Source organism: Archangium sp. (assembly GCF_036277355.1).
Lineage (GTDB): Bacteria > Myxococcota > Myxococcia > Myxococcales > Myxococcaceae > Archangium.
Window position 1 is genome coordinate 1 of record NZ_DASUNC010000109.1, and the last position, 42,157, is coordinate 42,157.

At 69.5% G+C, this 42,157-nt stretch carries 39 protein-coding genes; 17 read left to right on the forward strand and 22 right to left on the reverse strand.

Features of this window, described 5'->3' with window-relative positions; translation table 11 throughout:
• Positions 1 to 375, forward strand: a 375-nt coding sequence (locus tag VFZ09_RS28375) for a hypothetical protein (RefSeq protein WP_329730817.1), incomplete at its 5' end; no start/stop codon positions are given.
• Positions 314 to 736 carry a hypothetical protein gene (locus tag VFZ09_RS28380; protein ID WP_329730818.1) on the forward strand — a complete coding sequence of 141 codons (423 nt, stop codon included), beginning with the start codon at positions 314 to 316 and terminating at the stop codon, positions 734 to 736. The genes VFZ09_RS28375 and VFZ09_RS28380, both read left to right, overlap by 62 nt.
• 87 nt (positions 737 to 823) lie before the next feature.
• On the opposite strand, the gene VFZ09_RS28385 is transcribed toward VFZ09_RS28380, so the two are convergent.
• The 4 genes from VFZ09_RS28385 to VFZ09_RS28400 all read right to left on the reverse strand — a co-directional run bounded on the left by VFZ09_RS28385 (position 824) and on the right by VFZ09_RS28400 (position 9,433).
• The gene (locus VFZ09_RS28385) at positions 824 to 4,567 is read right to left on the reverse strand and encodes a diguanylate cyclase (RefSeq protein WP_329730819.1); all 3,744 of its coding nucleotides are present in this window, start codon (positions 4,565 to 4,567) and stop codon (positions 824 to 826) included.
• Positions 4,568 to 4,681: 114 nt separating this feature from the next.
• Positions 4,682 to 5,359: a ligase-associated DNA damage response endonuclease PdeM gene (pdeM, locus tag VFZ09_RS28390; protein ID WP_329730820.1), complete on the reverse strand. Its 678-nt coding sequence runs from the start codon at positions 5,357 to 5,359 to the stop codon at positions 4,682 to 4,684.
• Positions 5,329 to 7,920 carry a ligase-associated DNA damage response DEXH box helicase gene (locus VFZ09_RS28395; RefSeq protein WP_329730821.1) on the reverse strand — a complete coding sequence of 864 codons (2,592 nt, stop codon included), beginning with the start codon at positions 7,918 to 7,920 and terminating at the stop codon, positions 5,329 to 5,331. Before VFZ09_RS28395 ends, pdeM begins: the two co-directional genes overlap by 31 nt.
• Complete coding sequence (locus VFZ09_RS28400; protein ID WP_329730822.1) at positions 7,838 to 9,433, reverse strand: ATP-dependent DNA ligase; 1,596 nt, start codon at positions 9,431 to 9,433, stop codon at positions 7,838 to 7,840. The genes VFZ09_RS28395 and VFZ09_RS28400 overlap by 83 nt, the downstream gene beginning before the upstream one ends.
• A 465-nt stretch (positions 9,434 to 9,898) precedes the next feature.
• On the opposite strand from VFZ09_RS28400, the gene VFZ09_RS28405 reads away from it, so the two are divergent.
• Positions 9,899 to 10,006, forward strand: a complete 108-nt coding sequence (locus tag VFZ09_RS28405) for an HNH endonuclease (RefSeq protein ID WP_329730852.1) — start codon at positions 9,899 to 9,901, stop codon at positions 10,004 to 10,006.
• Position 10,007: 1 nt separating this feature from the next.
• Entirely contained in the window at positions 10,008 to 10,457 is a 450-nt protein-coding gene (locus VFZ09_RS28410; protein ID WP_329730823.1) for an SMI1/KNR4 family protein, read from the forward strand.
• A gap of 79 nt (positions 10,458 to 10,536) precedes the next feature.
• On the opposite strand, the gene VFZ09_RS28415 is transcribed toward VFZ09_RS28410, so the two are convergent.
• Positions 10,537 to 11,562, reverse strand: a complete 1,026-nt coding sequence (locus VFZ09_RS28415; RefSeq protein ID WP_329730824.1) for a ligase-associated DNA damage response exonuclease — start codon at positions 11,560 to 11,562, stop codon at positions 10,537 to 10,539.
• Positions 11,563 to 11,701: 139 nt separating this feature from the next.
• Here VFZ09_RS28415 and VFZ09_RS28420 point away from each other — a divergent pair, with 139 nt between their 5' ends.
• Positions 11,702 to 12,670, forward strand: coding sequence for an RluA family pseudouridine synthase (locus VFZ09_RS28420; RefSeq protein WP_329730825.1), 969 nt, complete (start codon positions 11,702 to 11,704; stop codon positions 12,668 to 12,670).
• A 12-nt stretch (positions 12,671 to 12,682) separates the two neighbouring features.
• Here the strand turns inward: VFZ09_RS28420 and VFZ09_RS28425 are convergent, their stop codons facing one another.
• The gene (locus VFZ09_RS28425) at positions 12,683 to 12,946 is read right to left on the reverse strand and encodes a hypothetical protein (protein WP_329730826.1); all 264 of its coding nucleotides are present in this window, start codon (positions 12,944 to 12,946) and stop codon (positions 12,683 to 12,685) included.
• A 190-nt stretch (positions 12,947 to 13,136) separates the two neighbouring features.
• Here VFZ09_RS28425 and VFZ09_RS28430 point away from each other — a divergent pair, with 190 nt between their 5' ends.
• Positions 13,137 to 14,339, forward strand: coding sequence for a hypothetical protein (locus VFZ09_RS28430; RefSeq protein WP_329730827.1), 1,203 nt, complete (start codon positions 13,137 to 13,139; stop codon positions 14,337 to 14,339).
• 11 nt (positions 14,340 to 14,350) lie between these two features.
• Here VFZ09_RS28430 and VFZ09_RS28435 read toward each other — a convergent pair whose 3' ends face one another.
• Positions 14,351 to 15,121, reverse strand: a complete 771-nt coding sequence (locus VFZ09_RS28435; RefSeq protein ID WP_329730828.1) for an ROK family protein — start codon at positions 15,119 to 15,121, stop codon at positions 14,351 to 14,353.
• 138 nt (positions 15,122 to 15,259) lie between these two features.
• Between VFZ09_RS28435 and VFZ09_RS28440 the strand changes: the two genes are divergently transcribed.
• Complete coding sequence (locus VFZ09_RS28440) at positions 15,260 to 15,880, forward strand: SgcJ/EcaC family oxidoreductase (protein ID WP_329730829.1); 621 nt, start codon at positions 15,260 to 15,262, stop codon at positions 15,878 to 15,880.
• Here the strand turns inward: VFZ09_RS28440 and VFZ09_RS28445 are convergent.
• The 7 genes from VFZ09_RS28445 to hemG form a co-directional block, all read right to left on the reverse strand.
• The gene (locus VFZ09_RS28445; protein WP_329730830.1) at positions 15,852 to 17,357 is read right to left on the reverse strand and encodes a phosphatase PAP2 family protein; all 1,506 of its coding nucleotides are present in this window, start codon (positions 17,355 to 17,357) and stop codon (positions 15,852 to 15,854) included. The two genes, VFZ09_RS28440 and VFZ09_RS28445, sit on opposite strands and share 29 nt — an antisense overlap.
• An 8-nt stretch (positions 17,358 to 17,365) precedes the next feature.
• Positions 17,366 to 18,286 carry a fatty acid desaturase gene (locus VFZ09_RS28450; RefSeq protein WP_329730831.1) on the reverse strand — a complete coding sequence of 307 codons (921 nt, stop codon included), beginning with the start codon at positions 18,284 to 18,286 and terminating at the stop codon, positions 17,366 to 17,368.
• Positions 18,270 to 19,256, reverse strand: coding sequence for a Rieske 2Fe-2S domain-containing protein (locus tag VFZ09_RS28455; protein WP_329730832.1), 987 nt, complete (start codon positions 19,254 to 19,256; stop codon positions 18,270 to 18,272). The genes VFZ09_RS28450 and VFZ09_RS28455 overlap by 17 nt, the downstream gene beginning before the upstream one ends.
• 24 nt (positions 19,257 to 19,280) lie before the next feature.
• Positions 19,281 to 19,868: a DUF2378 family protein gene (locus tag VFZ09_RS28460; RefSeq protein WP_329730833.1), complete on the reverse strand. Its 588-nt coding sequence runs from the start codon at positions 19,866 to 19,868 to the stop codon at positions 19,281 to 19,283.
• A gap of 36 nt (positions 19,869 to 19,904) precedes the next feature.
• On the reverse strand, positions 19,905 to 20,954 hold the full coding sequence (locus VFZ09_RS28465) for a sensor histidine kinase (RefSeq protein WP_329730834.1): 1,050 nt from the start codon (positions 20,952 to 20,954) through the stop codon (positions 19,905 to 19,907).
• Positions 20,955 to 21,004: 50 nt separating this feature from the next.
• Positions 21,005 to 21,145: a hypothetical protein gene (locus VFZ09_RS28470; protein ID WP_329730835.1), complete on the reverse strand. Its 141-nt coding sequence runs from the start codon at positions 21,143 to 21,145 to the stop codon at positions 21,005 to 21,007.
• Between the two features lie 86 nt (positions 21,146 to 21,231).
• Positions 21,232 to 22,596: a protoporphyrinogen oxidase gene (hemG, locus tag VFZ09_RS28475; protein ID WP_329730836.1), complete on the reverse strand. Its 1,365-nt coding sequence runs from the start codon at positions 22,594 to 22,596 to the stop codon at positions 21,232 to 21,234.
• A 110-nt stretch (positions 22,597 to 22,706) separates the two neighbouring features.
• On the opposite strand from hemG, the gene VFZ09_RS28480 reads away from it, so the two are divergent.
• A complete protein-coding gene (locus VFZ09_RS28480) occupies positions 22,707 to 23,399 on the forward strand; it encodes an SDR family oxidoreductase (protein ID WP_329730837.1) in 693 nt (230 codons plus the stop codon).
• A gap of 1 nt (position 23,400) precedes the next feature.
• Here VFZ09_RS28480 and pdxH read toward each other — a convergent pair whose 3' ends face one another.
• Positions 23,401 to 23,985 carry a pyridoxamine 5'-phosphate oxidase gene (pdxH, locus tag VFZ09_RS28485; protein ID WP_414640753.1) on the reverse strand — a complete coding sequence of 195 codons (585 nt, stop codon included), beginning with the start codon at positions 23,983 to 23,985 and terminating at the stop codon, positions 23,401 to 23,403.
• 85 nt (positions 23,986 to 24,070) lie between these two features.
• Here pdxH and glgA point away from each other — a divergent pair, with 85 nt between their 5' ends.
• The 3 genes from glgA to VFZ09_RS28500 are packed head-to-tail and all read left to right on the forward strand — an operon-like array spanning position 24,071 to position 26,936.
• On the forward strand, positions 24,071 to 25,501 hold the full coding sequence (gene glgA / locus VFZ09_RS28490; RefSeq protein WP_329730838.1) for a glycogen synthase GlgA: 1,431 nt from the start codon (positions 24,071 to 24,073) through the stop codon (positions 25,499 to 25,501).
• Between the two features lie 56 nt (positions 25,502 to 25,557).
• Complete coding sequence (locus VFZ09_RS28495; protein WP_329730854.1) at positions 25,558 to 26,466, forward strand: serine/threonine-protein kinase; 909 nt, start codon at positions 25,558 to 25,560, stop codon at positions 26,464 to 26,466.
• Positions 26,466 to 26,936: a hypothetical protein gene (locus VFZ09_RS28500; RefSeq protein WP_329730839.1), complete on the forward strand. Its 471-nt coding sequence runs from the start codon at positions 26,466 to 26,468 to the stop codon at positions 26,934 to 26,936. Before VFZ09_RS28495 ends, VFZ09_RS28500 begins: the two co-directional genes overlap by 1 nt.
• Positions 26,937 to 26,961: 25 nt before the next feature.
• Here VFZ09_RS28500 and VFZ09_RS28505 read toward each other — a convergent pair whose 3' ends face one another.
• Both VFZ09_RS28505 and VFZ09_RS28510 read right to left on the reverse strand, forming a co-directional pair.
• A complete protein-coding gene (locus tag VFZ09_RS28505; protein ID WP_329730840.1) occupies positions 26,962 to 28,965 on the reverse strand; it encodes a sensor histidine kinase in 2,004 nt (667 codons plus the stop codon).
• 80 nt (positions 28,966 to 29,045) lie between these two features.
• Positions 29,046 to 30,392 (reverse strand): hemolysin family protein, encoded by a 1,347-nt coding sequence (locus VFZ09_RS28510; protein WP_329730841.1) that lies wholly within the window; start codon positions 30,390 to 30,392, stop codon positions 29,046 to 29,048.
• Between the two features lie 64 nt (positions 30,393 to 30,456).
• Here VFZ09_RS28510 and VFZ09_RS28515 point away from each other — a divergent pair, with 64 nt between their 5' ends.
• Positions 30,457 to 31,182, forward strand: coding sequence for a pilus assembly protein N-terminal domain-containing protein (locus VFZ09_RS28515; protein WP_329730842.1), 726 nt, complete (start codon positions 30,457 to 30,459; stop codon positions 31,180 to 31,182).
• A gap of 99 nt (positions 31,183 to 31,281) precedes the next feature.
• Here the strand turns inward: VFZ09_RS28515 and VFZ09_RS28520 are convergent, their stop codons facing one another.
• The 3 genes from VFZ09_RS28520 to VFZ09_RS28530 form a co-directional block, all read right to left on the reverse strand.
• Positions 31,282 to 33,360, reverse strand: coding sequence for a cation:proton antiporter (locus VFZ09_RS28520; protein ID WP_329730843.1), 2,079 nt, complete (start codon positions 33,358 to 33,360; stop codon positions 31,282 to 31,284).
• Between the two features lie 105 nt (positions 33,361 to 33,465).
• Positions 33,466 to 33,612, reverse strand: coding sequence for a hypothetical protein (locus tag VFZ09_RS28525; protein ID WP_329730844.1), 147 nt, complete (start codon positions 33,610 to 33,612; stop codon positions 33,466 to 33,468).
• Between the two features lie 69 nt (positions 33,613 to 33,681).
• Positions 33,682 to 34,095 carry a hypothetical protein gene (locus VFZ09_RS28530; RefSeq protein WP_329730845.1) on the reverse strand — a complete coding sequence of 138 codons (414 nt, stop codon included), beginning with the start codon at positions 34,093 to 34,095 and terminating at the stop codon, positions 33,682 to 33,684.
• Positions 34,096 to 34,395: 300 nt separating this feature from the next.
• On the opposite strand from VFZ09_RS28530, the gene VFZ09_RS28535 reads away from it, so the two are divergent.
• From VFZ09_RS28535 to VFZ09_RS28555, 5 genes are all read left to right on the forward strand, one after another.
• Positions 34,396 to 34,665 carry a hypothetical protein gene (locus VFZ09_RS28535; protein ID WP_329730846.1) on the forward strand — a complete coding sequence of 90 codons (270 nt, stop codon included), beginning with the start codon at positions 34,396 to 34,398 and terminating at the stop codon, positions 34,663 to 34,665.
• Positions 34,666 to 34,800: 135 nt separating this feature from the next.
• On the forward strand, positions 34,801 to 36,933 hold the full coding sequence (gene glgX / locus VFZ09_RS28540; protein WP_329730847.1) for a glycogen debranching protein GlgX: 2,133 nt from the start codon (positions 34,801 to 34,803) through the stop codon (positions 36,931 to 36,933).
• Positions 36,934 to 37,076: 143 nt separating this feature from the next.
• Positions 37,077 to 37,421, forward strand: coding sequence for a hypothetical protein (locus tag VFZ09_RS28545; protein ID WP_329730848.1), 345 nt, complete (start codon positions 37,077 to 37,079; stop codon positions 37,419 to 37,421).
• 355 nt (positions 37,422 to 37,776) lie between these two features.
• Positions 37,777 to 39,408, forward strand: a complete 1,632-nt coding sequence (locus VFZ09_RS28550; protein ID WP_329730849.1) for a hypothetical protein — start codon at positions 37,777 to 37,779, stop codon at positions 39,406 to 39,408.
• 43 nt (positions 39,409 to 39,451) lie between these two features.
• Positions 39,452 to 39,844: a hypothetical protein gene (locus tag VFZ09_RS28555; RefSeq protein ID WP_329730850.1), complete on the forward strand. Its 393-nt coding sequence runs from the start codon at positions 39,452 to 39,454 to the stop codon at positions 39,842 to 39,844.
• Between the two features lie 42 nt (positions 39,845 to 39,886).
• Here VFZ09_RS28555 and VFZ09_RS28560 read toward each other — a convergent pair whose 3' ends face one another.
• Positions 39,887 to 40,822 carry a DUF2381 family protein gene (locus VFZ09_RS28560; RefSeq protein WP_329730851.1) on the reverse strand — a complete coding sequence of 312 codons (936 nt, stop codon included), beginning with the start codon at positions 40,820 to 40,822 and terminating at the stop codon, positions 39,887 to 39,889.
• Between the two features lie 92 nt (positions 40,823 to 40,914).
• The coding region (locus VFZ09_RS28565; protein ID WP_414640754.1) for a serine/threonine protein kinase at positions 40,915 to 42,157 on the reverse strand (1,243 nt) is incomplete at its 5' end.

Sequence of the window (42,157 nt, forward strand, 5' to 3'; positions counted from 1 at the left end):
CCCGAGCGCTTCAAGTGGGCCCACCCGCGCACGCTCCGGCGCTGGTGGTTCAACTTCCCGGCCGACCTCTACCTCACCGACCGGGCCTTGTTCGTCGTCCTCCACCCTCGGTGGTTTCGCTCCTGGTGGGAGCAGAAGGTCAAGCACCTCAACGCCAAGAAGGTACGCATCCCCTGGATGAACGACCGCCTCGTCCTCTACTCGCTCGACGCCCCGCTCCCAGAGAGCCCGGAACCGTCAAGTGCTCCCTCGACGGCCCCATCGGACGTTCGGTGCTCGTCCGTAGGCGAACGAGTCCAGGGCCACGGAGTTGATGCGCATCGCCCGTCGTTTCTACCCGTCGGGCTTTCCTTCTTGGGAAGACGACCCCGATGAGCCTGTGCTGGCCTATCAACGGACGCCTGGGCATCAACGATGGGAAGCCGCGTGGGGCGAGGCCCTGCGGTGGACGCATTGGGCGTCCCTCATGGATGCTCTCCGAACGACGCGGTTCCTCCGGTCCTATGAGACCTCCACCCAGCCGAAGGTCTCTTTCGAGATCGAGCCGACCCGCTGGACCAAGCTCTACGAAGACAAGATGGCTCACCACATCGAGCGGGTGTTTGGCTATCAGCTATTCCCGCTCGACTTGGTCGACGTGCCATTACCTGACCTCCGTGTCGGCGACTTCTCCGAGATGCTCACTCTCCTTGGCGCTCTCGTTGCGGATCGGAACGGTTTGGTGAACCTTCCTTGAGGAGGTGCGGGGGCGTTAAGGTACTCCAGTGAGTTCATCGATTCCGGGCCCCTCCGGGGAGGTGACAAGGTCCAGCAGAGCTTGTTCTCACAGGGTGGCCCTTGGACGTTGCTTGCAAACGGCTGCGAGTTCTCGCACTCGTGTCACGAGCGGTTCTCCATGCTCCGCATAGGTCAGGAGTTCAAGTGGAAGCCCCTGGAGACGAGCACGCATGCGGTCGCGCTCGGCCTCGCGCACAAGCACATAGTGCGGACCCCCGGCTCCTCGGAATGTCTCCTCGAGCCAGCGGAGCTGATTGCCGAAGGTCGTATCCTCGAAGCTGAATCCAACGAAGAGCAGCGTGTGCGATGCGAGCAGGACACGCAGTGAGGTGAGAGCGGCCTCATAGTGAGCGCCCCCCGCATCATTCGCTGAATAGAGTCGGCTATATCCGTCGGGCGTGAGAATCAGGTTCGCCGCGTTTGCGATCGTGCCATGCAGATGCCAAATCGTCGGGTAGTCGAGGTCATCGCGCACTAGCCTCACCAACTCGGCGGGTGCCTCAATGTCCCATGCGCGCAGGTCATCCCGCTCGGGGCACGTCCAGTGCAGGACGCGGTCATAGTTTGTCGTGACCACGAGCTTGCTGCCGAACTCCCAGATGGCGCGCGGTAACGCGAGGCTCTCCTCCAGCGCGCGGTTGCGGGGCGGATCGAATATTTCGCCGAGCACTTTGTACCAGTTGGGGCCAAGGCCCTCTCGCGCGGCGCGGGCGGCATCGAGGTAGTTTGGTACCTTCTTCGACAGTGCGCCTCGCACCGCCATGGCGTCGCCTGTGAGCCCGTCCTCGTCCAACCACTTCGCCACCAGTTCGAGCAGAGTCCCCCAACTCGGGAAGAGGCGCGCACCCGGCCGTGTTGCGTCCATCACTGCCATCGACGCACCCGCACCGACGAAGGGGATGACGCGCTTGGCTGTGAGCGCCGCACGCAGGGCCGCAGGAATGAGTAGCGTCGTCGGTACGGCGGTGGGCAGAGGTGAGGCGCTCTGTGCGGTCACAGGCGCTGCTACGGTCGGGCTGGGCGTTGACGGAGGACTTGAGGGGGGCACCGCTACACGGATCGAGAGCTGCGTTACAGCGGCGGACGAGGACACTGCGACCGGCGAGGTCGTGGACATGCCGGGTACCGTCGGTTTCCGGTCGGTCTGAGGCTCTGTCGCGGGAATGGTCGTGGACGAGAGGGGTTCCCTGTCGATGACCGCTTTGACAGCCTCGAAGAAGAGCCGGGCTCGTGAGTCGAAGGGGACGCGAATCGCGGCCTTGTGGTTGGAGGTGACGCCTCGGACGCGAGCCTCGGCCCCTTTAGGTCCAGGCCAGATCCCCTCAGCCAGGAAAACTTCGACCCGACCGCAGCTTTCGCACGTTCGTGCAGCCACGACCGGAGCAAGGCACAGCGGAGCACGGCCTGGGATGAGGAGGTAGCACCAGTCGCGCGCCAGACGTGCCTTGATGCTTTCGTGGCCGATAGGAAAATGTTCGGTGGCTCCCTGGTGGCCGTAGAGAGCATAACGAACGCTGTCATCATCTGACTCGAGCGACTCAATCTCGGCCACGCTGACGAGCCGTGCGTGCTTGAGCGGCTCAAGGAGCTTGAGGAACTCATCGAGCAGCTTCCCAAACACCTCTTCCTGTTCGCGATACGCATCGTCGGACAGCGTGATGCCCTGGCCGATGAGCCGGTCCCTCTCGTGGACGGCTTCACGTACCCGCTCCGACAGAGAGGAGCGGTGGCCATCATTTCGCACCAAGCTCCGCAGCGCACTCCTCACGGTCTCATTCGATTGCTTGGGAAGAAGTGCAGCGAGCTGGATGGCCAGCTCCTCCCAGGTGTTCAGCGCGAGCGGTCGGCCAGTATGGTTGGCGATCAGGCCCGCAGCTTTGTCGCGTGCCTCGGCATGCTCGCCCTCGCGCAGCAAAGCGAGCTCCAGGGCCACTACGAAGCGCAGCGACGACTCCAACGCATCCACGATGGCCTTGAAGCGGGTGAACGCCGTGCGCTGGGCAAGGACGAGCGCACGCGGCGCTGCCAGGGGAAATGGCAGATCCGAACGCGCATCCTGCAGGACCGCGCGCCCCGCATCATCCAGGAGCTGGACCGCGAGACGATCAAGGCCGCGCTCTCCCGTGGCCACGACGGAGTCCGGGGGGAGGACTGCCGTACGCAGTGCGCGAGTCAGTCTTCCACTGACAGCATCCGGAACAGGCCGCGCTGCCCAAGCGGTCCTGACCGCATCGATGACGCTACGGGCTCGATTTTCATGCCCGCTTACTTCGAGAGCCGCGAGGATGTAGCGGTCTCGCCAACTCCCCAGTAGATCCGCAGGGCCAATGGCTTTTTCGATCTCCTGCTCCAACTCGAAAGTCCACGCCTCGAAGCCTGATGAGCCCAGGAGATCGATGATGGTGCGCTCGTCGGCTACCTCGAAGGCGAGCACGGGACCCGGAGGGGACCTGTCGAGGTTGCGTCGCACAAGTGCCATCCCGTCGATTGGGCGACGGGGTTCACGCACCAGCCGGACTGGTCCCGTGGTCGCATCCGCCGAGCCCGATTTCAGCGAGGCGGGAGGGCTTGAGTTCGGGGTGAGCGTGGCAACAACCCGGTTACGTCCACTCTTCTTGGCTATGTAGAGATTGGCGTCCGCAACCTTGATGAGTTGCAGGGGCTCTACCATGTCCGGGGTCATGCTCGCCATCCCCAGCGATACGGTGACTGGCACTTCCTGATTATCGAAGACGAACTGCTTCTTCTCGATCGTCTGGCGGATTTTCTCTGCAGAGATGCGGACCCTGTCCACTCCGTCCTCAGGCACCACTAGCGCGAACTCTTCGCCGCCATAGCGCGCGAAGCACTGCTCTGTGCGCACCATCCGCTTGATGGTCTGCGCCAGCTCGCGTAGCACGTAGTCTCCTGCCAGGGGCCCGTGCACATCGTTGATCTTCTTGAAGAAGTCGATGTCGAACATCATCAGCGTCAGGGGACGCGCGAAGCGGTGGCACCTCCCCATCTCCCTCTCCAGGTACTCGAGGAAGTATCGCTTGTTATTCACCCCGGTGAGCCCGTCCTGGATGGTCAGCGTGTAGATGGTCTCGTGATACTGAAGCTCCACGTTGTCGCCCGTGAGAAACTTGAAGACGGAGCCGCCCACCTTGATGAGGTCCCTGCTGTGCAGCGGCGTCTCCTGCGTCACCTCTTGGTCATTGAGGTAGGTGCCGTTGGTGGAGCCCAGATCCGCCAAGAGCATCCGCCCCTGCCTGCGGATGAGCTTGGCGTGCCTGCGCGACACATTGTTGAGGTTCACCACGACGTGGTTGCCCTCTTCACGTCCAATGGTGAGTTCGTTCTCCTGGAGCGTGTACTTTTTGCCTAGCTCCGGCCCGTGGATCTGAACGATGCAGCATTCCGCGTCGACTGGGGACGCTAAATCCTTGAGCGAGGAGACCCTGGAGACCCAGGTGTCAACGCGGGGGTCGTCAAAATATTCTTGGCGCGAGGAACTCTGTGCAGTGCTGCTTGCCTCCCCTTCGCTGGACTGCCGTTGCATAGGGGGTGCTACAAGTTTGGCTTCAGCGACGCGCTGGAACTCATTTGTCGCAGCTTTCGCTCTCGAATTGGGGGGAGCGGTTCGGTTGTGGAGCGTCGCATTCTTGAAATCAAGCTTCGTCGGCGGCCCCGCAATGGCCTCACCTAGGGCCTCCTCCATCACTTCTTGTGCAGGGGAGTGGGGCTGCTGATCTCCGGCAGTCATCTCCCTGGTTTCGTCCTCTGCTGCTTTGTTCTCTGGTTCCGCCATTCGCGGCCATTATGCCTGCTCCGTAAGGGGTGAAGAAGGGATCCCGTTTATCCGGTGTGCCACACCCGGTGTTTGGCGCTGGGGCGGGTAGAGTGCTAAACGGGGTTATCAGTTTTAGGCGTTGCGCGAGGCGCGTTGAGACGGCACCTCCACCACGGAATCCCCTGCGATGGCGAAGAGGCGCTCGCCCGCGCGGGGGCGGATGTCCATGCCCCCGGTGAAGGCACTGAAGGCGGGCAGCACGCCCACGTCCGTGCCCAGGTGGAAGCACGGCAGGCGCAGCCGGTCCGCCCCACTGCTCAGCCGCACCGTGGGGTGGAGGTGGCCCGCCCAGACGTAGTGCCCTCGCGCGGGCTCCGGGTGGTGCGCGAAGCGGAAGGGGCCCTCGTCCAGGTGTGGCTCCAGCAGCTCCATCCGCCACGCGGCGGGCAGGGCGTCCAGGTGCCGGTCGTGGTTGCCTCGCACCAGCACCATCTCCACGTCGTGGCCCGTGCGCCAGTCCGCCACGCGCCGCACCACCTCGGGCGTGAGGCCCCGGCGCGAGTGGACCAGGTCCCCCACCAGCAGCAGCCGGCGCGCCCCCGTGGCATGCAAGGCCGCGGAGAGCCGCGCGAGATCGTCCTCCAGCACCTCGGGGGGCAGGGGAATGCCGTGCTGGTGGAAGCTCTCCGGCTTGCCCCAGTGCAGGTCCGCCACCGCCAGCACGCCGCCCTCCGGCCAGTACAGGGCGCGCTCGGGGCGCAGCTCCACCTCGGTGCCGCCTAGGCGGACAGGGAGTCCTCTCGCAGCCATCGCTCCTTCATTCGCTCCACCCTCTCCGCCAGTGACTCGTTGGAAACGGTGGCGCCGATGCGCTCGACGACGAGCGGGAAGCCCAGCGGCGTCGGCCGTGGGACGTGGACGCACTCCAGCGGCGTGCCCTCCAGGCGCTCCAGTGTGCTCACCAGCCGCACCTGCTCGAAGTGTTGCTCCAATACCTCGCGCCGCGCCTGGGCGAGCAGCAGGTGGTCCGGCTCGTAGCGCGCGAAGACGTCATAGAGCAGGCCCGCGCTCGCCTGCACCTGGCGCGTGGACTTGCGCGCTCCGGGCAGCCCCGGCAGCACCAGCCCGGCCACGCGCGCCACGTCGCGGAATTGCCGCCGCGCCAGCTCGCCCAGGTTGACGCTCTCGAGGATGTCCTCCACCAGCCGCTCGCGGGTGAAGAGCGCGGGACGCAGCGCCTCCTCGAAGGGAAAGGGCGAGGACGTGAGCAACTCCAGGCCGTAGTCGTTCACCGCGAGGCTGAAGGTCGCCTTCTGCAATCGCGTGAGGCGCAGCGCGAGCAGCGCGGCGAGGCCCTCGTGCACCAGCCGGCCCTCGAAGGGGTAGAGGAAGAGGTGGTGGCCCTCGCGGGTCTGGCACAGCTCCGCCAGGCAGGCGTCGCGCGAGGGCAGCCGGGACAGGCGTGCCTGCGCCTCCAGCACGGGCCGGGCCGCTTCGAGCTCGGCGTTATCGAAATGCCCGTGGCGCACGGCGTGGAAGGTCCTGCGCACGGCGGTGGCGAGCGAGCCGGAGAGGGGCAGCCGTCCACCGCTCCAGCGGGGCGTGGCCGAGGCGCGCTCCTTCGCGGCCCTCACGTAGGCGGTGAGGTCCTTCATGAGGCGGAACTCGAGCCGCTTGCCGGCGAAGAGGAAGGTGTCGCCGGGGCGCAGGCGGCTCACGAAGGACTCCTCCACGGTGCCGAGCCGGGCGCCCTTCAGGTAGCGCAGCTCCACGGAGGCGTTGGAGGCGATGGTGCCCACGTTGAGGCGGTGGAGCCGGGCCACGCGCGTGTCCGCCACCACGTACCGGTCCTCCAGCCGCTGGACACGGCGGAACTGCGGGTAGGCGCGCAGGGTGGGGCCGCCCTCCGTCACCAGCACGAGGGTCCGGTCGAAGTCCTCCTCGGAGAGCTGCTGGTAGGCGAGCGTGTCCCGCACCTCGGCGAGCAGGGCGTCGCGGGTGAAGCCTCCACCGAGCGCGCAGGTGACGAGGTGCTGGGCGAGCACATCCAACGGCTGGCGGAGGGGCGCGCGGGGCTCCACCTCTCCGTGGGCGAGCGCCTCGCGAGCGGCGCTCATCTCCACCAGTTCGAGGGCGTGGGTGGGGACGAAGAGGAGCTGCGCGGTGGCACCGGGGCGGTGGGCGCTGCGGCCGGCGCGCTGGAGGGTCCGGGCGATGCCCTTGGGGCTGGCCACCTGCACCACGCGCTCCACGGGGCCGAAGTCCACCCCGAGGTCCAGCGAGGAGGTGGCGACGACGAGTCGCACGCTGCCGTCCTTGAGCCCACCCTCCACGCGCTCGCGGGCCTCACGGTCGATGGAGCCGTGGTGGAGGGCCAGGATGTCCTCCCACTCGGGGTGGAGGAAGCGGAGGCCCTCGTACCAGCGCTCGGCCTGGGAGCGGGTGTTGGTGAAGAGGAGGGTGGAGCGCTCGGGGTCGAGCCAGTCCGCCACCTTGCGCAACATGGAGAAGCCGAGGTGGCCGGCCCACGGGAAGGCATCGACGGAGTCGGGCAGGAGGGTCTCGACGCGGACGGGGCGGTCGAGCCCGGCGCGGATGAAGGCGGGCGTGACGTGGGGGCCCACGGCGGCGCGAGCGGCCTCGTCGAGATTGGCCAGGGTGGCGGACAGGGCCCAGGTGCGCAGGGCGGGAGAGAAGCGGCGCAGCCGGGCGAGGGCGAGCTCCACCTGGGTGCCACGCTTGGAGCCGAGCAGCTCGTGCCACTCGTCGACGATGACGCAGCGCAGGGAGGCGAAGAGCTCGTGCGCGCGCTCGTTGCACAGCAGGAGCGAGAGGGACTCGGGCGTGGTGATGAGGACTTCGGGGAGCCGCTCGCGTTGACGGCGTCGCACGGACGAGGAGGTATCTCCGGTGCGGCTCTCCACGGTGATGTCGGCGTCGAGCGCGGACAGGGGCGCGTTCAGCGCGAGCTCGATGTCCCGGGAGACGGCGCGCAGCGGGGTGACGTAGAGGATCTGCAGCCCCTTCTGCCGATGCCGGGCGACCTCGGCGAGCGGCCCGATATAGGCGGCATAGGTCTTCCCGGCGCCGGTGGGGACATGGATGAGCCCACTCTGTCCCCGTGCGTACGCCGCCCAGGCCTCGAGCTGAAAGGGAAACGGTGTCCACCCCTGCGCCCTGAACCAGGAGAGCAATTCCTCTCCCTCGCCCTCCGGGAGAGGGGACGGGGGTGAGGGTGCCACGAGGACCCGGGTTGAGCCACGAGGACCCGTGCTGCTCCGTGAGCGCCTACGCGGGGGCATGGAGCAGCTCCTTGAGACGCTCGAGCGAGTCCGCGTCACGCGGGGTCTTGTCCGAGCGCCAGCGGGCAATCCGGGGGAACCGCAAGGCAATCCCCGACTTGTGGCGGGGCGAAGCGGCGATGCCCTCGAAGTGGAGCTCGAAGACCTGGAGGGGCTCGACGGAGCGGACGGGGCCGAACTTCTCGCGGGTATGCGCGCGGATCCACCGGTCGAGCCGGGCGATCTCCTCGTCGGTCAGACCCGAGTACGCCTTGGCGATGGGCAACAGCTCCTCGCCATTCCACACGGCGAACGTGTAGTCCGTGTACAGCGAGGCCCGCCGCCCGTGGCCGGGATGCGCGTAGAGCAGGATGGCATCGACGGTGAAGGGATCGATCTTCCACTTCCACCAGTCCCCGCGCTTGCGGCCGTGCTGGTAGGGGGACTCGAGGCGCTTGATCATGAAGCCCTCGACGTTCCGCGAGCGGGACTCATGCCGGGCCTCGGCGAGGGACTCCCACGTGGGGGCGGTGATGACGGGGGACACGGGGAACATCGGCCGGTCGCGCAGCAGTGTCTCCAGACGTGCGCGGCGCTCACGCAGAGGCAGCTCGCGGAGGTCCTGTCCGTCCTGCTCGAGCAGGTCGTACGCCATGAAGGCGGCGGGAGCCTCGGCGAGCACCTTGGCGGTGAGCTTCTGGCGTCCGATGCGGCGCTGGAGGCGGCTGAAGGGGAGGGGCTGCCCCTCGGCGTAGGCGAGCACCTCGCCATCGAGCACGGTGCCATCGGGGAGGCTGGCGGCGGCCTCGGCGATCTCCGGGAAGCGCTCGGTGATGAGCTCCTCGCCGCGGCTCCACAGGTAGACGCCACCCTGGCGGCGGATGAGCTGGCCGCGGATGCCATCCCACTTCCACTCGACGAGCCAGGCATCGCGCTCACCCAGCTGCGCCGGAGGCTGCTCCAGGGGGCTGGCGAGGTAGAACGGATAGGGGCGCGAGCGGTCCCCATCGGAGACATCCGGGGCGATGAGCTGCTCGAAGAAGGCGCGCGAGGGGGCCCAGGTGCCCATGAGCCGGTGGGACACGGCGGCCGGAGGCAATCCGGCGTGCTGGGCGAGGGCGCGGACCACGAGCGTGTCGGAGACGCCGACGCGCAGCTCGCCGGTGAGCATCTTGTTGAAGAGGAACAGCTCGCGGCGGGGGAGCACGTGCCACCAGCCGGTGACGCGCTCGCGCTGCTCGGGGAGGGAGAGCCCGGCGAGGGGCAGCAGGCGCTCCTCCAACCAGCGGGACAGGGGCAGCTCCTCGGTGGCGGTGGGGCGCTCGGTCTGGTCGAGCAGGAGGGCGATGACCTCGGCGAGGTCGCCGACGACGGCGTACGTCTCGTCGAAGAGCCACTCGGGGGTGTCGGTCAGCTCGCGGACCCACTGGCGCAGGGCCTTCGAGGGGATGAGGCGCTTGAGGCGGCGGCCGGTGAGGAAGAACAGGCCCCACGCGGCGTCCTCGGGGGGCGTGTCACGGAAGTAGGTGACCAGGGCCTCCACCTTGGCGTTGGTGGAGGTGGTGGCGTCGAGCGCCTCGTAGAGATCCGCGAGCCGGTGCACGGGTCAGTCCTCCGTCTCGCCCTTCGAGCCGTCCATTGACCTTTCTTGATAACGAGCAGGGGGTGGTGTGGCCAGGAGGGGAGCAGGGAAACAGGGCCCTCTCTGCTCGGCTATGCTCCGGCCGATGACAGCCTCATCGAAGGGCGGCAAGCGCCAGACGTGACTGACCCGGGAGACAGGATTCGAAGTGGGCCTCCAGGCCTGTCGCAGGCGACGCGTGCCATGGCAGTACTGTGGGCGGTACTGCTTGCGGGGTGCGCGGCCTCGCGACCGGCAGTGAGACCGGAGGCACTCGCCCCAGTCCCCGCCGTGTGGCTGCTCGACGTAGAGGATGCCCCGGTCGCCTTGCTGGAAGTCTCCCGCCTCACCCCGGGAGACAGGGTGGAGGTGAAGTCGCAAGGGCCAGAGCTCCAAGTCTCCCTGCGTTTCGCCCACGGAGTACGGGTGACACCGCTGGTGGGAAGAATGCAGCTCGTGCGGCGGGAGGAGCATCGGCTCGCGAATCCACACACGGGAGGCATGGCCATCTGGGGTGGAGGGCATCCGAGGTCCGCCAGGAAGGGAGAGCGCTAGCATGGAAGTTCGTTGGAGGGACTACATCTGGAGAGGACCTCGTCCTGTCGTCGGGCAGGATGAGGTTGAAAAGCTCGAATCGGCCTGGGGGGTGCGCCTGCCAGCGGATTACAGGAGCATTGTCCACCTGTGTCACGGCATGGCTCCAGAGCCCAATGTCTTTGATATGGGGGAAGGCGCCAACGTCTTCAACAATCTGCTGACTCTCACCTCGGGCAAGCACGAAAGCGCGTATGCCATCTCCACGACGTATGAGCTCATCAAACCCTACGTCCCACCGGGTATCTATCCGTTCGGCACGACACCAGGAGGGGAGTACTTGTGCTTCGACTATCGAGATGCTCCACCTGGGCAACCGGGTGTCGTCCTGGTGACGACCGAGATGGAAATCTACCATGTCGCCCACAGCTTCAGCGAACTCCTGGAGGGACTGCACGAAGTGCGCGATTGACTGGACCGGGCTCGAGCCATCTCCTGTCGGAAGCAGTACCTGTAACTCGCTACCAGACGATGTGTGAGCGCCGGAGTCCTCAGTCCTCCGTCTCGCCCTCGAAGGGGGTGGAGAGCGGTGCGGCGTCGAGGCCCAGGTTCTCGCGCAGGTAGCGCGCGAGCGTGTCGCTGGAGCCGTGGGTGACGAGGATGCGCGAGGCTCCCGTCTCCTTCGCGGTGCGCAGCAGTCCCGGCCAGTCCGCGTGGTCCGAGAGCACGAAGCCCCGGTCATAGCCCCGGCGCCGCCGGTTGCCGCGCACCCGCATCCACCCCGAGGCGAAACCCGTCTCGTGCTCGCCGAAGCGGCGCATCCACGTGGAGCCCGCGGCACTCGGGGGCGCCAGCACCAGCGCTCCCGCGTACGACGTTCCCTTCTCCACCTCGGACACCGGGCGCGTGGGCAGCATCCGCACGCCGGCCTCGCGGTAGCACTCCACCAGCGCGTGCGTGGCGCCGTGCACCAGCACCTCTCGTTCCGTGAGCCGGGCCAGCTCGGCGAGCAGCCGCTGCGCCTTGCCCAGCGCGTAGCAGAAGAGCACCGAGGCCTTGCCCGCCTCGCGGTTGCCGTCCCACCAGCGCAGCACCTCCTGGGCGACGAGCCGCGTGTCGTCCCAGCGGTAGATGGGCAGGGCGAACGTGGCCTCGGTGATGAAGGTGTCACAGCGCACGGGCTCGAAGGGCAGGCACGTCGGGTCCGGGTCCCGCTTGTAATCCCCGGACACCACCCACACTTCGCCCCGGTGCTCGATGCGGATCTGCGCGCTGCCCAGCACGTGGCCCGCCGGGTGGAAGCTGACCGTTACCTCACCGAGGTTCAGCCGCTCGCCGTAGCCGAGTGTGGAGATGTTCGCCTCCGCTCCCAGGCGCTTGCGCAGCAGGCCCACGGAGGGGCTCGCGCCGAGGTAGCGCTGGCTCCCCCAACGGGCGTGGTCCCCGTGCGCGTGGGTGATGAGGGCGCGCGCCACGGGCCGCCAGGGGTCGATGTGAAAGTCCCCCCGCGGGCAGTAGAGCCCATCGGGGGTCACCGTCACGAGGGGTTGCCTGTCGAGTCCGGGGGAGACGTTCATCCAATCTCTGGGATAACGCTCCCGGGGCCGTGCGGCGACGGGACGTGCTGGAATACCGAGGCCTCCTCACCTGCCTGCTCTCCGGGCGGAAGAGAGTCCCGTATAAGCAGGTTGGATCCACGAACGGTGTGAGGTGACGGTGTCGCGAGCAGGTGTCGAGCAGAGCCATCCCGGCGAGCGGGCCTCATCCCGGAGGCTCAACAAGGGCTACGCCTACCGGGAGCAGTTGGGGCCTCGGGTGCGGGGACTGAGCACGCTCTCCTATTTGATCGCCGCGTACCAGCACTCCCCGGAGGCGGTGTGGCGGGAGCGGCTCGCCCGGGGCGAGGTCCTGTTGGAGGAGCACCCCGCGACGGGCGAGGAGCTCCTCCGGCCCGGCCAGTGGCTCGTCTGGAACCGGCCTCCCTGGGAGGAGCAGGAGGCGCCACGCGACTATTCGCTCGTGCACGAGGACGAGGCCATCCTCGGCGTCCTCAAGCCGAGCGGACTGCCGATGATGCCGGGCGGGAACTTCCTCCTCAACACCCTGCTGGGCGTCGTCCGGGAGCGTTTCCCGGAGGCGAGCCCCCTGCACCGGCTGGGACGAGGCACCTCGGGGATCGTTCTCTTCGCTCGTACCCACGACGCGGCGGCGAAGCTGTCACGCGCCTGGCGCGAGCACGAGGTGGACAAACGCTACCGGGCGCTCTCGAGCGGCGTGGCCACCGAGGATCGCTATGACATCACGGCACCCATTGGCCTGGTGGCGCATCCGCGGCTGGGCATGACCCATGGGGCGACTCCAGGTGGCAAGGCGTCCCGGAGTCTGGCGCGCGTGCTCGAGCGGCGCACGGCGAGCACCCTCTTCGAGGTCGACATCCTGACGGGCCGGCCCCAGCAGATCCGCATCCACCTGGCCGCCATCGGTCATCCGCTCGAAGGCGATCCCCTCTACGCCGCGGGGGGCGTGCCTCATGCCGGGCAGCCGGGCCTGCCCGGAGATCTCGGCTACCTGCTCCACGCGGAGCGCTTGTGTTTCGTGCATCCGCTCTCGGGGGAGCGCCTGGAACTGCGCGCCCCCGTGCCGCGCGAGCTGCGAGGGGAGGGCGAAGGCCCACTCCCCGCCTGAGCGCCCCCTCGGTTACTCGTCCTTGGGCTCATCCCGCTTGGGCATACCGCGTCCGCCGTGCTTGTCGAACTCGTCGGACAGGCCCCGCTCCAGGCTCGTGTCATTCCAGGGCACGCCCACCTCGGAGCGCTGGCCCCCGTTCTGTTCGGTCACGTCGTTCAAGTGCTCGGCCCGCCCCTCGGCGGGGACCCGGTCACCGTGCTCCTCGGGGTCCTTCTGCTTGTTGGGGTCCACGGGGATGCCCATGGGTCGCTCGAGCCATTCCTTCTTGTCCATGGCGTCGCTCCAATCGTGAGTGTCCGCGCCACGTGTTCCGGAAATGGACACGCGTCGTCCTCTCATCGTGTGCATCGCGAGACACCGGGTAGGGCTGCCCTCCTCGCGCTCCGTGGAATGGCTGGAGGGCGGGCGTGGAGGCGAGCGATGGTAGGGGCGACGATGGGCCGGAAACGGTCAGGGGGACGACATGACACTCGTGGATCGGCTGCGGAAGGAGACCCAGGCGCACCAGGCCTGTGTGGAGGCACTGCCCTGCTTCCAGGCCCTCGCGGCCCGAGCCCTGCCTCCCGAGAGTCACCGGGCCCTGCATCAGGCGCTCGTCCTCCTTCATGAGGCGCTGACGCGAGCGCTCGCCGCCACGTCCCATCCCGTCCTGGCGGCGCTCGGAGCCGAGGCTCCGTCCGTCCATCCGCTCCTCGAGGCGGGGCTCGTCTCCAGCACGCCCCCGGAAAGGCTCGAGAATCCCGTGCTCATTGGCGCCATCGCGCTCGGGGAGCGGATGCGTTCCGCGGCGCACCGCGAGCCCCTGTCCCTGCTCGGCTACCATTACGCGCTGCGCCTGGCCCTCCTTCCTCTTCCCGGCACGTCACCCTGGCTTGATTTCGCGCAGCGGCTCGAAGGCGTGGCCCTCGAGGCCGCGGAGCAGGAGGGGCTGGTCCGCGCGGCTGCCGAGGCCTTCTCCGAGGTGCGGAGCCTGCTCGACACGCTCCATCCTCCTCGCGAGCACCCGCCCACCTGGTGGCTCAATCGGGACGCTGGAGGACATCCCATCACCACGGACCTCGACGAGCTGCGTGCCGCCCTGCGTGCCGCCGAGGCCTCCTGGGAGGAGTTCCCCTATTACGCCTGGCGCTACGGCGAGCGCGGCCGTCAGTTCTCCTGGAGCGACAGCGCCTGGCTGGTGACGCTCGGCGGACAGGACGAGGCGCAGGTGTGGCGGCACATCTCCTGGCTGGGCGGGCTGCTGGCCAGCCGAGGCATGCCGCGCTTCATGCTCGAGCGGCACCTGGGGGTGCTCTCCCGTGAGCTCATCCACGCGAAGCCCGCACGCCGGCAGGACTACGACGTCCTGTTCCGGGTCGCGGAGCGCATGGCTGGGGAGCGGCGCCGCATCCTCGGCGACGACGAGCTGCGCATGTTCGGGGAGGACTTCGACGCGCGCGTGGGGCCGGAGTGGAGCCAGCGGCTGCACGGAGCGGGGGTGCTGCTGGCGGCCGCCGTGGCGGACGAGTACGGGGGGCTCGCCCAGGCGGTTCCGAGCCTTGTCTCGTGGATGAAGGAGCCCTCTCGCTTTCCCGCTCCGTGGATTCGCGCGGTCGAGCAGACCCTCGTGCGGGCCCGCTCGCTCTGCCGGGTGCGTTTCCCCTCCGGCGTGGCCGGGCGGGAGTGAGGCCGGCGGGCTCAGCGCGGCACCGGCTCGTCCTTCCAGAGCGCGAAGCCGCCCAGCAGCCCGGCGACGTTCTCGGTGACTTGCACGTTCTCGGGGAGCGGGGCGTCGAGCAACCGGGCGTTGCCGCCGCCCACGTAGATCTTCCGGGGGTTCCAGATGGGCTGGATCTGCTCCAGCACCCGCTGCACGTGCTTGACCCACTTCTTGTGGCCCACGCGCTTCAGCGCGGCGTTGCCCACGTACTCCTCATACGTCTTCCCGTGGCGGAACGGATGGTGGGCGAGCTCCAGGTTGGGCACGTACTTGCCATCGACATACAGCGCGCAGCCCATGCCGGTGCCCAGCGTGAGGACCATCTCCACGCCACGCCCCTCGATGACGCCGAATCCCTGCACTCCGGCGTCGTTGAGCACGCGCGTCGGGCGGCCCGTGACCTTGGACAGCTCCTCGGCGAGCTTGAACCCCGCCCAGCTCTTGTGGAGGTTGGGCGCCGTCTTCGTCACGCCCTCCTCCACCACCCCGGGGAAGCCCACGGAGACGCGGTCGAACTGGCCGAGGGGCGCGATCAGCTTCTTCAGCGCGCCCATCACCGCCTTGGGGGTGGCGGGCTTCGGCGTGACCACCCGCTGGCGCTCGGTGAGCGGCTTCCCATCCGGTCCGAGCACGAGTGCCTTGAGCCCGGTTCCTCCGATGTCGATGGCCAACGTCCTGGGACCGGGCGCGGCGGTCTCCCGGGCGGTCTTCTTGCGCGGCGACGGTTCGGGGGCCTCGTCGGGGGACATCGGTTCCTCCATCGGTGGAGCGCCAGTGTAGGGCTCGCCACCCGGACGGCAACGGTTCCGGACTCAGCGGGCGCTGAGCCGTATGCGATTGGACATGTGGCGAAGCCGCGTAGGATGGGCCCCTTTTCTGGAGACCCCATGAATCGGACTCTCGGCTGTGTGATGGTGTGTCTGGTGCTGTGCCTCCCGTGGTCGCTCCGGGCTCAGGAGTCCGCCGGTGGCAGCGCGGCGGAGGTCGAGGCCACCCATCAGGCCCTGCGCGCCATCAAGAACGACATGGAGCAGGCGCTCAACGCGCAGGACCTCGACAAGCTGCTCTCGCACGTCCACCCGAACGTCGTCTTCACCACGATGAACAACGACGTGCGCGTGGGCAAGGACGCCATCCGCGCCTACTACGACAAGATGATGAATGGCCCGGACCGCGTGGTGCGGAAGCTCACCGCGAAGTTCGAGGTGGACGAGCTCACGCGCCTGTACGGCAACGCGGGCGTCGCCCAGGGCTCCTCGGCCGACCACTACGTGCTCACCGATGGCACGGACATCACCGTCAACTCCCGGTGGACCTGCACCCTCGTCAAGGAGGGGGACCGGTGGCTCATCGCCGCCTTCCACTACTCGACCAACGTGTTCGACAACCCCGTGCTCGGCATGGTGAAGCGCACGGCGCTGGTCTATGGCGGCATCGCGGTGGTGGCCATGCTCATCGTCGGCATCGTCATCGGCCGCTTCACGGTGCGCCGGAAGGTGACGAGCTGAGCCCGGCCGTCTCTCGCAGGAACGGGAACTTCCGGGGCAACCGCCTCGCCCAGAAGCCCTCGATGGAGCGGTGGAACAGCCGCAGCAGGGCCACGCCGGAGCGGCCCTCGAGCCCGGCCAGCTCCACCGCCGACTGGTCGAGCAGGACACGTGCCCGGCCGTGCTCGGCCACCACCCAGGCCCGCCCCGCCGCCGAGCCCACCAGGTCCTCGTAGCGCAGCGGGTCCAGGCCCTCGGCCCGCACCGCCCGGGTCACCTCGGCCGGCACGTTGAGCAGGCCCTTGCGGAGGTCCTCGTGCAGGTCTCGCAGCGTGGAGCACCAGCCGAAGGCCTCGAGCAGGGACGGCGCATCGGACGCACGGACGCCGACTCCGGCCACGTGCAGCATCAGGCCTACCGACAGCAGGAAGGTGTCCCGGTGGTGGGCACGGAGGGCCTCGGCCTCGAGCTCCTGGTGGTGGAGCACGCGCTCGCGGTCCCGCCGCATGATGCGCACGAGCCGCACCGCATCGGCGCGCGCGCCCTCGTCCCCGAGTCCGGAGAGGAAGTCACGGCCCAGCGTGGAGGCCACGTCCGTGCCGCTCCAGTGGCCGGTCTCCATCTGGACGAGGAGGGCGTCCACCCATTCGAGCGGCTCGCCGGGGATGGGGCGATCTCCATCCAGCACGTCATCCACGAGCTGGAGGAAGCAGAAGCCCGTCCGGGCCACCCGGGTCTCGCGCCACCGGGGCAGTGCGTAGCGATAGAGGCCCAGGGCGATCAGCAGGTAGCGTGGGTGGCGGCGGGAGAAGTGGTACAGCTCCCGAGCGCAGAGCGCTTCCAGCCGGAGCGCCTCGAGGAACTCCGGGCGGGAGGCCCGGGCCGCCACGAAGCGCCACGTTCCCCAGGCGAGGAGCGCGCCCGCCACCACGTCGGCCAGGTGGTGCTCGTGGATGAGCAGGGTGGACGCCGCGATGGCCGCGGCCCAGAGGCCGAACAGGCTCCGCGCGAGCCAGCCCCCGCGCTCGCCATAGGCCAGGGCGGCCGTGCTCGCGAACGCCACGTGCAGCGAGGGCAGGTAGTTGCGCTCGAGGTTCATCGTATCGGCCAGGAAGAAGACGCTGGCCCAGCTCCCGCTCACCTCCCGGGGCGGCCAGGCCACCTCGACCGGGAGCACCAGGAAGCAGACGGCGCCCACCACCGTCTGCAGACAGAGCGCGAGCACGAAGGGCACCATCTCGCGCCACGTCCGGAAGACGAGCAGCGAGAGCATCAGCAGCACGTCCATGCTCACGTAGACGGCCGCCCAGGCGGGCACGAAGGGGATGTGCCGCTCGAAGGGCAGCTCCACGTGCACGCCCCCCGTGTAGAAGCCCGTCACCGCGCTCGCGCCACCGTAGACGAGCAGGAAGAAGAGCGAGAAGCCGAGCGCCATCGCGCCCGTGAGGGCCAGCTCGTCACGGCGGGGCCAGCCGAAGAAGGGAGGGCGGGTGCTCATCGCTCCGCTCATTGTTCCTCCACGGGCGCGGGGAGGGGCTGGGGGCCTCGCCACATGGACAGCCAGATGCGCAGGAAGGAGGGGCGGGGCACGTCCTCGTCCACGTAGCGGCCCAGGTAGAGCCACGGCACGCGCGGATGGCGGTGGTGGGCGCGGTGGTAGTGGTAGTTGAGGAACAGCCAGCGCACGGGCGCGGCCACGCGCAGATCCCACGCTCCGTCGCGCACGTGCAGCGGAGACCAGGCATGGTCCGCGTACTGGAGCGAGCTCCAATTGACGGCGAACGCCGCGTAGCACAGCGCCTGGCCGGACACGCTGAGGTCCAGCGCGAGCACCAGCCCGGCCTGCACGGCCAGCATGAGCAGGAGCTCGAGCCGGATGGTGGTGCCCGGCGCGTCCTCGAGCCGTCCGAGGTAGGCGTCGGCGCCGGTCTGCTCGCCGTAGCGGGTGCCCGGGCCCCGGAGCCGTTGCAGCAGGCCGGGGAAGAGGGCGAAGGCGAGGCAGCCCACCGGCACGAAGGCCCAGTAGAGCCCGGTGAGGATGGAGTACCACTGCGCGTGCTTGAGGAAGCGGTTGTCCCCGGGGCGCAGGTAGTCGAACTGCTCCAGCTCGGTGCGGTTGTTGCGGTGGTGGGTGAGGTGGAAGGTGCGCTGCAGCGTGTACGAGGTGGGAAAGAAGGCCGCCGCGAGCCGCCCCAGCCAGTCATTGGCGCGCCGGGAGGAGTGGAGCACGCCGTGCGTCGCCTCGTGGAGCAGCGAGAAGACGGTGTTGTTCACATAGGAGAACGCAACGGCGGCCAGCAGCCGCGCGGCGAGCGGCTCCGCGTGCGAGGCGAGCCAGAGGCACCCGGCGCAGGTGGCCAGGGCGGCGGCGAGCAGCACGGTGTTGAGCGTGGCCGGAATGGGGGCGTCGTCACCCGCGCTCGTCATCGGTGTCCTCCGGGAGCTGGGCGGCGAAGTCGAGCAGGTGGCGCAGCACGGGGTCGGCCACGGCGGCGCCGGGGTTGAAGCGCATCCCGTCGAGCACGGAGAGGTCGCGCCGCAGGAACGAGGTGAAGAGCCACCGCGACACGGCGAGGCGCAGCCGGTCGAGCCCCGGTACCCGGCCCGGAGGCGCGGCGAAGGACATCCACACCGATGTGCCCTCGGGGTGGGGGCGGAACCCGGCGAGCAGGGCGCTGCGGGTGCGGCCGAGGTCGCTCTCCACGGAGAGGAGCGTTCCGCCATGGAGGGTGATGGTGACGCGGATGTGGTCGCGCGACAGCGCCTTCATCAACCGGTCGCTGAGCCCCGTGCCGATGACGCGGGACGTGTAGCGCAGCCGGAGCGTGAACGGGTCCAGGCGCTCCACGGTGGGCGCGTCCCTCAGCTCGCGGTGGTGCACGGTGCGCAGGTGCTCGATGTCGAAGGAGTTCGCCGCGATGGGCAGCCACGAGCACCCGACGGTCACGGGCGGGCCGGTGCGCCAGCGCAGCTCGGGGCTGCCCACCTCGGGCGGGGGAAAGAGGCTCACCGGGCCGTTGAACACGAGGATGGCGCCGTAGCGCTCCACCACCGGGAAGGCCCGCTGTCCCGGCTTGCCCGTGGTGTCAGGACGTCCCGGCGCCGCGCGGCAGATGCCACTGCCGTCGAACCGCCAGTGGTGCAGCGGGCAGCGCAGGTGCTCGCCGACGACGGTGCCGTGCGCGAGGTGGGCCCCCATGTGGGCGCAGTGGGCGGAGAGGGCCTGGACGCGTCCGCTCTGGCCTCGAAAGAGCACGAGCTCCCGTCCGCCGAGGCTCCAGCCCCTCACCTGTCCGGGCCGGAGGGCTTCGGAGGGACACGCGAGGTACCAGGAGCGCAGCCGGGCCGGCTCGGAGCGACGGACCGGGTCCGCCCACGCCACGACATTCACCGCCATGGCGGCAACCTACCGGATGCTCCGCTACCAGGTGAAGCGCAGGGCGAAGTCCATGCCCGGCTCGGCCAGGTTCTCGACGGACACCGAGAGCGGTTGACGCGACAGCCGTTGGGCGCCGCTCACGAAGACACCGCGCGTCCACGCCGGTCCCATCAGCTCGCCCTGGAAGACGATGCGGGCGGCGCCCGGTCCGAGCTGTTCGTACCTGCGCTGGCCGTACGTCATCGCCGCGCGGATGGAGGCCAGGGACCATTTCAGGATCTCGTGCATGTCCCGGGGCACCATCATCCACATCCCCTTGCCCAACGGGGAGTCGAGGAATCTGCGGATGCTGAAGCCCGCGAGCTGCTCGAGGGCCTCCCCATAGGGGCATCCCGTCCGTGTTTCCGCGGTGAGCGCCGCCACGTCGCAGAGCCTCAGCATGTCCGCGACGCGGTAGTTGAAGGAGCCCGGGCCCACGAGGGCCGGGATGAGGCTTCGGACCTCCTCGGCCACGGCGGGGCCGTAGAGCTCCGAGAGGCCCAGCAGGATGTCCTCCTGGTTCTGCCCATGGGTGAACGCGTCCGGTGTGGCCCGCGTGACGCGGTGTAACAGCGCGTCTCTCGTGTCCATCGCCCCTCCATTCTACGCTGCTCGTCCTGGGCGGGCTCAGGTGACGACGCCGGGGACGGGGCCGGAGCGGGGCAGGGTGACGGTGATGCGGGTGCGCGCGTCCCCGGTGGTGAGCGAGAGGCTGGCGCGCCCCTCGTAGGCGAGGGCGAGCCGGCGCTCCACGGTGGGCAGGCCGCTGCTGCCCTCGCGCGGCCCCTTGGAGGCGCCGGGGTTCTCCAGCGTGAAGACGAGCGCGTCTCCCCGGGCCTGGACGCTCAGGGAGATGAGTCCCCGGTGGCCGGCGGCGGGCCCGTGCTTCACCGCGTTCTCCGCCAGCGGCAGCAGGACGAGCGGCGGCACGGGAAAGGCTTCCAGGCCAGGGTCCACCTCGACGGAGAGCTGGAAGAGGTCCGGGTCGCGCAGCAGGTGCAGGTTGAAGAGGGTGCGCACCAGCTCCAGCTCGCGCTCCAGGGGCCAGGTGGCGGCGCGCACCCCGGCCAGCACGCTGCGCAGCATGGCGGAGAGCCGCAGCACGGCGGCCTCGGCCACCGCACCGTCCGTCTGGCACCACTCGGCGATGGCGTTGAGCGTGTTGAAGAGGAAGTGCGGATCCAGGTGGCTGCGCAGCGCGAGCAACTGGGCCTGCTCGGCCTCCACCTCGAGCCGGGCGGCGCGGGCGCGCTCCAGGGCGAGGCTCTCCTCGAAGCCGATGTCCCGGCCCAGGCCCCAGCCCCCCACCAGGAAGAGGGCCGCGCAGACGGCGAGGCTGTAGCGGTCCGTGAGGAAGGTGGGCCCCATGTCCAGCACCTTGGGCACCACGGCGCCCACGGACAGCACGACGCCCACGCCCACGGTGGCGTAGAGCAGCAAGCGGATACCGCCGTGGCTGAAGTCGAGGCCCTCGGGGAAGAGGACGCGGTAGGACACCGGCGCCACGGCCACGCAGAGGGCACACAGCAGCACGCCCAGGGGCGCCGCCATGGGCTCATACGGGCTGAAGCGGACCTGGGCGGCCACCAGCGGCAGGCTGATGAGGACGATGGGGAGCAGCCGCCTGGGCACGAAGAGCGCCTTGAGGGTGGCGCGGACGATGGAGCCTTCGTTCATGGCGGACCGGGTGTGAGCATACCACCCGGCCCAGGCCCAGGCGGTGGGGCTCACGTGGGGGTTTCCCTCGCCCCGGCGGTGCCCAGCGCCAGGGCTCCGAGCAGGACGAGGGGGAAGAGGAGGACGGCCAGGGGGACGAGCAGGGCACGGCTGGTGGGGGCCATGGTGCGCTCCGGGCTGTGGGGGGTCATCCCCACAGTGTCTCGTTTCCCTCTGACATGGGCGGCCGGCCAGCCGAGCGGTCGAAAGCCGGGGGTGAACGGTCTCCCGGCCCGCCTCAGCGCGCGAGCGTCTCCGCCAGGGCGTCGGCGTTGCGGACGCAGTCGGTGAGGCCCACGCCCTTGTAGGCGTTGCCGGTGAGGGACAGCCCGGGCAGGCGGGCCAGGCCCTCGTCGATGGCGGCCATCCGCGCCAGGTGGCCCACGTTGTACTGGGGGATGCCCCGCTTCCAGTGGAAGACCTCGGTGAAGACGGGCTCGGCCGAGACGCCGGCCAGCTCCCGCAACTCCTCGCGCGCCAGCGTCACCAGCGCCGCGGCATCCATCTCCACCAGGTCCGGCCGCTTCGCCCCGCCCACCATGCAGGTGTAGAGGACGCGGCCGCCCTCGGCGCGCCAGGGGAAGGTGGCCGAGGCATGGATGACGCCCAGCACCCGCCGCCGCTCCACCGTGGGCACCAGGAAGCCGAAGCCGTCCTGCGGCGGCACGGTGCCCGGCGCGTAGCCCAGGTGCACCACGGCCACGGGCGCGTAGGCGATGCCCGCAACCCGCGCCGCGAGCTTCTCGTCCAGCGGCCGCAGCAGCTCCGCCGCCACGTACGCCGGCACCGTCAGCACCACCTTGTCCGCGGCCAGCTCCGCCTGCTGTCCGTGCTCCTCCACCGCGAGCCGCCAGCCGTTGCCCTCGCGTCGCAGCCCCACCAGCTTCGTCCCGGTGCGCGCCACCGGCCCGAGCGCCTGGGCCAGGGCGTCCACCAGCACCTGCAGGCCGCCGTCGAACGAGGCCACCTGGCCCGAGGGCTTCGGCGCGCCCTCACCGGGGGGCAGGGCCTTCCGCGCCTCCTTCTGGGCGCGCACCATGCCCAGCACGAGGCTGCGGTGCTTCTTCTCCAGCTCCACCACCTTGGGGAAGATGGCGCCCACGCTCAGCGCCTCCACGTCGCCCGCGTAGATGCCCGTCTGCATGGCGTCCACCAGCACCGCCGTGGCCGTGCGTCCCACGTGGCGCCGCCCGAAGTCCGCCAGCGACTCCTCGCCGTCCGGTGCGCGCCGGGTGAAGAGCTCGCCCATCATCCGCAGCTTCGCACCCCAGGGCACCACGTCCGACTTCAGCAGGGCCGGCGGGGACTGGGGCACCTCGCGGAGCCTGCCCCGGCTGTAGACGTAGCGCCGTTTCGCCGCGGGGTCCGCCGTGCGGATGCGCCCCTCGATGCCCAGGCTGGCCGCCAGCGTGCGCAGCGTGGGCTCGCGGTCCACGAAGCTGTTGGGACCCGCCTCGGTGATGAACCCGTCCCGGCTGCGCGACTGGATGTAGCCCCCGAGCCTCGGGCCCGCCTCCAGCAGGGTCACCCCGGCTCCCCGCGAGCGCAGCCCATGGGCCAGGGCCAACCCACTGATTCCGCCTCCAATGATGACGACGCTCATGCTCGGTTCCACTCCCGGTGCAACCCGGATTTCCACCGGCGGTCCATGCCGGGTCAAGTACCGCGGGGCAGCATGTCTTTTCGGGGGCGAGCGGGCATTTAATGGACGCCATGCGCTACGCCATTACCGGTGCCAGCCGAGGCCTGGGCCTCGAGTTCGTTCGTCAGCTTCTCAACCGTGGAGACACCCTCGAGGCGGGGGTCCGTACTCCCTCCGAGGCCCGGCAGCTCCAGGAGCTCGTCCGGGGTGCGGAGGGCCGGCTGCGGCTGCACGCGCTGGACATCTCCGAGCCGAAGAGCGTGGACGCCTTCGCCGCCGCGGTGGGGCAGGGCCAGCCGCTGGACGTGCTCATCAACAACGCGGGCGTCTACGGGAAGGATGGGGCGCTGACCGAGCTGGATTACGAGTCGATGGCGAGCACCTTCGCCGTCAACACGCTGGGGCCCCTGCGGCTCACCGCGGCCCTGCTGCCGGCCCTGCGGCGCGGCTCGGCGCGGCGCATCATCCACATCACCTCGCAGATGGGCTCCATCGGCGACAACGGGATGGGCGGCTCCTACGGCTACCGCATCTCCAAGGCCGCGCTGAACATGGCCATGCGCAACATGCACGTGGACCTGCATGGCGAGGGCTTCGTCACCATCTCCATGCACCCCGGCTGGGTGCAGACGGACATGGGTGGCCCCCAGGCGCCGCTGCGCCCCGAGGAGTCCGTGCGCGGGATGCTCAACGTCATCGACCGGCTCAAGGCGGAGGATGGCGGCCGGTTCTTCAGCTACCAGGGGCAGGAGCTCCCCTGGTAGCTCACGGGTAGAGGACTTCCGTCCTCCAGCCGTTGCCCTCGCGCAGGTAGACGAGCCGGTCGTGCAGCCGGCTCGGCCGCGCGTGCCAGAACTCGATGCGGTCGGGCACCACCCGCAGGCCCGACCAGTGCGGCGGCCGGGGCACCGTCTGGCCCTCGTACTCGCGGGTCAGCTCCTCCACCCGGGCCTCCAGCACCTCGCGCGAGGGCAGTGTCTGGCTCTGCAGGCTGGCCCACGCGCCCACCTGGCTCCCGCGGGGCCGGCTCTGGAAGTACGCATCCGCCTCCGCGTCCGACACCCGCTCCACGCGCCCCTCTATCCGGACCTGCCGCTCCAGCGGCTGCCAGAAGAAGCTCAGGGCCGCCCAGGGGTGGCCCAACAGCTCCCGCCCCTTGCGGCTCTCCAGGTTCGTGTAGAAGACGAAGCCCCGCGCGTCGAAGTCCTTGAGCAGCACCACGCGCGTGGACGGCCTGCCGTCGGGCCCCACCGACGCCACCGTCATGGCGTTGGGGTCCACGGGAATGACGCGCTTGGCCTCCTCGAAGAGGGCCGCGAAACGTTCGAACGGATCCAGGGGATGTTCCACGCCCCCCACCATACCAACCCGCTCCCGGAGTGCGAGCCGCGTGTTGGGGTTGACTCGCGCGTCACACACGGCATCGTCTCATTCCATGAAGATTCTCTACGTGGCCTCCGAAGTCGCCCCCTACTCCAAGACGGGCGGACTCGGGGACGTGGCGGGGGCGCTGCCCGCGGAGCTGGCGGCGCTCGGCCACGAGGTGAAGGTCGTCTCTCCTCGCTACGGGTCTATCCCGAGGGAGCGTCTCACCCCCACCGGCCACCACCTGGAGCTGCGCTTCCCCTTCGGCGTCGAGCGCGGGCCCATCCTCTCCCTGCGCCCCTCGCCCAACCTGGAGCTGCTCTTCCTGGAGAACGAGCACTTCTACAACCGGGGCGGCATCTACGGGGACATGTGGGGCGAGTTCGGCGACAACCACCGCCGCTACGCCTATCTGTCCATCGGCGCGCTCCAGGCCGCCCAGCGCCTGGGCTTCACCCCGGACATCGTCCACCTCAACGACTGGCAGACGGGGTTGACGGCGGTGGCCCTCCGGCGCGCCTACCAGGCCACGGCCCTGGGGCGGGCCCGGAGCGTCCTCACCATCCACAACCTCGCCTACCAGGGCCAGTTCGGTAAGGAGATCATGGGCGACCTGGGGCTGCCCTGGGAGCTCTTCACCTCCGAGCACGGGCTCGAGTTCTACGACACCGTCAACTTCCTCAAGGGCGCCCTCCAGTTCTCCGACGCCCTCACCACCGTCTCGCCCACCTACGCCCGGGAGATTCAGCAGCCGGAGGGGGGCGCCAACCTGGACGGGCTGCTGCGCAAGCGCCAGGGGGTGCTCAGCGGCATCCTCAATGGCATCGACGTGCACGAGTGGAACCCGGAGACGGACCCGTACCTCCCGGAGCGCTACGGGGCGGACGACCTCACGGGCAAGGCCGCGTGCCGGCGCGCGCTGCTGAGCCGCTTCGGGCTGGAGCCGGAGACGCGGGCGCCGGTGTTCGGCATCGTGTCGCGGCTGGCGTGGCAGAAGGGGGTGGATCTGCTGCTGGAGGTGATGCCCCAGGCGCTCCAGGCGGACATCCGCTTCGTGGCGGTGGGCAGCGGCGAGGGCCGGTACGAGGACGGGCTGCGCACCCTCCAGCACCACTTCCCCGGGCAGGTGGGGACGTTCATCGGCTTCGACCAGGGGCTGAGCCACCTGGTGGAGGCGGGGGCGGACTTCTTCATCATGCCCAGCCGCTACGAGCCGTGCGGGCTCAACCAGATGTACTCGCTGCGCTACGGGACGGTGCCCATCGTCCGGGCCACGGGCGGCCTGGTGGACACGGTGGATGGGAGCATGGACGGGGATGGCCTCCTCTTCGAGGCCTTCCACCCGGCGGCGCTCCTGGCGGCCCTGCGGCGGGCCCAGGCCCTCTACGCCGAGCCGGAGCGGCTGCTGGGCTTCCGGCGCCGGGGCATGGGCCGGGACTTCTCCTGGGCGGCGTCGGCGCGCAAGTACGAGCGGCTATTTACGTCCCTGCTGACGCAATAGTGGGTGTTCAACACAAAGAGGGGTAGGCTGGGGACGTGTCGCAGCAAGCACCTGACCTGGGTGGGTATGAGGTCGTCGGCCGACTGGCGGTTGGCGGGATGGCCGAGGTGTACCAGGCACGGGCGAAGCCCACCACGCAGCGCTCTCCGGGCGAGCCGGAGGACGTGGTGCTCAAGCGCCTGTTGCCCACGTACCGCAACGATGGCGCCTACGTGAAGGCCTTCGTCGACGAGGCGAAGCTCACCGTGCGGCTGCGCCATCCCAACATCGTCCGCACCTTCCGCCTCTTCAAGGCGGGGCCGGACTACCTGATGGTGCAGGAGCTGGTGTCGGGCCGGACGCTCGGCTTCATGCAGGAGCTGTTGATGAAGGCGCGGACGGCGATGCCGCCCGAGGCCGCCTGCTACATCTGCTGGAGCACGCTCAAGGCGCTGGACTACATCCACCGCGCGAAGCTGGGCGAGGGCGGGGCGGCGGGGGGCAGCATCGTCCACCGCGACGTGAACCCGGCCAACATCCTGCTGAGCGTGGCGGGGGACGTGAAGCTCACCGACTTCGGCGTGGCGGACGTGGAGGGCGTGACGCGCGGGGACACGGGCGCGCTGCGCGGCACGCTGCCGTACATGAGCCCGGAGCAGGTGCTGGGCCAGACGGTGGATGCGCGCAGCGACTTGTACTCGGTGGGCGTCATCTTCTGGGAGCTGCTGGCCAACCGGCGCCTGCACGTCGCGGACGGCGAGGCGGAGATGATGCACAAGGTGCGGGACGCGCGGGCGCCGCTGCTGTCCTCGGTCGCGCCGGAGCTGCCGGACTACGCGGTGCAGGTGGCGCGCAAGGCGCTCTTCGCGGACAAGGCGCGCCGCTTCCAATCGGCCACGGAGTTCATCCGCGCCCTGGAGGTGCTGGCCCGCCGCGCCGGGTGGCCGCTCTCGGTGGAGGCGCTCAAGCCCCTCCTGGGGGGCTGATGCGCCGGCTCGCGCTCCTCCTGTGGGTGCTGCCGTGGCTGGCCGGGTGCGCCGGGGTGACGCTGCGGCCGCACGCGCTGGACAAGGCGGTACGGGTGGAGGAGGTGGGGCTCGCCTTCACGCCGGAGGGCATCGGAGAGCTCACCCTGCGCCTGGACGTGGAGAACCCCACCTTCTGGGACGCGCAGGTGACGGGGGTGGACTTCGAGCTGCTGCTCAACGGGCAGCGCTACGCGGTGGGCACGCGCGGGTTGACGGGCCTGCCGCTGGCCGCGGACGCGCGGCGCACCCTCACGGTGTCCTTCCCGCTGCGGTCCGCGCCCGCGGAGGGCGAGCCTCCTCGCACGTGGCGGGTGGAGGTGGGCGGCGGGGTGGCGCTGACCTTCGGCGAGACGGTGCGCCTGCTGCCCTTCCGCGCCGAGCGCTCCCTGCGGCTCCAGCTCCGGCCTGGCATGCCCCGGCCGGAGTGAGGCCAGGGGCGCTGAGCCCTACCGCTCAGGGGCGCACTCGCGCGTTGAATGGCAAGGTAATGATGAAGGTCGTTCCATCATTCTCGGTGCTATCGAACTCCAGTGTCCCCTCGTGCCGTTTGGTGATGATGCCATGGCTGAGCGACAGCCCCAGCCCGAGCCCTTCCCCAGGCCGCTTCGTCGTGAAGAACGGCTCGAATATCCTCTCGCGAACCGCTGCCGGAATCCCCGTCCCGTTGTCCTGGATGCGAATCTCCACACGGTCCTCCTGGCGGAGGGTGGAAACGCAAACGGCCGGAGCATAGCCGCCGAGCCCTTTCTTGTGCTGCTCGCTGACGGCATGCAAGGCGTTGCTCAGAAGGTTGAGCAGTGCGCGCCCCAGCTCCTGAGGGATGATCTCGACCGGGGGGAGTCCCGGCTCGAGCGCCCTCTCGACCGAGACAGGGACGCCGAGCCGCTGGCCCTTTGCGTCCTGGAGGAGGAGTCCGATGTGCTCCTCGATGAACCGGTTGAGGTCGACCCGGCTCCTCACTCCTGGCCGCACGGTCGCGTGCTCCAGCATGCTGCGCACGATTCCATCCGCGCGTTTCCCATGCTCGGCGATCTTCTGGGCTGTCTGTCTGCAGTCGTTGGCGAGCATCGCCAGGTCCGCCTGCTTGTCCGCTGGCAGGCTCTTGAACTCCTGCAACAACTCATCCGTCATCTCCACCAGCGAGAGCGAGAAGTTGTTGACGAAGTTGAGCGGGTTCTTGATTTCATGCGCGACTCCCGCCGCGAGCTGCCCCATGGACGCGAGCTTCTCCGCCTGAACGAGCTGCTCTTGCTTGCGGAGAATCTCCTCATTGGCCTGCCGCAGCTCGATGTTCCGCAACCGGTGGATCTCCCCCTCGAGCGCCTGGCGCCTGGCGGCCTCGCTCTCTTTCTTGGCCTCGTTGATCCGATTCGCCAGCGCGAGCGCGAACAGAATCATTTCCAGTGCCGAGCCCACCATGACGAGGTGCCGGGTCACGATGTTGGTGGGCAGCCACCCCTGATTGGAGAGGGGAACGAGAACGACGGCCAGGCAGAGCGAGCTCCAGCCCGCGAGGAAGAAGCGCGCTGGCCCGAAGCCACGCCTCCAAACGGCAATGGACACCCCGAGCAGCAACGGCCCGGACACCAGCGCCAGGGTGTTCCCGATGAGGAGTGACACTCGAACCGGGATGAAGGCGGCAAGCACCGTGGAGATGCCGCAGACCGCGAGCCATGCGCGCAGGAGCCGATCCAGCCCGGGCACCGTTCTGGAGGTATGCAAGAACGAGCGCGCGAACAGCACGACGCACAGCCCCCCCAGATGCGCGAGGGACTGAGGGATCCGCACCAGCCAGGGACCCGCGTCGGGAAGGTATTCATGGCCGATCCCCGAGAATCTCAGCAGGATGAAATGGCCGAAGAAAACGATATAGAGGACGTAGTAGAGGTAGGCCCGGTCCCTCAGAAAGACATACAAGACCGTGTTGAACAGCACCATGCTGGCCAGGATGCCGGCGTAGATCCACCAGGGAACCAGGAGAGACGCGGCGACTCGCGTCAGCTTGTCGCCCGTCAGGATCTCCACGGGCAGGGTCATGAGGGACGAGGTTTGAACGCGGATGTAGACGGTGACCGGTTCAGTGTGGGCCTCGGGCAGGTGGAAGGCATGAAACCGGTGGGCAACCTCCCGCATGGCCCATGGAACCCGTGCCCCACCCCGCCGGACATCAAAGGACCCGTCTGGCCGCTGGAAATAGACGTCTACCTGCTCCAGGGACGCGTTCATCACGGCCAGGAGCCAGCTCCGTTCTGGCGCCAGATTCTTTTCGAGATAGGAGAAGCGCACCCAGTAGGCGCTGCGCGAGAAGCCATGGGTGGGCGGGTCCATGGACGAGCGGATGAAGCGATGGGCGAGCTCGGGCCGAGACACATCCTCGATGGTCAATGCCTGGGACTCATCCTCCAACACGAACAGGCGCTGCCCGACGTGCCAGATGTCTTGTGTGCCCTCCACCACGACATCCGGTTGAGCCGCGAAGGCAGCTGACGCGCTGATGAAGAACAGAAAGAGCGCGATGGCCTTGGCTGGAGTGAGGCTCAGGCCTTGGCCTCCTGGCTCGCGCCGTCCTTGCCCGTGGCGTCCTTGGGCGGCGCGGGCTCCTTGCTGGGCGTCTTGAGCTTCGTCATCCGCACCCGGTCGATGCGCGCCCCTTCCTTGGCGTGCACCGTGAAGGCCCAGCCGTTGTAGGTGAAGCGCTCGCCCACGTCCGGCAGGTGCCCCGCCATGGACGACAGGAAGCCGCCCAGCGTGTCGAAGTCCCCGTCCGGCAGCGAGAAGCCGAAGGCCTGGGTGAACTGCTCCACCTCCAGCGCGGCGTCCACCAGGAAGCTCCCGTCCTGCTGCTTCTCCACCTGCTTCTCCTCCACCTCGAACTCGTCGCCGATGTCGCCGACGATCTCCCGGAGGATGTCCTCCAACGTGACGATCCCCATGAAGCCGCCGTACTCGTCCACCACGATGGCCATGTGGATCTTCTTGCGCTGCATCTCGCGCAGCAGATCTCCAATCGGCTTGAGCCACGGCACGAAGTGCGCCGGACGGATGATGTCCTGCAGGACGATCAACTCGGGGTGCTGGAGCAGCGGAATCAGATCTCTCGCGTGCAGCACGCCGAGGATGTGGTCCACGTCATCCCGGTAGACGGGGATGCGCGAGTGGTTCTCCTCGGCCAGCAGGCGCAACACCTGCTCGGGCGGGGTGGAGATGTCCACGCACACCACCTCGGTGCGAGGCACCATCACGTCCCGGCAGCGCTTGTCGGACAGCTCGAAGATGGAGCGGATGAGCTGGGGAGCGCTCTGGTCCACCTCCTCCTTGGCGGCCTGGGCGGCGAGCAGCTTCTCCAGCTCCTCGAGGGGCGGAGGCGGGGGCTCGAAGCGCAGGATGCGGCCGAAGCCGCGGGCCACCAGGTTGATGGGCACCATGAGCAGCCGCATGGGCGGGAAGAAGAGGAAGACGAGCACCGAGACGAGCCAGGACAGGCGCAGCGCCCAGCGCTCGGGGCCGGCGTTGGCCAGGCCGCGCATCGTCACCTCGATGAGGGCGGCGAGCACACCCACCAGCAGGGCGCCCGCGAGCACCGTGGCCACGTCCAGCCACGCGGCATTGCCCCACCGGCTGAAGTTGAGCAACTGCGGGGGCACGAAGGAGCCGATGGCGGCGGCGAGGAAGCCGCACAGCACGCTGCCCATGCGCAGGGCCGTGGCGGTCGCCTCGCGCTCGGTCTTGTGGCGGAGCACCCGGCCACCGGCTTTCGGAGTGGACTTCGCCAGCTCCTGGGCACGCAGGTCGGAGGTGCCATAGAGGGCGGACTCGGCGGCGGCGACGAAGCCCCGGAGGAGGATGAGGGCCAGGCAGGCGGTCCAAAGGACCCAGGGAGGCATAGGACCTCCCTACATACCCCGTGGTAAGAGCAGACGCACACTTTCCGAGAGGACCGGGGTGCGCATGCGTCCACCAGTGAGCCGCAGGGCCCTTCCATTGCTCGCCTTCCTGGCCGCCCTCCTGCTGGCGCCGCTCCGGGCCTCGGCCTGGCCGGTGGACCTGGTGATGGCGCTGGAGCCGGGCAAGGAGCGCTTCCACAAGCTGAGCGTCGTGGACTTCGTGGAGGTGGAGGACCCGTCCATCGCCACCGCCGAGGTGCTCGAGGGCAGCAACGAGCTGCTGCTCACGGGGCTCAAGCCCGGGCGCACGTTGCTGCTGCTGTACGCCGAGGGGAAGTTCGCCGTGTGGCGGCTGGTGGTGGGCTCGCCCCCCGAGCCCCTGCCCGCCACCGAGCCCCTGGTGGCCGCGGCGCGCAAGGCCTGCCCGGGACTCCAGGTGGCCCAGGGGGCCGAGCGGGGCCTGACGGCCGGGGTGAAGGACTCACGCTGCCGTGAGGCGCTGCGCGCGCTGCTGAAGACGGACGCGTACCTGGCGCGAGAGCTGGAGCTGACCTTCGAGCTGCCCCTGCTCCAGGAGCAGCTCACCTCGCTGACGCCGGTGTTGAAGGGCCTGGGCCTCGGCGTGAGCTACCGGGGGGCGGGGTTGGTGCTGGAGGGCTCCACGACGCCGGAGGGGCACCGGAAGGCATTGTGGGAGCTGTTCCGCCAGTCGGTGGGCCGTGTGCCGCTGGAGGACCGCGTCACCGTGCAGCGGCCCGCACGCCCCGATGCCGGCACGCCCGCGGATTGAGGTCCGCGACGGTGTGCCCCTGGGCACCGCGCTGATACCGAGCCCAATTTCCCCTCTCCCGAGGGGAGAGGGGATAGCGGTCACATTTCCTGAAGAGACTCAGGGCGCCACGGCCTCCGGACTCCGGGGCGTCTCGAGCACCGCCCGGGCCGCGTCGATGGCCTCGTGGGTACCGGCCAGCGCGAGCACATCCCCCTCCCGCAGCACCTCCTGCGCGGTGGGCACGACCGCTCCGCCCTCGCCCCGCTGGATGGCCAGCACCGTGGCCCCCGTCATTCCCCGCAGATTCAACTGCGCGAGGCTCCGCCCCACCGCCGGACTGGAGGCCTCGAGCCGCACCGGTGTCGGCTCGCCGAGCCCGGGCAGGATGGCATGGAGTGTCTTCAGCTGCTCCTCCTGCTTCTCCTCGTTCCCCACATGCGTCTGGGCCGCGAGCGCCGAGACGATGACCTGCGAGCCCGCGCGCACGTGCCCCTGCAGATGGGTGGCGCTGCGCCAGAATCCCACGGCCATCACCACGAGCTGCACGAGCAGCACGGCCGCGCCCTGGAAGCCGGGGATGAAGGGCTGCGTCAGCGCGACGAGCGGTATGCCCACGCTGAGCAGGCTCGCCAGCTGGAGCGTCACCACCAGCGCGCGCCGGGGCGCGGCGGCCCGATCCAGCTTGCCCTCTCCGGGAGGCAGGGCCAGGTCCGCGAGCAGCACGCCCATTCCCCGCGCCATCCGGACGATGCCCACGAGGAACGGCACCGCCAGCGCCGAGGCCAGCCCGATGACGAGCAGGCGCGCCACCGACGCCCCCAGTCCACCTCGGCTCTCGACCGTCGTGGTGAGCCGCTCGAGGAACACCGACGTCCCGATGACGAGCGCGGCGAGCAGGGCCGCGTCGATCACCATCAGGCGCACCATGCGGCGGATCCTCGCGCCGGTGGTCTTCTGCGGCGGCGCGGCGCGCAGGCCCTCCACCCAGCTCCCATAGAGCGCGGCGAACGTCTGGAGCGGTTTGGGCAGCTTGCGGTCCACGAAGTTGGCCACCGGACCCGAGGCCCGGATGAGGAAGGGCGTGGTGAGCGTGGTGATCGCCGAGACGGCCACCGCCACCGGATAGAGGAACGCGCCCGTGGCGTTCAGCGACAGCCCCAGGCCCGCGATGATGAAGGAGAACTCGCCAATCTGCGCCAGGCTCAGGCCGGACTGCACCGCCGTGCGCGTCCCATTCCCCGTGAGGAACACGCCCAGCGACACGCCCACCAGCTTGCCCACGATGACCACCCCCGTCAGCACGGCCACCGCCACCCAGTGCTGCGCCACGAGCGCGGGGTCGATGAGCATGCCCACCGACACGAAGAAGATGGCGGCGAACACGTCTCGCACGGGCTGCACCAGGTGCTCGACGTCCTTCTCCTTGCCGGACTCCGCCACCAGCGAGCCCGCGAGGAACGCGCCCAGCGCCACCGAGTAGCCGAACTCCTGCGCCAGCAGCGCCACGGCGAAGCAGATGCCCACGCTCGTCACCAGCAGCGTCTCCGGCCGCTCGAGCTTGTGCACGGCCCGCACCACACGTGGAATCACCAGCAGCCCCACCACCACCAGCCCCACCAGGAACAGCCCCAGCCGGCCGATGGTCAGCGCCAGCTGCCCCGCCGACAGGCCCGCGCCGCTGGACACCGCCGTGAGCGTCGCCATCAGCAGGATGGCGATGAGATCCTCCACGATGAGCACCCCGACGACGATCTCCCGCAGCTTGCCCTTGATGCCCTGCTCGTCGAACGCCTTGGCGATGATGGTCGTGCTGGAGATGGCGATGATGGCGCCGACGAAGATGCTCTCGAGCGTCGTCCAGCCGAAGGCCCGGCCCACCACGAAGCCGAGCCAGATCATCAGGCTGCATTGGATGACGGCCGTGATGCCCGCCGTGGGGCCCACCTGGAACAGCTTGCGCAGGCTGAACTCCAGCCCGAGCGAGAACATGAGGAGGATGACGCCCAGCTCCGACAGCGTCTGGACGATGCCCGCGTCGGCCACGAGCGGAATGGGGACGTGGGGGCCGATGATGAGCCCCGCGATGATGTAGCCGAGCACCACGGGTTGGCGCAGCCGCTGGAAGATGATGGACGTCACCGCCGCGACGCAGAGGACCATCGCCAGGGCCTTGAGGAAGTCGTGAGCACCGTGCATCGCTGAATCACCTGCTGGAAATCGAGGGAGGGAAGGGAAGCGGAGGGCCTCGGAGGAGCGCACCGGCCCCGGAACGGCCGAGGGGCCGGTGCGCCCGCCCTTCCGTCAGCCGAACCGCTCGAAGGCGATGGCGGCGCCGATGATGAGCAGGCAGACGGCCACCGCGAGGATGAGCCGTCCCACCTGCCAGTGGGCGTGGCCTTCGTTGGTGGAGACTGGAGACGTCGTCGTTTCGTTCTGTTCGTTGCGCAAAGGGAATGCCTCACACGCACCAGGGGCCCTGGCGCGCGTTGGAAGAAGTGGAACTCCGGGACCGGAACGTCAGGCGGTCCGCGGAGGTCCTCGCGCGGGACAGTTGGCGACGATGGGGCGATCCGCGATGCGGCCGTGACGCGTGGGCAGCACGCACGACAACTGCCGTCTCGTGCGCTCCGCGAGCAGGGCTTCCGGCCGGATCGCCGGGCCGGGGCGCGCATCCGCTCGCGGGTGCAGCGGGGGCGGCTTGCTGGTGGGACGCGGCAGCTCCAGCTGGCCCTGCACCGGCGACACGTGGACGCCGAGCAGATTCTGATGCCGCCCGGGCAGATGGGCCGAGAGCGAGCGCCCGTGCTTCTTCGGCTCCCGGACCGTGGAGACCCGCCGGGCCTCCGTGTGCCCGGCGCCCCGGGCGTCCAGAGCACACACGCCGGCCACGACGGCCAACAGGAGGGCGCAGGCTGCGCCAACCAGGGCCATCCCTCGGGCGCTCGGGTGCTCGCGCCGGGATGCGGGGCCAACGGTTCTCATGAAAATTTGTGCTCAAAACCTCCTAACATCCGGAGCGCTTCCAGGGAAAGGCACTCTTCGAAAGCCGCCGCTGTCAGGCGCCCTCGTCGGGTTCGGCGGGTTCTCGCGCACCTCCGCCCCCCAGGCAGGCGGGCGGGCGTGGCCTCGTACCTGGGGGCGCACTTCCCCCGGCCGCCGGGTGCCTGGCTTCGGGCAGGGGCGGCGCACAGGGGCCGCCCGAGCCTGGAGCGGTGGGGGAGGGGCACACGGATGGGTCCGCACGCGTGGCCGTTGAATCTGGACTGGATCGGCCGCAGCGCGCTGCTGGCCCTGTGCGTGCTGGTGGAGCTCGGGCACTCCCCGCTGGACGCGCTCGCCCTGGCCAAGCGCCAGCGCCAGCGCGTCTCCCCCAGCCCCGAGCAGCTGGAGACCTTCATGGCCTGGTCCGAGGAGCGCCGCGTGAAGCGCTCGCTCTCCTGGATCGTGCCCACCTTCGACGCGCTGGCCGAGATCGCCTACAGCCACCTGCGCACCTCCTGATGGCTGGTGGACGCTCCATCTGTATGGCGGGTGGACGCTCCACTCCTCCCGGGTCGGACGCACCGTGAAGTCCTTGAATAGGGGGACCTCCACCCACAGATTCCACCCACTCCGTTCGAAAGGATAGCGACGCGTATGACCAGGGAAGTCTGGCCGGGCAAGCCGTACCCACGGGGCGCGACGTTCGACGGCACGGGGGTCAACTTCGCGGTCTTCTCGCAGGTGGCCACCCGCGTCGAGGTCTGTCTCTTCGATCCGCGGAACCCCTCGAAGGAGGTGGAGCGCTTCGAGCTGCCGTCGAGGACCGATGACGTCTGGCACGGCTACGTGCCGGGCCTGGAGCCGGGCACGCTCTACGGCCTGCGGGCCCACGGGCCCTACGAGCCGCAGAAGGGCCACCGCTGCAACCCGTACAAGCTGCTGGTGGACCCGTACGCCAAGGCGCTGCATGGCGAGGTGGACTGGTCCCAGCCCGTCTTCGGCTACACGCTCGGCAACGAGAAGCAGGATCTGATGCGCGACGAGCGCGACAGCGCCGCGGGCGTGCCCAAGAGCGTGGTGGTGGGCGACTCCTTCGACTGGGGCAACGAGCGCCGCCCGGACGTGCCCTGGCGCAAGACGGTCATCTACGAGGCCCACGTCAAGGGCCTCACCATGCGCCACCCCAAGGTGCCCGAGAACCAGCGCGGCACCTACGCCGCCCTCGGCCACCCGGCCATCATCGAGCACCTGCTCAAGCTGGGCGTCACCTCGGTGGAGCTGCTGCCGGTGCACGCCTTCGCGGATGACTCCTTCCTCGGCGAGAAGGGCCTGTCCAACTTCTGGGGCTACAACACCCTGTGCTACTTCGCCCCCGAGGCCTCCTACGCCAGCCGCCGCACGCCGGGCGGCGCCGTCAACGAGTTCAAGGGCATGGTGAAGGCCCTGCACGCCGCCGGCATCGAGGTGCTGCTCGACGTCGTCTACAACCACTCGTGCGAGGGCAACCACCTGGGGCCCACCCTGTCGCTCAAGGGCGTGGACAACGCCAGCTACTACTGGCTCATGCCCGAGGCGCGCTACTCCCTGGACTTCACCGGCTGCGGCAACAGCCTCAACGCCTCCAACCCCCAGGCCGCGCGCCTCATCGTGGACTCCCTGCGCTACTGGGTGGAGGAGATGCACGTGGACGGGTTCCGCTTCGACCTGGCCACCGTGCTCGGCCGCGTGGGCCAGGGCGAGTTCTCCCCCAGCGCCCCCATCTTCCAGATCCTCAACCAGGACCCCGTGCTCAGCCGGGTGAAGCTCATCGCCGAGCCCTGGGACGTGGGACTCGGCGGCTACCAGGTGGGCGGCTTCCAGGCGCCCTGGCGCGAGTGGAACGGCAAGTACCGTGACGCCCTGCGCCGCTACTGGAAGGGCGACGAGAACCTCGCCGGCGAGGTGGGCCACCGGCTCACCGGCTCCTCGGATCTCTACCAGGGCGCGCGCCGCCGGCCCCAGGCCAGCATCAACTTCGTCACCGCCCACGACGGCTTCACCCTGCACGACCTCGTCACCTACAGCCACAAGCACAACGAGGCCAACGGCGAGCACAACCGCGACGGCGCCGACGACAACCAGGCATGGAACTGCGGCGTGGAGGGCGAGACCGGGGACGCGGGCGTCGTCTCCCTGCGCGAGCGCCAGAAGCGCAACCTGCTCGCCTCGCTCTTCCTCTCGCAGGGCGTGCCGATGATCGTCGCCGGTGACGAGATGGGCCGCACCCAGAAGGGCAACAACAACGCCTACTGCCAGGACAACGAGCTGTCCTGGGTGGACTGGAACCTCGACGAGCGCCGCCTGGCCCTGCTCGAGTTCACCTCGCGCCTCATCCAGTTCCGCCACCGCCAGCCGGTGCTCCAGCGCCGCCGCTTCTTCCAGGGCAAGCACATCTGGGACTCGGAGTACAAGGACCTCGCGTGGTTCCGCCCGGATGGCACGGAGATGGGCCAGGAGGACTGGCAGAAGCCCTTCACCCGCTCGCTCGCGTTCCTCCTGGGGGGGGATGCCATCCCCTCGCCCGACGAGCGCGGCCAGCGCGTCATCGGCGACGCCCTCCTGGTGCTGCTCAACGCCCACCACGAGCCCGTCCGCTTCATCGTGCCGCCCCCGGCCCAGGGCTCCCGGTGGGTCATCGAGTTCTACACCGCGGATGACCAGCGAGGCCCCGAGGAGCCCGTGCCCTCCGGCCCCTTCGAGCTGACGGGCCGCTCGCTCGCCGTCTTCCGCGAGGTGCCGGCCCCCTAGGCCCGGTGCTCGGGCGGGCGGGCATCCTCCCGCCCCTCGGGGAATAGGGGCCCGGCTCCGGCCCCGCGCTTGTCTCCCGCCCCGGCCGTGCGGACCGTGTGTCCCGGGGACGGCACGCCCGTGGCGGGGCGGGAGCGTGGATCGTGGCCTTTGCGATTGTTTCGATTCTCTGGATCGACCTGAGCATCCGCCAGAAGCTTTCGGGCCCCATCGGATGGCCGGGTCTGGCCCTGATGGCGGTGGGGCCCGCCGGATTGGCCATGATGATCGTGCAACGCATCCGCGCGGAGCCGACGCCCGAGGAGCGGGCGGCGTTCTGGGCCATCTTCCATTCGCCACCGGGGACCATCGGCGCGGTGGTGGTGACGCGCAATGGCGTGCCCGAGGTGATTGCCACCGTGCGCAGCACCGAGGAGTACTTGAAGCTGGCGGGCTCGGGCCAACTGCCCGCCGATCACCGCGTCTACCTGCCCGATGACATCATCTGAGCACCGTGCGCCCCCGGGGAGGGTTGGGCTGGAGCACCGGCTCCGGGAACGTCACGCCCTCGCAGAACCCGCCTTCGCGGGGGTGGGGGCGAGTTGCACCTGTACGTGGCCTCGTGGGGCGGTGCGGGCTCGGGTGGTAGACGTCTACCACTCGGGTGTGCGTATGTGTCGAAAGGTACTCCTTTGGTGGTAGACGTCTACCACTGGGAAGGGGGAGGAAGGCTCGGGCCCTGGGCTCTCGCCGGGAGCGGGTGGGTGACGACGGCCCCCTTGGATGGAAAGCCTGGCCCGTACCGTCCGGCTATGCTCCGGCGACCGTGGCCGTGAGACGGGAGAAGCTCCGGGAGGAGTGCGCATGACGCCGCCGCCGAAGAAGCACCTGGGCCCGAAATCAGGGCGGCCCGGCAAGGGCCCACCGTTGCCCATTTCTGGCGAGGCCTTCCAGCTCGTCCCCCACGGGGCGGCGCTGGCCGTCGTCCAGGCCGGGCCCGGCCAGCGCGAGGACGCCTGTGGCGACGTGCTCACCCGCGCCCAGCTCGAGCAGGCACTGTGCACCCACTGCATCCCCACGGTGCCGGCCTCGGCGCTGTCGGGCTACCTCTCCAGCCTGCACGCGCTGCCCGCCTTTGACAGACATGCCCCGGGCCCCTTCTCCCGGGAGCCGGGCATCAGCACGCTCTCGCGCGGCGACTGGCGCGGCACCCTCGGCGAACTGTCGGCCCGGCACGCCGGCATGCTTCCCCAGCAGGACCTCAACGCCGTGCGCTACAACCACCCCATCTTCGACCTGCGCGACGCCCGGGGCCGGCTCAAGTCGGTGAAGACGAGCGTGCGCGCGGCGGACAGCCGGGGGGAGGCGTTCGAGACGTACCTGAGCGGATTGAGGGACATGGTGGGCCTGCGGCCTGGCACCTGGGAGCGGGCGCGGGCGGCCCTGTACCCGCGGGTGCCGGCGGCCGAGGGCCGGACGCTGATGTTGCGCCATGGCTACCTGCTGGTGAACGAGGACCATGTGGAGCCGTTCCGGGCCGTGCTGCGCGACCCGGCGACCTACCGCAAGCAGTCCTACCGGGAGGTGGCGGACAAGCTGCTGGAGATGGAGCCGGTGCGCATCGGCGGCACGGTGTACCGTGCATACCAGAACCTGGAGAACACGCGCCGGGGCACGGAGACTGCGCCCGAGGTGCGGCGGGAGGTGGAGGCCGCGCTCTGGGCCGTGAGGGAGAAGCTGGCCAGCCGCGTGCAGGGCAATGGCCTCACCAGTCCTCACCTGGTGCAACTGGAGCGCTTCCGGCGGCAGGTGGCCGCGGCCAACCCGCACATGACGGCCGCGGAAATCGAGCGCTGGGTCTTCCCCGAGTTGCTGCTGGTGGCGCGCCATGCGGGCGGGGTGCGCGGAAACGCCGTGGCCGCGGGTATTGCAGGCGGGCGTGGCGCGACGGGTGGGGCGTTGGTATCCGTGCTTTGTGAAGTCGTTCATCTATCTTACGAAACCAGCGTTCAGCCCCATGGACGGTACGCCCAAGCTTGGCCGCGGATTCAGCGGGCAGGCGTCGCAGGCGGCACGTCAGGTCTGGTGGGGGGGATTACCCAAAATCTTGTCACGGCCAACGCGGGCAGTGGCTTGTCACGCAATCTGATGGCTCAGGGTGCCAACGTCCGACTCGCGACGGGAGCGGGCCGCGTAGTCGGAGGCTTCGCGGGAGGCGCACTGGCCGCGCCCGTCTTCACGATGACCTCCCTCGCGTTCGATGACGAGGAGCACAGCCGCACGGACTACGTCGCGACGGGAACAAGAGCCTTCGTCGCTGGCGGTTTGAGTTCGGCCCTCGCCGCGGGTGTGGTGGGGGCCATCTGGGGCTCGGAGGTCCCACTGCTGGGAAATGCCGTGGGGTTCATCGTCGGCTTCAGCGGGTATTTTCTCGTGGACGCGCTGACCGGCGAGCAGGTCGAGCAGGGCGTCCGCCGCAGTCTGGATGGTCCGTGAGTGGGTGGACGTTGAATGGATGGTGACTGTGAGGAAGAGCGTTGTGAAGAAACCCATCCCACTGTGGTTGATTGGACTGGCCGTGTGGATCTTGGCATTTGCTGCCATTTCATTTTTCTGGCTCTACCACGGTAGCCGCAAAGGTCTTACCGGACGAATCGACTGGCCGGGTCTTGCCCTGGGGGCGGTCGGCCCGGCGGGATTGGTGGTGATGATCGTCCAGCGCATCCGCGCGGAGCCGACACCCGAGGAGCGGGCGGCGTTCTGGGCCATCTTCCATTCGCCACCGGGCACCATTGGAGCGGTGGTGGTGACGCGCAATGGAGCGCCCGAGGTGATTGCCACCGTGCGCAGCACCGAGGAGTACCTGAAGCTGGCGGGCTCGGGCCAACTGCCCGCCGATCACCGCGTCTACCTGCCCAACGACATCATCTGAGGGCCGTACGCCCCGATGGGTGTGTCTGAGCTGGATCGCTGGCTACGGGAACGTCACCCCGTCGAAGAACTCCGCCGTGCCACTCTCCTGGCTCCACAGCTTCAGCGTGAAGGTGCCGCGCGCGGCCTCCTCCGTCATCTCCACCTCCGCCATGACGTGGAGCTTCTTCCCAGGAGGAATGGGCTCCAGCGGCCACACGCCCAGCACCTTCCACTCCTCTCTGTTCTTCCCCACCAGCACCGCCCCCGTGGGCGTCCAGGGCGTGCTCCCGTGGTTTTCCAACCACTGCTCCACGAGCAGCCGCACCACCTTGTGTCCGTCCTCCAGCCGTGGGGTGTCCGCCCGGTAGCTGCGGGCCTCCGTGGACTCGAGCGTATGGCCCCGGCGCGAGGTGACGCTCTTCATGAGGTTCTTGCTGATGATGCCGCCCTCTCCCAGCAGCCCCTGGGTGTGCAGACCCAGCAACCCCCGCTGCCCGCCGCACTCCGCTTGCAGGCGCGCCTTGTCCTCCCGGCACTGTTGCGCTTCCGCCCGCGCCTGCCCCTCGCCCTCCCGGTAGGACTCGAGCGAGCGCGGCTGGCGCGTCACCTCCACCTGCCGCGCGGCCTCGGAGGGGTGCACCACCAGGGTGAAGCGGACGCTCACCGGGGCCGCGCCGTCCTGGAAGGACACCGTCAGCGGCACGCGCTCCCCCTCTCCCAGTGCCACCGTGGGCACGAGCGCCAGGCCCGTCTCGCCCTGCATCACCCGGAACCACTCCCGCCCGGCCAACTCCACCCGCGTCAGCTTCGCGTCGAAGAAGAAGCTGGTGGACAGCCCCGGGTGGACGCACACCGCGAGCGCCTCGCCAGGAGTGTCCGCGCTCAGCTCCAGGTGGCGCGTGCCTGCCTCACAGGCAGGCAGTGGGGTGGGGGCGGGGGACGCCACGGGCGCGGCGAGCAGCACGAGCCGCACCAGGGCGGCGGAGAGCACGGGCATGGGGTGGGCACCTCACGAAAACGAGACCGGAGGAGTGGGGCTCTACCACACCTCCTGCGCGGTCGTGTCCGTCCCGCCTCCCGGACGCCCCTCTACCTGAAGCGGTCCACCACCCGCAGCCGCGCGACGGGGTCCACCATCATCCTCCCCGGCCCGCTGCCCGGCTGGAGCTCCAGGCCGACGTTGCCATCCGTATCCATCAACTCCATGCACACCGGGTACACCACGCCCAGGGGCGTGCGCGCCTCGGTGAAGCGGCCGTACACCCGCCCCTCGTGGACGTAGAGCCTGCCGAACACGCGGGTATTGGTGGGCAGCGCCACCTTGTCGCCACGCCCATGCAAATCCCTGTTCGTGTCCCAGTCACCCGCCACGCGCAGGGACGCCTCCTCGGACACCTGCACGGACCTGCCGCGCACGCTGCTCCAATCCAGGGAGTTGTACTCCCCCATGCGCAGGCCGAGCGCCGTCATGGTCTCCACGGCCCCGGCGGGACACGCCCGCGGCGGCGCCGCCGGGCGCTCGGACGGCACCTGCTGCGAGGCACCCAGACAGGCCTGGAGGGCCGCGCTGGTGAGGCCCAGGCACGCGGTGCGCACGGCGGCCTTGCGGCGCGGGGGAGCGGTTTCCGGCGGAGCACCGGGTGTCTTCAGGGATTGCTGTTGCATGGGGGCAGTGTCCTCTCGGGGCGCCTCGGCACGAGGCGCGGCCACGGCCCGCACAGGTTCCGGCGCGGGCGCTCCGGGTGCCACTTCCTGGCGTGAGCCGAGCCACCAGGCCCCCAGCACCACGGCCAACCCCACCCCCAGCGCCGCCAGCACCCGGCCCCGGCGCCCCCACGGCTTCACCCGGGGCCGCGGCCCGGGGCGCGGCACCTGCGTCCAGTCCACGTCCGTCCGGGCCCTCAACTCCTCCAGCGCCTCGCACAACGCCACGGCGCCCGGGTAGCGCGCCTCGGGCGTCTTGGCCAGCAGCCGCAGGCACACCGCCTCCACCGCCCGCGGCACCCGCGCGTTGAGCACGTGCGGCGGCAGGGGCGCCCGGTGCAGCACCGCCTCCACGTCCTCGCCCCCATGCTCGGCCGGCAGGAAGGGAAAGCGCCCCGTCAGCACCCGGTAGAGCACCACCCCCAGCGCGTACAGGTCATCCCCCGGCCCCGCCCGGTAATGCGCGCCCGGCTCGCCCGCGTGCGCACGGCCATACGCCCACGCCTCCGGCGCCCGGTAGGGCAGCGTGCCCGGAGGAAACATCCCCTTCGTCAGCGTGGGGCAGGCCGGGTGCCAGGCCACCCCGAAGTCCACCAGCACCGCCTCGCCCGTCTTCTGGCGCACCAGG

What these genes read in the sequence shown, in the direction of transcription:
- VFZ09_RS28380 (WP_329730818.1), top strand. Translation starts at nt 314, where the DNA reads ATGCGCATCGCCCGTCGTTTCTACCCGTCGGGCTTTCCTTCTTGGGAA.
- VFZ09_RS28385 (WP_329730819.1), bottom strand. Translation starts at nt 4,567, where the DNA reads ATGGCGGAACCAGAGAACAAAGCAGCAGAGGACGAAACCAGGGAGATG.
- pdeM (WP_329730820.1), bottom strand. Translation starts at nt 5,359, where the DNA reads ATGGCTGCGAGAGGACTCCCTGTCCGCCTAGGCGGCACCGAGGTGGAG.
- VFZ09_RS28405 (WP_329730852.1), top strand. Translation starts at nt 9,899, where the DNA reads ATGCAGCTCGTGCGGCGGGAGGAGCATCGGCTCGCGAATCCACACACG.
- VFZ09_RS28410 (WP_329730823.1), top strand. Translation starts at nt 10,008, where the DNA reads ATGGAAGTTCGTTGGAGGGACTACATCTGGAGAGGACCTCGTCCTGTC.
- VFZ09_RS28415 (WP_329730824.1), bottom strand. Translation starts at nt 11,562, where the DNA reads ATGAACGTCTCCCCCGGACTCGACAGGCAACCCCTCGTGACGGTGACC.
- VFZ09_RS28425 (WP_329730826.1), bottom strand. Translation starts at nt 12,946, where the DNA reads ATGGACAAGAAGGAATGGCTCGAGCGACCCATGGGCATCCCCGTGGAC.
- VFZ09_RS28430 (WP_329730827.1), top strand. Translation starts at nt 13,137, where the DNA reads ATGACACTCGTGGATCGGCTGCGGAAGGAGACCCAGGCGCACCAGGCC.
- VFZ09_RS28435 (WP_329730828.1), bottom strand. Translation starts at nt 15,121, where the DNA reads ATGTCCCCCGACGAGGCCCCCGAACCGTCGCCGCGCAAGAAGACCGCC.
- VFZ09_RS28440 (WP_329730829.1), top strand. Translation starts at nt 15,260, where the DNA reads ATGAATCGGACTCTCGGCTGTGTGATGGTGTGTCTGGTGCTGTGCCTC.
- VFZ09_RS28445 (WP_329730830.1), bottom strand. Translation starts at nt 17,357, where the DNA reads ATGAGCACCCGCCCTCCCTTCTTCGGCTGGCCCCGCCGTGACGAGCTG.
- VFZ09_RS28450 (WP_329730831.1), bottom strand. Translation starts at nt 18,286, where the DNA reads ATGACGAGCGCGGGTGACGACGCCCCCATTCCGGCCACGCTCAACACC.
- VFZ09_RS28455 (WP_329730832.1), bottom strand. Translation starts at nt 19,256, where the DNA reads ATGGCGGTGAATGTCGTGGCGTGGGCGGACCCGGTCCGTCGCTCCGAG.
- VFZ09_RS28460 (WP_329730833.1), bottom strand. Translation starts at nt 19,868, where the DNA reads ATGGACACGAGAGACGCGCTGTTACACCGCGTCACGCGGGCCACACCG.
- VFZ09_RS28465 (WP_329730834.1), bottom strand. Translation starts at nt 20,954, where the DNA reads ATGAACGAAGGCTCCATCGTCCGCGCCACCCTCAAGGCGCTCTTCGTG.
- VFZ09_RS28470 (WP_329730835.1), bottom strand. Translation starts at nt 21,145, where the DNA reads ATGACCCCCCACAGCCCGGAGCGCACCATGGCCCCCACCAGCCGTGCC.
- hemG (WP_329730836.1), bottom strand. Translation starts at nt 22,596, where the DNA reads ATGAGCGTCGTCATCATTGGAGGCGGAATCAGTGGGTTGGCCCTGGCC.
- VFZ09_RS28480 (WP_329730837.1), top strand. Translation starts at nt 22,707, where the DNA reads ATGCGCTACGCCATTACCGGTGCCAGCCGAGGCCTGGGCCTCGAGTTC.
- glgA (WP_329730838.1), top strand. Translation starts at nt 24,071, where the DNA reads ATGAAGATTCTCTACGTGGCCTCCGAAGTCGCCCCCTACTCCAAGACG.
- VFZ09_RS28500 (WP_329730839.1), top strand. Translation starts at nt 26,466, where the DNA reads ATGCGCCGGCTCGCGCTCCTCCTGTGGGTGCTGCCGTGGCTGGCCGGG.
- VFZ09_RS28510 (WP_329730841.1), bottom strand. Translation starts at nt 30,392, where the DNA reads ATGCCTCCCTGGGTCCTTTGGACCGCCTGCCTGGCCCTCATCCTCCTC.
- VFZ09_RS28515 (WP_329730842.1), top strand. Translation starts at nt 30,457, where the DNA reads ATGCGTCCACCAGTGAGCCGCAGGGCCCTTCCATTGCTCGCCTTCCTG.
- VFZ09_RS28520 (WP_329730843.1), bottom strand. Translation starts at nt 33,360, where the DNA reads ATGCACGGTGCTCACGACTTCCTCAAGGCCCTGGCGATGGTCCTCTGC.
- VFZ09_RS28530 (WP_329730845.1), bottom strand. Translation starts at nt 34,095, where the DNA reads ATGGCCCTGGTTGGCGCAGCCTGCGCCCTCCTGTTGGCCGTCGTGGCC.
- VFZ09_RS28535 (WP_329730846.1), top strand. Translation starts at nt 34,396, where the DNA reads ATGGGTCCGCACGCGTGGCCGTTGAATCTGGACTGGATCGGCCGCAGC.
- glgX (WP_329730847.1), top strand. Translation starts at nt 34,801, where the DNA reads ATGACCAGGGAAGTCTGGCCGGGCAAGCCGTACCCACGGGGCGCGACG.
- VFZ09_RS28550 (WP_329730849.1), top strand. Translation starts at nt 37,777, where the DNA reads ATGACGCCGCCGCCGAAGAAGCACCTGGGCCCGAAATCAGGGCGGCCC.
- VFZ09_RS28560 (WP_329730851.1), bottom strand. Translation starts at nt 40,822, where the DNA reads ATGCCCGTGCTCTCCGCCGCCCTGGTGCGGCTCGTGCTGCTCGCCGCG.